At 45.7% G+C, this 45,101-nt stretch carries 43 protein-coding genes (1 of these 43 only partly in view); 25 read left to right on the forward strand and 18 right to left on the reverse strand.

Annotated features, from left to right (window positions below):
• The 3 genes from KFE26_RS09040 to KFE26_RS09050 form a co-directional block, all read left to right on the forward strand.
• Positions 1-1,329 carry the final stretch of an FAD-binding and (Fe-S)-binding domain-containing protein gene (locus KFE26_RS09040; RefSeq protein WP_212600193.1) on the forward strand. Its footprint begins 1,713 nt before the window's first position, so 1,329 of the gene's 3,042 nt are visible here — the last part of the coding sequence; its start codon lies beyond the left edge, outside the window; it ends in the stop codon at positions 1,327-1,329.
• Positions 1,330-1,454: 125 nt separating this feature from the next.
• The gene (locus KFE26_RS09045) at positions 1,455-1,928 is read left to right on the forward strand and encodes a DUF1285 domain-containing protein (RefSeq protein WP_212600194.1); all 474 of its coding nucleotides are present in this window, start codon (positions 1,455-1,457) and stop codon (positions 1,926-1,928) included.
• Between the two features lie 144 nt (positions 1,929-2,072).
• Positions 2,073-2,489 (forward strand): MarR family winged helix-turn-helix transcriptional regulator, encoded by a 417-nt coding sequence (locus KFE26_RS09050; protein WP_028759729.1) that lies wholly within the window; start codon positions 2,073-2,075, stop codon positions 2,487-2,489.
• Between the two features lie 136 nt (positions 2,490-2,625).
• Here KFE26_RS09050 and KFE26_RS09055 read toward each other — a convergent pair whose 3' ends face one another.
• Both KFE26_RS09055 and KFE26_RS09060 read right to left on the reverse strand, forming a co-directional pair.
• A complete protein-coding gene (locus KFE26_RS09055; RefSeq protein ID WP_011789104.1) occupies positions 2,626-2,970 on the reverse strand; it encodes a hypothetical protein in 345 nt (114 codons plus the stop codon).
• A gap of 211 nt (positions 2,971-3,181) precedes the next feature.
• Positions 3,182-4,216 carry a Glu/Leu/Phe/Val dehydrogenase dimerization domain-containing protein gene (locus tag KFE26_RS09060; protein WP_131523323.1) on the reverse strand — a complete coding sequence of 345 codons (1,035 nt, stop codon included), beginning with the start codon at positions 4,214-4,216 and terminating at the stop codon, positions 3,182-3,184.
• A 280-nt stretch (positions 4,217-4,496) separates the two neighbouring features.
• Here KFE26_RS09060 and KFE26_RS09065 point away from each other — a divergent pair, with 280 nt between their 5' ends.
• Positions 4,497-4,946 carry a DUF4826 family protein gene (locus tag KFE26_RS09065; RefSeq protein WP_212600195.1) on the forward strand — a complete coding sequence of 150 codons (450 nt, stop codon included), beginning with the start codon at positions 4,497-4,499 and terminating at the stop codon, positions 4,944-4,946.
• Positions 4,947-5,118: 172 nt separating this feature from the next.
• Here KFE26_RS09065 and KFE26_RS09070 read toward each other — a convergent pair whose 3' ends face one another.
• From KFE26_RS09070 to rluE, 6 genes are all read right to left on the reverse strand, one after another.
• Positions 5,119-6,258, reverse strand: coding sequence for a cupin domain-containing protein (locus tag KFE26_RS09070; RefSeq protein ID WP_212600196.1), 1,140 nt, complete (start codon positions 6,256-6,258; stop codon positions 5,119-5,121).
• Between the two features lie 152 nt (positions 6,259-6,410).
• Positions 6,411-7,781, reverse strand: a complete 1,371-nt coding sequence (gene purB, locus KFE26_RS09075) for an adenylosuccinate lyase (RefSeq protein ID WP_212600197.1) — start codon at positions 7,779-7,781, stop codon at positions 6,411-6,413.
• Positions 7,782-7,810: 29 nt separating this feature from the next.
• Positions 7,811-8,428: a high frequency lysogenization protein HflD gene (gene hflD, locus KFE26_RS09080; RefSeq protein WP_131523325.1), complete on the reverse strand. Its 618-nt coding sequence runs from the start codon at positions 8,426-8,428 to the stop codon at positions 7,811-7,813.
• Between the two features lie 3 nt (positions 8,429-8,431).
• Positions 8,432-9,550, reverse strand: a complete 1,119-nt coding sequence (gene mnmA / locus KFE26_RS09085; RefSeq protein WP_173244504.1) for a tRNA 2-thiouridine(34) synthase MnmA — start codon at positions 9,548-9,550, stop codon at positions 8,432-8,434.
• 341 nt (positions 9,551-9,891) lie between these two features.
• Positions 9,892-10,386 carry an NUDIX hydrolase gene (locus KFE26_RS09090; protein WP_212600198.1) on the reverse strand — a complete coding sequence of 165 codons (495 nt, stop codon included), beginning with the start codon at positions 10,384-10,386 and terminating at the stop codon, positions 9,892-9,894.
• Between the two features lie 45 nt (positions 10,387-10,431).
• Complete coding sequence (rluE, locus tag KFE26_RS09095; RefSeq protein WP_249195631.1) at positions 10,432-11,217, reverse strand: 23S rRNA pseudouridine(2457) synthase RluE; 786 nt, start codon at positions 11,215-11,217, stop codon at positions 10,432-10,434.
• 343 nt (positions 11,218-11,560) lie between these two features.
• Here rluE and KFE26_RS09100 point away from each other — a divergent pair, with 343 nt between their 5' ends.
• Positions 11,561-13,786, forward strand: coding sequence for an NADP-dependent isocitrate dehydrogenase (locus KFE26_RS09100; RefSeq protein WP_212600199.1), 2,226 nt, complete (start codon positions 11,561-11,563; stop codon positions 13,784-13,786).
• A 321-nt stretch (positions 13,787-14,107) separates the two neighbouring features.
• Here KFE26_RS09100 and cspD read toward each other — a convergent pair whose 3' ends face one another.
• Positions 14,108-14,314 (reverse strand): cold shock domain-containing protein CspD, encoded by a 207-nt coding sequence (gene cspD, locus KFE26_RS09105; protein WP_006081937.1) that lies wholly within the window; start codon positions 14,312-14,314, stop codon positions 14,108-14,110.
• 194 nt (positions 14,315-14,508) lie between these two features.
• On the opposite strand from cspD, the gene clpS reads away from it, so the two are divergent.
• Both clpS and clpA read left to right on the forward strand, forming a co-directional pair.
• Positions 14,509-14,817, forward strand: a complete 309-nt coding sequence (gene clpS / locus KFE26_RS09110; protein ID WP_006081936.1) for an ATP-dependent Clp protease adapter ClpS — start codon at positions 14,509-14,511, stop codon at positions 14,815-14,817.
• A 43-nt stretch (positions 14,818-14,860) separates the two neighbouring features.
• Positions 14,861-17,128 carry an ATP-dependent Clp protease ATP-binding subunit ClpA gene (gene clpA, locus KFE26_RS09115; protein ID WP_105252671.1) on the forward strand — a complete coding sequence of 756 codons (2,268 nt, stop codon included), beginning with the start codon at positions 14,861-14,863 and terminating at the stop codon, positions 17,126-17,128.
• A gap of 116 nt (positions 17,129-17,244) precedes the next feature.
• Here the strand turns inward: clpA and infA are convergent, their stop codons facing one another.
• The 3 genes from infA to aat form a co-directional block, all read right to left on the reverse strand.
• Positions 17,245-17,463: a translation initiation factor IF-1 gene (gene infA, locus KFE26_RS09120; RefSeq protein WP_006081934.1), complete on the reverse strand. Its 219-nt coding sequence runs from the start codon at positions 17,461-17,463 to the stop codon at positions 17,245-17,247.
• Positions 17,464-17,545: 82 nt separating this feature from the next.
• Positions 17,546-18,256, reverse strand: coding sequence for an arginyltransferase (locus KFE26_RS09125; protein WP_028759740.1), 711 nt, complete (start codon positions 18,254-18,256; stop codon positions 17,546-17,548).
• A complete protein-coding gene (aat, locus tag KFE26_RS09130; RefSeq protein WP_113940541.1) occupies positions 18,243-18,956 on the reverse strand; it encodes a leucyl/phenylalanyl-tRNA--protein transferase in 714 nt (237 codons plus the stop codon). The genes KFE26_RS09125 and aat overlap by 14 nt, the downstream gene beginning before the upstream one ends.
• 54 nt (positions 18,957-19,010) lie before the next feature.
• Here aat and KFE26_RS09135 point away from each other — a divergent pair, with 54 nt between their 5' ends.
• Complete coding sequence (locus tag KFE26_RS09135) at positions 19,011-19,481, forward strand: glycine zipper 2TM domain-containing protein (protein WP_028759742.1); 471 nt, start codon at positions 19,011-19,013, stop codon at positions 19,479-19,481.
• 70 nt (positions 19,482-19,551) lie between these two features.
• Positions 19,552-20,304, forward strand: coding sequence for a Nif3-like dinuclear metal center hexameric protein (locus tag KFE26_RS09140; protein ID WP_212600200.1), 753 nt, complete (start codon positions 19,552-19,554; stop codon positions 20,302-20,304).
• A 153-nt stretch (positions 20,305-20,457) separates the two neighbouring features.
• On the opposite strand, the gene KFE26_RS09145 is transcribed toward KFE26_RS09140, so the two are convergent.
• Both KFE26_RS09145 and metG read right to left on the reverse strand, forming a co-directional pair.
• Positions 20,458-21,414, reverse strand: coding sequence for an AEC family transporter (locus KFE26_RS09145; protein WP_212600201.1), 957 nt, complete (start codon positions 21,412-21,414; stop codon positions 20,458-20,460).
• A gap of 271 nt (positions 21,415-21,685) precedes the next feature.
• Positions 21,686-23,755, reverse strand: a complete 2,070-nt coding sequence (metG, locus tag KFE26_RS09150; protein ID WP_212600202.1) for a methionine--tRNA ligase — start codon at positions 23,753-23,755, stop codon at positions 21,686-21,688.
• Between the two features lie 160 nt (positions 23,756-23,915).
• On the opposite strand from metG, the gene apbC reads away from it, so the two are divergent.
• From apbC to KFE26_RS09195, 9 genes are all read left to right on the forward strand, one after another.
• Positions 23,916-25,031 (forward strand): iron-sulfur cluster carrier protein ApbC, encoded by a 1,116-nt coding sequence (gene apbC / locus KFE26_RS09155; protein ID WP_006086266.1) that lies wholly within the window; start codon positions 23,916-23,918, stop codon positions 25,029-25,031.
• Between the two features lie 11 nt (positions 25,032-25,042).
• Positions 25,043-25,681 (forward strand): uridine kinase, encoded by a 639-nt coding sequence (udk, locus tag KFE26_RS09160; protein ID WP_028759746.1) that lies wholly within the window; start codon positions 25,043-25,045, stop codon positions 25,679-25,681.
• Between the two features lie 31 nt (positions 25,682-25,712).
• Positions 25,713-26,294, forward strand: a complete 582-nt coding sequence (gene dcd / locus KFE26_RS09165) for a dCTP deaminase (RefSeq protein WP_028759747.1) — start codon at positions 25,713-25,715, stop codon at positions 26,292-26,294.
• A 5-nt stretch (positions 26,295-26,299) separates the two neighbouring features.
• Positions 26,300-27,109 carry an aminodeoxychorismate lyase gene (gene pabC / locus KFE26_RS09170; protein ID WP_212600203.1) on the forward strand — a complete coding sequence of 270 codons (810 nt, stop codon included), beginning with the start codon at positions 26,300-26,302 and terminating at the stop codon, positions 27,107-27,109.
• The gene (gene mltG, locus KFE26_RS09175; protein WP_212600204.1) at positions 27,106-28,143 is read left to right on the forward strand and encodes an endolytic transglycosylase MltG; all 1,038 of its coding nucleotides are present in this window, start codon (positions 27,106-27,108) and stop codon (positions 28,141-28,143) included. The genes pabC and mltG overlap by 4 nt, the downstream gene beginning before the upstream one ends.
• Positions 28,144-28,165: 22 nt before the next feature.
• A complete protein-coding gene (gene tmk / locus KFE26_RS09180) occupies positions 28,166-28,792 on the forward strand; it encodes a dTMP kinase (RefSeq protein ID WP_212600205.1) in 627 nt (208 codons plus the stop codon).
• A complete protein-coding gene (gene holB, locus KFE26_RS09185; RefSeq protein WP_212600206.1) occupies positions 28,786-29,742 on the forward strand; it encodes a DNA polymerase III subunit delta' in 957 nt (318 codons plus the stop codon). The genes tmk and holB overlap by 7 nt, the downstream gene beginning before the upstream one ends.
• 6 nt (positions 29,743-29,748) lie before the next feature.
• Positions 29,749-30,075 carry a PilZ domain-containing protein gene (locus KFE26_RS09190; protein ID WP_028759752.1) on the forward strand — a complete coding sequence of 109 codons (327 nt, stop codon included), beginning with the start codon at positions 29,749-29,751 and terminating at the stop codon, positions 30,073-30,075.
• A gap of 133 nt (positions 30,076-30,208) precedes the next feature.
• The gene (locus KFE26_RS09195) at positions 30,209-30,997 is read left to right on the forward strand and encodes a TatD family hydrolase (RefSeq protein ID WP_212600207.1); all 789 of its coding nucleotides are present in this window, start codon (positions 30,209-30,211) and stop codon (positions 30,995-30,997) included.
• A 241-nt stretch (positions 30,998-31,238) separates the two neighbouring features.
• On the opposite strand, the gene rsmF is transcribed toward KFE26_RS09195, so the two are convergent.
• Positions 31,239-32,684 carry a 16S rRNA (cytosine(1407)-C(5))-methyltransferase RsmF gene (rsmF, locus tag KFE26_RS09200; protein ID WP_212600208.1) on the reverse strand — a complete coding sequence of 482 codons (1,446 nt, stop codon included), beginning with the start codon at positions 32,682-32,684 and terminating at the stop codon, positions 31,239-31,241.
• Between the two features lie 223 nt (positions 32,685-32,907).
• Here rsmF and KFE26_RS09205 point away from each other — a divergent pair, with 223 nt between their 5' ends.
• Positions 32,908-34,134: a nucleoside recognition domain-containing protein gene (locus KFE26_RS09205; RefSeq protein WP_212600209.1), complete on the forward strand. Its 1,227-nt coding sequence runs from the start codon at positions 32,908-32,910 to the stop codon at positions 34,132-34,134.
• A 142-nt stretch (positions 34,135-34,276) separates the two neighbouring features.
• On the opposite strand, the gene KFE26_RS09210 is transcribed toward KFE26_RS09205, so the two are convergent.
• From KFE26_RS09210 to KFE26_RS09220, 3 genes are read right to left on the reverse strand one after another with little or no spacing between them, the layout of a single operon-like run.
• The gene (locus KFE26_RS09210; RefSeq protein ID WP_212600210.1) at positions 34,277-36,916 is read right to left on the reverse strand and encodes a PqiB family protein; all 2,640 of its coding nucleotides are present in this window, start codon (positions 36,914-36,916) and stop codon (positions 34,277-34,279) included.
• On the reverse strand, positions 36,903-37,520 hold the full coding sequence (locus KFE26_RS09215) for a paraquat-inducible protein A (protein WP_028759757.1): 618 nt from the start codon (positions 37,518-37,520) through the stop codon (positions 36,903-36,905). Before KFE26_RS09215 ends, KFE26_RS09210 begins: the two co-directional genes overlap by 14 nt.
• A 1-nt stretch (position 37,521) precedes the next feature.
• On the reverse strand, positions 37,522-38,154 hold the full coding sequence (locus KFE26_RS09220; protein ID WP_028759758.1) for a paraquat-inducible protein A: 633 nt from the start codon (positions 38,152-38,154) through the stop codon (positions 37,522-37,524).
• Positions 38,155-38,361: 207 nt separating this feature from the next.
• Between KFE26_RS09220 and KFE26_RS09225 the strand changes: the two genes are divergently transcribed.
• From KFE26_RS09225 to KFE26_RS09250, 6 genes are all read left to right on the forward strand, one after another.
• Positions 38,362-38,661, forward strand: a complete 300-nt coding sequence (locus KFE26_RS09225) for a YebG family protein (protein WP_028759759.1) — start codon at positions 38,362-38,364, stop codon at positions 38,659-38,661.
• Positions 38,662-38,678: 17 nt separating this feature from the next.
• On the forward strand, positions 38,679-39,137 hold the full coding sequence (locus tag KFE26_RS09230) for a GAF domain-containing protein (protein ID WP_028759760.1): 459 nt from the start codon (positions 38,679-38,681) through the stop codon (positions 39,135-39,137).
• A gap of 280 nt (positions 39,138-39,417) precedes the next feature.
• Entirely contained in the window at positions 39,418-40,047 is a 630-nt protein-coding gene (gene proQ / locus KFE26_RS09235) for an RNA chaperone ProQ (protein WP_028759761.1), read from the forward strand.
• A gap of 28 nt (positions 40,048-40,075) precedes the next feature.
• Positions 40,076-42,121: a carboxy terminal-processing peptidase gene (gene prc, locus KFE26_RS09240; protein ID WP_198572305.1), complete on the forward strand. Its 2,046-nt coding sequence runs from the start codon at positions 40,076-40,078 to the stop codon at positions 42,119-42,121.
• An 84-nt stretch (positions 42,122-42,205) separates the two neighbouring features.
• Positions 42,206-44,755, forward strand: a complete 2,550-nt coding sequence (gene pepN / locus KFE26_RS09245; protein ID WP_212600211.1) for an aminopeptidase N — start codon at positions 42,206-42,208, stop codon at positions 44,753-44,755.
• 43 nt (positions 44,756-44,798) lie between these two features.
• Positions 44,799-45,014, forward strand: coding sequence for a DUF2835 domain-containing protein (locus KFE26_RS09250; RefSeq protein WP_028759764.1), 216 nt, complete (start codon positions 44,799-44,801; stop codon positions 45,012-45,014).
• The last annotated feature ends 87 nt before the right edge of the window (positions 45,015-45,101 follow it).

Consider the following 45,101-nt stretch of genomic DNA (forward strand, 5'->3'; position numbering starts at 1 on the left):
GCGTTCCCCGATGTGATGAATTGTAACGGTAATGGCCTGTGTTTTAATTACAGTAGCTATTCGCCTATGTGCCCATCGTTTAAGGTGACGGGTGACAGAGTGCAGTCACCTAAGGGGCGTGCAGGGCTCATGAGAGAGTGGCTAAGACTGCTTGAGGCTGAAGGGGTTGATGTTAATGCCCTCGCAAAAGCGAAACCTTTTGGTATATTGCAGCGCATACAAAATACCATCAATGCCAAACGTGATTATGATTACTCCCACGAGGTGATGGAATCGCTCAAGGGCTGTTTAGCCTGTAAAGCTTGCTCTGGACAATGTCCGGTCAAAGTGGATGTGCCTAAGTTTAGGGCGCAGTTCTTCAATATTTACTATCAACGCTATTTAAGACCCGCGAAAGACTATCTCGTTGCAGGAATTGAAGATAGCTTGCCACTGATGGCTGCGGCACCGCGTCTCACTAATTTTGTCGCACAAAATTCATTGAGCCAATGGGTGATTAAACAGGCGATTGGTTATGTGGATGCGCCTGCGTTATCTGTGCCGACTTTGAAGCAAAGACTCGATGGTCATGCAAGCCGCGGTTACGACTTAGCTGCGTTGCAAGCGATTCCAGAAGAGAAGCGCTCGCAGTTTGTGTTGGTGGTACAAGATCCTTTTAACAGTTTCTATGACTCAGGTCTTGTGCTGCGCTTTATCCAATTAATTGAAAAACTCGGCTTAAAGCCGGTGTTATTGCCCTATAAACCCAATGGTAAGCCAACACATATCAAGGGATTTTTAGATAAGTTTGCTAAAACGGCGCAGTCGAGTGCGGATTTTCTGAACCAAGTCCATAAACTGGGCATGCCCATGGTAGGTATAGATCCTGCTTTAGTCTTGTGTTATCGCGATGAATACCGTGAAGTCTTAGGGGCTAATCGCGGTAATTTTGAGGTCAAGTTAGCCAACGAATGGCTACTGAATGTCATCAAAGATTTACCTGCAAAAGCTGCGCAAGGTAAGCAATATACTTGGTTTAGTCATTGTACCGAATCGACTGCCAAGCCAAATACCGCCAATGAGTGGACTAAAATCTTTGCCCATTTCGGTGCTAAGTTAACCGCAGTTAATTTAGGTTGTTGTGGTATGGCGGGAACCTATGGTCATGAGGCGGAAAACCTCGAGCGCTCTAAGGCCTTGTTCGACATGTCTTGGCAGCAAACGTTAGCAAGAATTGAGCAGCCGCAAGTGTTAGTGTCTGGCTATTCGTGCCGTAGTCAGGTAAAACGTTTTGCCGGTTACAAGCCAAAGCATCCACTTGAGGCCTTACTCGAGTTAGCAAATATTTAATAGTGTTTATGCCGTTTTGATTGCGCTAGTCAGATCGTAATTATCCTCACTGGTATATCCCAGTGTTGAATGTCACACTAAAGCCAGCCGCAAGGCTGGTTTTTTTATGGATGATGGAGGCCTAGATGGAAAAGATGACTGACAGTATTCAACACACGCTCAAACAATTCGCCGCTGATAGTAGGCTAACCTCGGTTGTGCCATTGTGCAGTGAAGTCCCATTGTTTGACATTAACGCCTTGGGTGATTGGACATATCTAGGCACATCGCTGCCAGCAAAGTTTGCTAAGTTGTTCGCCAGTATTTTACATTGCATCGATGATGAGTATTTCTTAATTACCCCAGTGGAGAAGGTGCGAGTGCGGGTTGAAGATGCTCCCTTACTGATTGTCGATTTCGAGCGAGCGCAACCCCATTCGCTGCTCAATGTAAGAACCAGTATTGAAACACAGCATCATAAAGTCGATATAAAACAGATGAAGCTCACCGATGACAGTGTTTATTTGCCGCTTGAGCGCGGTTTATGGGGCAAATTAGGTCGGGCCTGTTACTATAATTTTGTGAATGAATTCAATTTATCTGATCTAGATGAGGAATGAGCTCGTAGGTTAATCGCATAATTTGCTGTGGTCTAAGCTAGTTTATTATGGGTTAAGTGGTAGTATTAAAACTAACTCTGGGTTCCTATGATGGCGTGCAGAGTAAGTGAAAACGCGTTAAACCTTTGCTGTAGGAGGTGCTGTTTGAATCGTCATGAAAGCTTAGGCTATCTTGTATCCCACTTAAATATCGAGCTGCAAAATGAGCTTGATCTGCATCTTAAGCGATATCAACTCGATATAAAACTGTGGCCTGTGCTGTTTGCTTTGTGGCAAGAAGAGGGCATAAGCCAAACTGAATTGTCTAAGCGTTGCGATGTGGCAAATTACACTATGACGCGCTTACTCGATCAGTTGCAGGTGCAAGGTCTTATTACTCGCCATCAAGAAGTCGATAATCGACGTGCTTTCCAAATCTTTTTGACCGATGAAGCCAAAGCATTAGAGCAAGATCTTATCTGCGAAGCTGAGCGGGTCAATGAAAAATTCCTGTCAAATCTAAGTGAAGATGAACAACAGACATTCATTTTACTATTAAATAAAATCAACCGTTTGGCTTGAAATTTTGAATCTAATGGGTATGGCGGAAAACTGTGGTTTAGCCGTTTTTACTTCTATCTGTATGTGGTTATCTAAATCATTTTCCTAGTTTAATCCCATCCACTATGCCTCACTTTGCGGGATTAAACTGGTTTGATTAATTCAAGTAAAGTGCAAAGACGCAAAGCAGACTGACGGCTATCACTGAATGCTGTAAATAACGACGGCTGGCTAATAAATTTTCTTTGCCTTGTTTTAGGCTAGCGACGAGTCTATGTTGCTTATAAATTCGGCACATGAGTTCATCGGTTTGGGGATCGATAAGCAGTTCAAACTTGCAAGGCGCGCCGTCTTTAAGCTGAATGGTATGCTCGCTTTGAGGCTTAAAGTTAAGCTTGTGCGACACCATTTGGCCATTAACGAAGACCCGCTCTAAACCACTCCAATTGCTGGCTTGCAGTTCTACCACATCTTGGTTGAGATCATATTTGAAACGGATCATAGCGCTATCCTGTGCTGGGACCTGATAGACTAATTCAAGCAGACAAATATGACGTTTTCCAGCGTGATTAAATGAATATTCTGTGTCGAAATTAAAAGCGCGGCTAAACCATGAGCTTAGTGATAGATTAAATTTTAGATAACAAAAAAGCGACCTGAGGTCGCTTTTTTCAATATTTGACGGGCATAAAAAATAATAAACGCGTAAAAAATTACTGCTTAGCGGCTTCGATAATGGCTTTTGCCATTTCATCAGCCACGGCGCCAGTTGTACGGTTCTGTGCATCGGCTTGGCTGAATATTTTCAGCAGCGTGTTGTAAATTTCTTCTACTTTAGCCGTTGATTTTGCTGCGTCGTAATCTTTTTCGAACGACACGTTGATAATGCCGCCTGCGTTGATCACATAGTCTGGCGCGTACAGTATGCCCATTTCTTTCAGTTGTTCACCGTGGCGTACTTCGGCTAATTGGTTGTTGGCACAGCCAGCAACAATTTTGGCTTTCAGTTGCGGTAAGGTCGTATCGTTTAAGGTTGCGCCAAGGGCACAAGGGGCATACACATCCACATCTTGCGCGTAGATTTCTTGAGGCGCGACAACAATGGCACCAAAGTCGGTAGCGACTTTATCTAACGAGGCTTGATGAATGTCAGTAACAATCAGTTCTGCGCCTTCGTTATGCAAGTGTTTGCACAGGTAATAGCCAACATGACCGACGCCTTGAACGGCGATTTTAAGGCCTTTAAGGCTGTCTAAACCAAGTCTATGTTTAACCGCAGCTTTGATGCCTAAATAAGTGCCAAGGGCTGTGAACGGTGATGGATCGCCACTTTTGCCTTCAAGGCCCGCCATATAAGGGGTTTCTTCATGGGCGATCATAATATCAGCCGTAGTAGTGCCAACATCTTCCGCTGAATAGTAGCGGCCACCTAGGCTGTTAATCAAACGGCCAAAGGCGCGGAATAGGGCTTCGCGATCTTGTCTTTTCGGATCGGCAATGATCACTGATTTGCCACCGCCCATGGTTAAACCTGCTAGGGCATTTTTATAAGTCATGCCACGAGAGAGGCGTAATACGTCAGTAAGGGCTTCATCATCCGATTGGTAGTTCCACATCCTACATCCACCCACGGCAGGACCAAGGTTAGTGTTATGGATGGCGACAATGGCCTTTAAGCCACTTTCTTTATCATGACAGAATACAACCTGTTCATGTTCGTCAAAGGATACATGATTAAATACAGCCACGTGAATTTCTCCGCTATACACAATGAAAAAGCCGACGAGGTGAGCCTCTATCGACTGCTTGTTATATTTATTGCAGAACCATAGCATTTAGCGATACTCTCAACCATGCATAATGACCGAATAAATACATTATTTGTGGCAATTTAGCTTTCCACTTTACGTAAACGTAAGCTTGCGATGTAAGAATGGATTGTACTGAATTTAACGTAACGAATAGAATGAATCGCGTACTGATCCCAAGAATTAGGCTCGCGTTATAACAATAAGATAGGACGGAAGTATGACTGAACAAGCTGTCGACCAAACTCAACAAAATCTATCAGCTGAAGAAATAGAAAAGCTGCGTCAAGAGTGGGTCAGAACTCAATTTCAAAAAGCCAATCGTTTTCTCGCTGAAAAAGGCGTGATCCCAAGCAGAGTCCTAGCCGATGAAAGCCGTTATCTTGCGCCTTATATGGCGATTTGGAAGATGGAATCAAAGCGTCCAAGCAACAAAACCTATTGGGTGATGTCAGGTGATTTACCGTCAGATTTTGTCGATGTCAAAGTGGCGACGACGGCCCGTGATGCCGTGCGTCATTTCTCTATGATGTGGCAAATGCAGGCGGAAAACTTAGTGCGTTCGGGTGCAACCCGTGATGCCACTCAGGCTAAATTTGCTCAACTATTAGTATCGCGTGCCGAGAGTTTATATCGTATGCACAACGACGATAAACTGTGGAATGCTTAAACTCAAATGAGTTAAGGATTGTATTTAGATAGTATTGAGTTAATACAGTTACTTGTGTCGATTGATACTGATAATTGAAATAATAAGGCACTCAATTGAGTGCCTTATTTATGTTGATGTTTTATTTACACTTTATATTAAGAACAAGGTCATCGAACAAAGTCGATAGGGCTTATTCTTCGCTGTCGCTCAAGTAGTAGAAACCTTGATTGATAAGTTTCAACAGTAAGGCTTGGACTTCTTCATGCTGACATATTTCAGTCGCTTCATCGGCGTTTAAGCTGACGTTATCGCTCAACTGTGCGATCACATCTGCCGGTGTATTTAGCAGTTCGTGTACATCACCATTGATGAATAATCGCGGCGTGGTGTCATTTTCAAGGCGCAATACTTTCAAACCGCCGATACGGCTGACGCCAGCACCTTGGGCGAAGGCATCTTGCAAATCTTCAATGCTGTAAGCTTCTTCGCCTTCACACAAGTCAAGCTCGAAACGGTTTTGACTGAGCAACTTACCTAACACGATTTGGTAGCTATTGGGATCTTGGCTCAGCTGACTCAAGAGTGACATTATGCCCACTTGATGATCTTGGCTGACGATACCGGCTGAACTCGGTTCAGTTTGCGACGTGAAACGCTGCTGACCTAAGTTATTGTCGAGCAAATAATCGGCGACTTCACTGACCAATTCTTGCTGGCTAGGAGCGCGAAAACCAATCGAGTAACTCATTGCCACAGTTAGGGTTTCGCCGCAATGCGGGAAACCGGGTGGAATATAAAGCATGTCGCCTTTTTCTAACACTACATCGATAATGGGTGTGAAGTCTTCAACCAGCGGCGAGTTTGGATTGCCGCCACGGCGTTGTTGCGGGGTATTGTCACCCACAGTCCAGCGACGTTCACCTTCGCCTTGAATGATAAACACATCGTAGTTATCGACGTGCGGGCCGACACCGCCACTTGGGGTTGCAAATGATGCCATCAAGTCATCGAAGCGCCAGTCAGGTAAAAAGCGTAGAGCTTCAACTAATGGTTGCGAATCTGGATACCAATGGTTGACTGCTTGCACTAATAACTGCCAATGGGTTTCGCCATAGCTGTCGTAATCTTCAAACGGACCTTGCACCACTTCCCAATCATTGTCTTTGGTGACAACGATACGTGAAGAGATTTCTTCTTCACAGGCAAGGCCTGCTAATTCATCGGCGCTGATAGGATCTTCAAATTGCGGAAATGCTTTTTTGATCAACAGGGGTTTCTTTTGCCAGTATTCACTAAGAAACTGGGCGATATCGAGATTGAGTGTATACATAGTGTTAAAAAAGGCGACCACATCGCGGTGATGTGGGTCGCCTTAATCCTTATTTCTGTTTAAGAAAGAGTATTGTCCGTCGCCAACTTCAGTTAATAACTAATTTCAGTCAATAGCTTACTATTAGTTAATCGCCAATTTTAATTAATAACTTAGTTCAGTTCGTCGACAAACGTTTCGGCGCGACCAATGTAATTGGCTGGCGTCATTTTCTTCAGTTCAGCTTTCACTGAGTCTGGTAATTCAAGTCCGTCAATAAACACTGACAGTTGCTGCGCGTCGATACGTTTACCGCGCGTCAGTTCTTTTAATTTTTCGTATGGCTTTTCAATGCCATAACGACGCATTACCGTTTGTACGGGTTCTGCTAACACTTCCCAGTTGTGATCTAACTCATCACGCAGATGTGCTTCGTTAACTTCTAACTTGCTGATGCCTTTTAAGGTCGCTTGATACGCGATCAACGCATGGGCAATACCCACACCTAAGTTACGCAGTACAGTCGAGTCAGTTAAGTCACGTTGCCATCTTGATAACGGTAGTTTAGACGCTAAATGTTGCATCAGTGCGTTAGCGATACCTAAGTTACCTTCAGAGTTTTCAAAATCGATTGGGTTAACTTTGTGCGGCATAGTTGATGAACCGATTTCACCGGCGATAGTGCGTTGTTTGAAGTGACCTAGGGCGATGTAACCCCAAATATCACGGTCAAAGTCAATCAGCACAGTGTTGAAACGGGCAACCGCATCGAACAATTCGGCAATGTAATCGTGTGGCTCGATTTGCGTCGTGTAGGCATTCCAGTGCAAGCCAAGGCTAGTCACAAAACGCTCAGACAGCTCATGCCAGTTAACTTCAGGGTAGGCTGACAGGTGAGCATTGTAGTTACCTACGGCACCATTCAGTTTGCCCATGATTTCAACATTGGCGATTTGTTTGATTTGACGTTCAAGGCGCACTGCGACGTTCGCCATTTCTTTACCGAGCGTCGAAGGTGACGCGGGTTGGCCATGGGTACGTGACATTAATGGCACAGAGCGATATTCAATCGCCAGCTTTTTAATTGCCGTCAGTAACTCATTGCAGTAGGGCAGTAAAACATGCTCACGAGCTTCAGTCAGCATTAAACCGTGGCTTAAGTTGTTGATATCTTCAGAAGTACAAGCAAAGTGAACAAACTCACCCACAGCGGCTAATTCGCTATTGCCTGCGATTTTTTCTTTAATGAAGTATTCAACCGCTTTTACATCGTGGTTAGTGGTGCTTTCGATAGCCTTAACACGCAGCGCATCTTGTTCGTTGAAATTGTCTTTAATGCCATCGAGTACGGCGATAGCTGACGCGCTCAATGTTGGCACTTCGCTAATGTCTGGACAGTCGGCTAACAGTTTTAGCCAATTGATTTCAACCTGAACACGGTACTTGGTAAGACCGAACTCGCTGAAAATCCCTCTCAATGACGCGGTTTTACTACCATAACGACCGTCTACCGGAGAGATAGCAGTTAGTGCGGAAAGATCCATGTGTAGCTCCTTGATGAACGCTAATTTTATTATAGGGTAAGACTTTTCTTGGCTGTATCGACTATGGCTTTGCGGGCGAAGACTAAGTGTCGACGTTTACCGCCCAACTGACGCCACAGTACTGCGCTGCGTATAGCGGCAAGCAGCAGAGCACGAATTTTATGTTGTACAATAGGGCGCTGCAAACACACAGGATTACCCGATATTTGGATTTTTGGCCCTAAATTACTGATGATGTCACTGTAAATGCTGGCAAGATTGGCAACAACTTGCTCATCTGTGATGGCAAAATGATGTAGCTGGCGATTCACTTGATTAATACGTTCAGCCAACATGCCTAAGCCACTGTTAGAGCGCACGAGTTTACGCTCAAGGGCAAGCACGCCCACTAAATAGCGGGTGATTTCAACATCTTTTTGGCTGCTGTCACCGAGCTGATTCAGGATCAGTTTATAGCCTTTTTGCAATACGATTTTATCTTGGTAGACATCGGCCGTATTGTCAGGATTGGTGACGAGAATGGTGTTTAAGCTCGCTGCGAGCTCGGCATTATCCAATTCGCCATGGCGCGCTAAATGTTGAACTTGGGCAATGGCTTGCAGTATGCCTGCAAACGCCATAGTCCGATTAATGAGTTGCTCGTTCACGCGTTACCCTCGGATTAATTGATCTATGATGCCGCCACCTAGGCAGACCTCACCATCATAAAATACCGCAGACTGTCCAGGCGTCACCGCCGCAACAGGTTCATCGAAGACCACGCGCAAGGTGTGTTCATCTGTGTAGGTTAATGTACAAGGCACATCTTGTTGGCGATAACGGGTTTTCACTGCGATATGACAACCATCGACAGGCCCAGTTCTATCTACCCAATGCAGTTGGTTAACTGTCATGCCGGTCGACATCAAACGGGGATGATGTCCGCCTTGACCCACGATCAATACGTTACGCTCAAGATCTTTATCGACCACATACCAAGGATCGTCATTGCTGTTTTTCATGCCGCCAATGCCTAAGCCTTTACGTTGGCCTAAGGTGTGGTACATGAGTCCTTGGTGCGTGCCTATGACTTCACCTTCTGGGGTTTCAATATTGCCAGGCTGCGCCGGTAAATAAGTCCCTAGAAATTCAGTGAACTTGCGCTCACCGATAAAGCAGATGCCAGTACTGTCTTTTTTGTCATGGGTGATTAAGCCCATTTCTTTCGCAATTTCACGAACTTGATGTTTTTCGAGCTCACCGACAGGGAACAGGCTTCGGGCTACTTGTTCATGGCTAAGGGTGTAGAGGAAATAACTTTGATCTTTATTGCCATCAACACCGCGGAGCATTTGCGTACTGCCGTCGCTGTTATCGCGACGGCGAACATAGTGGCCCATTGCGATGTAATCGGCGTCGAGGATTTCGTCGGCAAATTCTAAAAATGCCTTAAATTTTATCTCTTTGTTGCACATGATATCGGGATTTGGCGTGCGGCCGGCTTTGTATTCGGCGAGGAAATACTCAAATACATTGTCCCAATATTCGGCAGCAAAGTTGACTGTGTGTAGCTTGATCCCGAGCTTGTCGCACACGGCTTGGGCATCTTTTAAATCTTCTGCGGCCGCGCAGTACTCGTTGTTGTCATCTTCTTCCCAGTTCTTCATGAATAGGCCTTCAACCTGATAGCCTTGCTGCATAAGCAAATAGGCTGAAACAGATGAATCTACACCGCCGGACATGCCGACAATGACTTTTTTTCCTGTATGAGTGGGTTCGATTGATGTCATAAATCCTAAAAACCATTGAGTATGTGTGTTGGCTAGGTGGATGAATTTAAGCCGCGACATTGAGCGCGTAACAAAAATACCTAACCTAACTAAAAATATGGGCTAACTAAAAATCCAAGCTCACTTTAAATCCAAGCTCACTTTAAATCCAAGCTAACTTTACATCTAGGTGCTGTGCTGCTGATTGCTAAATCAAACTTTTCCAGCGCTATCAAATAAAATGAGTCCGCAAACTGTCAGTAAACCTCGCATTTACGGCCAACTATTTATTTGCTGTACAAGGCCTCTGCAGTAGCACACGCATTAAGCTTAACCAGCCGTTTATGCGGGGCGGTATTCTATCACGCCTTGCTCGCTTGGGCTATCGTGAGGCGGTCACTATTGAGTAAGCTAAGGGGATAAGTTTGGCCATTTTGTGCCTGATTGAGATAGTCTTTTAAGCAATCGAGTACTAAGGGGCTGCGCAGTAAAGATGGCATGGCTTCTATCTGCGCAAGACTTAACCAATGCGCACTATGGATCGCTTTATCCTGCGGCGCAGGTGAGGGCATATCATCTAACTGCACGAAAAAAGTAAAGCGCACAAAGGCTAAGTCTTCACTGGCGCTAAGTTGATAAATGCCGACGAGTCCTTGGGCTTTGAGTGATAACCCCGTTTCTTCAAACACTTCGCGCTCACAGGCTTGGATCAAGCTTTCATTCGCTTCTAAGTGACCCGCGGGTTGATTAAAGCGTTGCTCGCCTTCAATCCACTCTTCTACCATCAGATATTTGTCCTGTGAAGTTGCATGAACAATACAAGCGACGGTCACATTGGGTTTATATCTTTGACTCATGGAGCCTCCTTTGAGTGGATTTGAATGAAGAAAGTAGGCTGAAATTTAGACTTCATCACCGAGACGGATACATTTGTGCTCACCCGATGGCAAATTATCTAGACTCCATTGGCCTATTTTATAACGGATTAATCTTAAGGTCGGAAAACCGATATGCGCTGTCATGCGTCTGACTTGGCGGTTGCGGCCTTCATGAATTTGGATTTCTAGCCAAGTTGTTGGGATATTTTTGCGCTCTCTCACCGGTGGATTACGTGGCCAAATGTCGGGTGAATCCATGATTTTGACTTTAGCAGGCAGCGTCATACCATCATTTAATTCAACACCTTGGCGCAGTTTTGTCAGTACATCTTCCGTCGGAACGCCTTCTACTTGCACCCAATAGGTTTTAAAGGTTTTCTTTTTTGGCTCTGTCAGCCTTGCCTGTAATTGACCGTCATTAGTCAGCAACAACAAGCCCTCACTGTCTCTGTCTAAGCGGCCTGCGGCATACACGTCAGCAATGGGAATGTAGTCTTTTAGGGTTTTACGACCTTGTTCATCGGTAAACTGGCAAAGTACATCAAAAGGCTTATTAAACAGCACGATAATCGGCGCAATCGTTTGGCTCTGCACCGGTTTTGCCGCCGCAATTGCGCGTCGATTAGGATTTTTAAAGGGTTCTTTCTTTAAACTGCCATTGGCATTTCGTGCTGGCGCCACTTTGCTATCTACGGCGGTAGCACGGTTGGCAGGGCCTCTGCTGGCGGGCTTAGCGGGTTTAATCGGGCTCTTGGCTGGGGAACTTGCGCTGGCATTGGCACCTTTAGGTTGAAACTTGTTTTTGTTCATACTTTTGCTAACAGGAGGTTGAGACACGCTTACCTGACTTGATTGAGTCGTTAATGTGGTCATAGTGTACTTGGCATTCGCCGTTAGTGGAATTTGAATATTATTGCGAATGCTCTATGATGTCGGCCAGAAAATGTGATCTGTGCCTAAATGTTTATTAGGTTTTAATGAGTCGTTGTAACAAATTTTAGCTTGCGCGCAAAGACAGAAGGGCATTGAGAATTTGAAAGATGAGGGCGTGGTCGATTGCCTTGATTGATATTTTCCCTGTGCTCAGATTTGTTCGCCATGCTATAAAATTATTATAAAAAATATTAAATTTTACAATAATGTAGGATGTAACATGAAAGATAACTCATCAACAATTATTTACACTGAAACAGACGAAGCGCCAGCACTGGCCACCCTCTCACTCTTACCTATTATTAGAACGTTTACCGACGCCGCGGGCGTTGCGGTTGAAACCCGTGATATCTCGTTATCGGGCCGTATTATTGCCAGTTTCCCTGAGCAACTGACCGAAGCACAAAAGATTGGCGACCATCTGACTGAGCTTGGCGAGTTAGCGAATCAGCCAGAAGCGAACATCATCAAGTTACCAAATATCAGTGCTTCGATCCCACAATTAAAAGCCTGTATCCTTGAACTGCAGCAAAAAGGTTACGACATCCCTAATTATCCGGATGAGCCAAAAACTGACGCTGAAAAGTCAATTAAAACCCGTTACGACAAGATCAAAGGCAGTGCGGTAAACCCAGTACTGCGTGAAGGTAACTCAGATCGCCGTGCCCCATTATCGGTGAAAAACTTCGCCAAGAAAAACCCTCATTCCATGGGGAAATGGGCCAAAGATTCCAAGTCACACGTTGCCCACATGACTGACGGTGATTTCTACGGCAGCGAACAGTCTGTCACTTTATCTGATGCGGGCAGCGTGAATATCTTGCTGACCCAAAAAGATGGTCAAGAAGTGGTGCTCAAATCCGGTCTTAAGCTGCTGGCTGGCGAAATTATCGATGCTGCGGTATTGAGTAAAAAAGCCTTAGTGAGCTTCTATGAGCGTGAAATCGAAAACGCCAAAGCTGAAGATGTGCTGTTATCGCTGCATTTGAAAGCCACTATGATGAAAGTGTCTGATCCTATTATGTTTGGTCACGCTGTGAAGGTATTCTTCAAGCCAGTATTTGACAAACATGCGGCGCTTTTCGCTGAATTAGGTGTAGATGTTAACAACGGCTTTGGTGATGTTTATGCCAAGATCGCGACATTACCTGCTGATAGCCGCGCCGAAGTCGAAGCCGATATCGCCGCCGTTTACGCTGCGCGTCCCGCATTGGCTATGGTTGATTCTGACAAAGGTATCACCAACTTACACGTGCCAAGCGACATCATTATCGATGCGTCTATGCCTGCTGCGATTCGTTCATCTGGCCAAATGTGGGGACCAGACGGTCAACTGCATGATACTAAAGCCATGATCCCCGATCGTTGCTATGCCGGTATCTACCAAGAAACGATTGCTTTCTGTAAAGAGCACGGCGCTTTTGATCCTAAAACCATGGGCAGCGTGCCAAACGTGGGCTTGATGGCGCAAAAAGCCGAAGAGTATGGCAGCCACGATAAGACCTTTGAAATTCCTGCTGACGGTGTGGTCAACGTTGTTGATGCCAGCGGTAAGGTATTGATGAGCCATAACGTCGAAGCGGGCGATATCTGGAGAATGTGTCAAGTTAAAGACGCACCAATCCGTGATTGGGTTAAACTGGCCGTGCGCCGTGCCCGTTTAAGCAATACTCCAGCGGTATTCTGGTTAGATAGCAAACGTGCCCACGATGCGCAAATCATTGCAAAAGTGCAGCAGTATCTGCCAGAGCATGATACTGATGGCTTAGACATCAGCATCATGTCTCCAGAAGATGCGACGCGTTTGTCTTTGGCTCGCATCAAAGAAGGCAAAGATACCATTTCAGTTACGGGTAACGTTCTACGTGACTACCTGACTGACTTGTTCCCAATCCTTGAGCTAGGCACCAGTGCCAAAATGCTGTCAATCGTTCCGCTAATGAACGGCGGCGGTCTATTTGAAACAGGTGCGGGCGGTAGTGCGCCTAAGCACGTGCAACAGCTTGAGAAAGAAGGTCACTTACGTTGGGATTCGCTCGGTGAATTCTTGGCTCTGGCGGCGTCTTTAGAGCATTTAAGCCAAACCGTGGGCAATCCAAAAGCCCAAGTGTTAGCCGATACTTTAGATCAAGCCATTGGCCAATTCTTAGATGGCAACAAATCGCCATCAAGAAGAGTCGGTGAGCTGGATAACCGTGGCAGCCATTTCTACTTAGCCATGTACTGGGCTCAAGCTTTAGCTGCGCAAACGGGCGATGAGCAGTTACAAGCTCACTTCATTCCGTTAGCGCATGCGCTCGCGGCGAATGAGCAAGTGATTGTGGCTGAATTAGCGACGGCACAAGGTGCACCAGTCGATTTAGGCGGTTACTACCGTTTAGATGCGGCTAAGGCTGAAAAAGCCATGCGCCCAAGCGAAACGTTGAACAAGCTGTTGATTGCTTAATCCCGCTCGTTATCACTTTTAGATGGCGTGTGCGTCAGTGTGGGCCATCTAAGGTGATGTAAAGTTGTAAGTCATTAGACTGATTTTAAAAAAGGATCTGCATTGCAGATCCTTTTTTATACCCTAAATTTGCTGTCGAGACCGATGATAAAATCTTTTTGCTGGGATGCAATGGGTGATGTGCAGCAATTGAACTTGAATTAAATTCATGCGAAATGATGATGAGCGATGCAACATTAAGTGGTGAGAATTGATGAAACACGCAGCAATAAAAAGGCAGGGACAAGTCCCTGCCTTTTAGATCATTGGCCTCACCAAACGTTATTTTGTTGGTGAAATGGCTGAAGCGTGCATCCCTTTTGGACCGGCTTCTACTTCAAATTGAACGGGTTGGCCTGCTTTTAGAGTTCGATAGCCTTCCATTTCAATGGTAGAATAGTGTGCAAAAACGTCCTCACCACCTTGATCAGGGCAAATAAACCCGAATCCTTTGGCGTTGTTGAACCATTTAACAGTTCCGCTTGCCATACTTCCACTTCCTTCTGTTGTCTACTTACCAGTAAGATAGTAAAACCTGTATAGACGGGTATTCGTTCACCGTCTGCACAACAGAATGTAAGGAGTAAATGCGGAAGTCAAGCTAAAATTAACAAAGGGGTAACAACTGATTAATTTGAACGGATCAATTGGAAGAGGCCAACACGAGAGGCTAGTATTAAAAAATGGCAAAGATAGGAAATATTGAACACGTTGAAGAACGTGTCGAATCAGAGTTAATGCCGCCTTCGATGTATAAGGTGGTACTCAATAATGATGATTACACCCCAATGGATTTTGTGATTGAAGTTTTGCAGGTTTTCTTTCGCAAGAACGAGCAGGAAGCGACCGATATCATGTTGACGATCCATCACCAAGGAAAAGGGATTTGCGGTATTTTCCCGTTTGGGATTGCAGAAACTAAGGTGATACAAGTAAATCAATTTGCAAGACAAAACCAACATCCGTTACTGTGTTCGTTAGAGAAAGCATAAAACCGCTTTACTCTGTAGTCTGTTGTTAATTTTGGGGGTGCTTATGCTGAACAAAGATCTGGAAGTCACCTTAAATCTGGCGTTTCAGCAAGCCAGAGATGCGCGTCACGAGTATATGACAGTGGAACATCTGTTATTAGCTCTGATCGACAATCCTGCGGCTCAAGAAGCGTTAATCGCCTGTGGAGCGAATCTAGATAAACTCAGAGATGAAGTGGCAAGCTTTATCCAACAAACAACCCCAATCATTGCCGATATTGATGATGACAAAGAAACTCAGCCGACGCTTGGGTTCCAGCGAGTGCTGCAACGGGCGGTATTCCATGTGCAGTCATCGGGTCGCAATGAAGTGAACGGCGCTAACGTGTTAGTTGCCATTTTCAGTGAGCAAGAATCCCAAGCCGTGTATTTACTGCGCCGCTGCGACATTAGTCGCCTCGATGTAGTGAATTTTATTTCCCATGGTTTCGCCAAAAATGATGATGCTGAGTCACATCAAGATCAAGAACGTGTCGAAGATCAGGGCGAAGGCAGCGAAGAGCGTAGTATGTTGTCGCAATTTGCGTCCAATTTAAACCAGCTTGCTAAGCAAGGGATCATCGACCCTTTGATTGGTCGCGACCAAGAAATTGAGCGCGCCATTCAAACCCTGTGCCGTCGCCGTAAAAATAATCCACTGTTAGTGGGTGAGGCGGGTGTAGGTAAAACAGCGATTGCTGAAGGGTTGGCATATCGTATCGTCAATAAACAAGTGCCCGATGTAATGCTTGAAGCGACAGTGTATTCCTTAGATTTAGGTTCACTGCTGGCGGGAACTAAGTATCGCGGTGACTTTGAAAAACGCTTTAAGAACCTGTTAAAAGAACTGGCGGCGGATAAGCATGCCATCCTATTCATCGATGAGATCCACACCATTATCGGTGCGGGCGCGGCCTCTGGCGGCGTAATGGATGCCTCTAATCTGCTGAAACCTTTGCTATCTAGCGGCAATTTACGTTGCATGGGTTCGACTACTTTCCAAGAATATCAAAGTATTTTTGAGAAAGATCGCGCACTTGCACGTCGTTTCCAAAAGGTGGATATCAATGAGCCTTCAGTGGAAGAAACCACTAAGATTTTGATGGGGCTTAAGTCTAAATACGAAGAATATCATGGGGTTCGTTATACTCAGGCCGCGATCAGCTGCGCTGCAGTATTGTCGGCCAAGCACATCAACGACAGGCATTTACCCGATAAAGCCATCGATGTGATTGATGAAGCGGGTGCGCGTATGGTGATGCTGCCTATGAGTAAACGTAAAAAGACCATAGGCCAGGCCGAGATTGAGTCGATTGTGGCGAAAATGGCGCGTATCCCTGAGAAGTCGGTATCCGCCACTGATAAGGACTTACTGCGTAATCTTGAGCGTAACCTTAAGATGGTGGTCTTTGGCCAAGATAAGGCCATTGAGAGTCTGAGTTCGGCCATTCGCTTATCGCGCAGTGGCTTAGGTGCTGACAGAAAACCTGTGGGGAGCTTCTTATTCGCGGGTCCCACCGGTGTGGGTAAAACCGAAGTCACTAACCAACTGGCCAACTGCTTGGGGATGAAACTGGTGCGCTTTGACATGTCTGAGTACATGGAAAGCCATACAGTGTCACGCCTGATTGGTGCGCCTCCTGGTTATGTGGGTTATGACCAAGGTGGCTTGCTCACGGATGCTGTGATTAAAAATCCGCACTGTGTCGTGCTATTGGATGAAATTGAGAAGGCCCACCGTGATGTCTATAACCTGCTGTTGCAGGTGATGGATCACGGTACTTTGACCGATAACAATGGTCGTAAGGCGGACTTCAGACATGTGACTTTGGTGATGACCACTAACGCGGGTGTACAGGAGACTATTCGTAAGTCGATTGGCTTTACCCAGCAAGATCACACCCAAGATGCATTATCTGAAATTAATCGAGTATTTTCGCCAGAATTTCGAAATCGTCTCGATTCCATCATTTGGTTCAATCATTTGGATATGACGATTATCGCCAAAGTGGTCGATAAATTCTTGGTGGAATTGCAGGCTCAGTTGGATGCAAAACACGTTACTTTGGAAGTCAGCGACGAAGCCAGAACCTTGTTGGCCGAGAAAGGCTACGATAAGAACATGGGCGCACGTCCAATGGCTCGGGTCGTGACCGAATTGATCAAACGTCCATTGGCAGACGAGATCTTATTTGGTGTCTTAGAGTCAGGCGGTGTTGCGTATGTGGATGTGAAGGAAGGCGAGATTGTCATTCGTACCGAACGTCACGAAAAAGCGACAACAAAAGCTTAATGCTTGATTATCCATTAGTTTTAGACATAAAAATGGCTGCAATTGCAGCCATTTTTTTCATCTTTCGCAAACAAAAAAACCCGGCCTTGCCGGGTTTTTAAATCTAAGAGGCTATATCAGCGTGCGCGGAAGACAATGCGACCTTTGGTCAGATCATAAGGAGTCAGCTGGACGGTAACTTTATCGCCAGTAAGGATCCGGATGTAGTTTTTACGCATTTTGCCTGAAATGTGGGCTATCACCACATGACCATTTTCAAGCTCTACACGAAACATTGTGTTTGGCAAGGTTTCAAGGATAGTGCCTTGCATTTCAATGTTGTCTTCTTTCGCCATTAATTAATTATCCCATTAGCCTTCGAATATAAAAAACGGGCGTATCATGCCCCAAATTCCCCCCGCTGTAAAGGGGAAGTACTTAGCAAACTTGGGAATACTCCCAGCCTGTCGGTGTCAGAATTTGATAAGGGCGATACAAACGCTTGTAAGACATCTTACGGTTTTCATCTATTTGATATCCGAGATAAACAAATTCTTTATTCATGAGTTTCGCCAGTCGACACTGAATTAAAATTAACAGTGCGCCGAGGGAGCGATGTTCTTCGTCGGGGTCAAAATAGCTGTAAATTGCCGAAAGACTATTGGGCAAACTATCTGTGACCGCAACTGCCAATAATTTATTTCCATCATAGACTTCGATAAACGTTGGCGGTAACCAATGGCAAAAAAGAAAGTGATTATATTGATCTTCACTTGGGGGAAACATGGGGCCGTCAAAATGTCGCCCACGAATGTAATGTTCATATAGCGTATATTGCTCGGCGGTTTGCTCCGATGTAATTCGCCAAGTCAGATCTTGGTTTTTTGCTAAAGTGCGTTTTTGGCGTTTCGATGGGACAAATTCATGCGTTGGCACACGGATTGGTTGGCATGCACTGCATCTAGGGCAGCGAGGTTTGTAGATAGAGCTACCACTACGGCGAAAACCTACCGCGAGCAAACGCTCAAATAAAATGGGATCGAGCGTATCTTCTTGGATGACGAGTAGCTGCTCCTGCTGGCCATCAAGGTAGCTGCAGGGAAATATTTGACTGATACCGATAGCGATCGATGCTTTACTCGAGTTCAAGGATGACCTCTTTAGTGGCCCAAGTATTTGGGTCCACGGGATTGTTTCTCAGTTCGCTCAGTAACGTTATAAAATCAATGCGTTTAATAGCTTTAGCTCCCAAACTTTCTAGGTGGGGATTCATCACTTGTGCGTCGATGAGTTTGAATCCCATCTTGAGTAAATGTTGTTGCAGTGCTGCAACGGCGGCCTTGGACGCATTGGTTTTACGGTGAAACATGGATTCGCCGCAAAATACTTGGCCGATCGCTAAGCCGTAAAGCCCACCGATTAAACGTTCACCTTCCCACACTTCAATGGAGTGGGCATGACCTGTGTGATGCAATTCGCGATAGGCCATTTGAATTTCTTGGGTGATCCAAGTGCCGCTCTGTTTTTCTCTTGGCTGCGCACATCCCGCCATCACATCGGTGAAAGCGTGATTGATTGTGATCCGCCAAGGTTGTTTTTTTAAGTATTTACGCAGGCTGGTGCTGATGTGAATTTCACCTGGAATAAACACGGCGCGGGGATCCGGTGACCACCATAGGATGGGATCGTCAGAATTAAACCAAGGAAAAATACCGTTGTAGTAAGCAGAGAGTAAACGTTCAGGACGTAAGTCGCCGCCGATAGCCAATAAACCATTAGGATCGGTTAAGGCGTGCTCGGGCGAAGGAAAAGCGTCAAATTCGTGATTCAGGAAAGACAGTGACTTCACAATTGAGTATGATTTAGTTATAGACCTTATTATTAAGTTAGCGGAAATTCAGATATGTGGAAACCTACTCTAGCAAGCTTTATGTTTATTTTTGCTTTTATCATCAGCCCTGCTAATGCTGGCTATGATCGCAATCAAGCCGTGCCAGTTGAGAAAGTACTCTATGGCGATATCACTTCGGTACGTAATATCACCGAAACCCAGTTAATTGAAGACCGTAATCAAGGTTGGAAAACCTTCGGTGGCGCCTTAGCGGGTGGGGTGATTGGTAATCAGTTTGGTGGCGGGTCGGGTCGAGATGTTGCGACGATTTTAGGTGCCTTGATTGGTGGGGGTATCGGTAACCGTTATGGCAGTGGTACTAGCGTGCAATCGTTTAAGCTGGTGGAACTGATGATCAATCAAGAAGATGGTACTCAGGTCATGGTGATCCAAGATTACGATGCTGGCATGACGTTTAACGCGGGTGACAGAGTTAGAGTGGTGTACTTGCAAGGTGGCGTGCGTGTTGATATCGCGATGTAAGCGATTGTCTCATCTTGAATAAGTGCTCATTTTCAGTAAATGGTCATCTTGAGTAACGGACGGTAATGCAATGACACGGACAGAACTAAGCCAATATTTAGCCGATTTTTTACATGTGTCGGCCTTTAAGGATTACGCACCCAATGGGCTGCAGGTAGAAGGCAAGAATGAGATCCGAACCTTAGTCACGGGCGTGACAGCTTGTCAGGCCTTGATCGATGAAGCGATTCGATTAAACGCCGATGCGATATTGGTTCATCACGGCTTTTTTTGGAAGAATGAGCCTGAAGTGATCACAGGCATGAAACAACGCCGAATTAAGGCGCTGCTCAAGCATGATATTAGCTTGTTTGGATATCATTTACCCTTAGATGCCCACCCAATGCTCGGTAATAACGCGACTTTGGGGAGACAGCTTGGGATCATCGACGCAGAAGCAATCGAAGAGGTGGCTCAGGGGCTACTGTGGCGTGGAAAACTTGATCTTGCAGTCAGTGCTAGCGAATTTTCTCACACCCTTGAGAATGCGTTAGGCAGAGCCCCACTGCACATTGGTGATAGCGATGCAAAGATCCAACATGTAGCTTGGTGTACTGGTGGCGCACAGGATTATATCGATGTTGCGGCGAGTTTAGGTGTGGATGCGTTTATCAGTGGTGAAGTGTCCGAGCGAACGTTCCACAGTGCGGTAGAGCAGGGCATACATTATTTTGCGGCGGGGCACCATGCGACAGAACGTTTTGGCATTCAAGCCTTAGGCCGTCACCTCGCCCGCGAGTTTGATCTCGTGCACCATTTTGTGGATATCATCAATCCGGTCTAATCCATTCATAAAGCGGCTTATGATGACCATCTAACTGTTTTATTCCTAAACGAAAGGCGAGCATGGCTCGCCTTTTTTATTGTGGTTTTATTGTTACTTATAGTCACTCAAATCCGTTCCTCTAGCGTTTGTGCAATCAGCTCTTAGCTGCTGCTAGATTAGCTCCAAAGTGGACAATATAAAGATGCCTAAGGTGCACGTGATCAGCGAGCAGACTGTGGTTAGTACAATAATATTGGCCGCAAGGGGCGCATTGCCACCCATGGCGCGCGCCATCACATAGCTTGCGGCTGCGGTGGGTGCAGAACTCATTAAAAAAACCAGTGCTAACTCAATCCCTCGATAACCCAACAGCAAGGCCCCAATCGTGATAAAAAGCGGGGCAAAGATCAGTTTCAATGCGGTCGAGAACCAAGTTGTATGCTTTTCATGTTTGAGTGAACCAATATCGAGCGAGCCGCCGGTACACAGTAGCGCTAATGGCAGGGTCATATTGGCAAAGTATTGTCCCGCATCGAGCACCATTTTCGGTACTGGAATAGCAAGCAAATAGAACAACATGCCTGCCATAATGGCAATGATCAACGGGTTTTTGGTGATGGTCTTGATGATCACGCCAAATGCACGTTGGCTGGATTCTTCGCCTTTAGGGCTTAGGCAAATAACCGCTTGAATGTTATACAGCAGCGTCATCGAGGCAACATAGACCGCGGCTAAGGCAACACCAGAACTCCCATAGGCGTTGGAAACATAAGCTAAGCCGATAATGGCGGTATTGGCCCTAAAACCCCCTTGAATGATCACTCCTTGGTCTTTGTGCTTGGGAAATAGCCGCCCAGTTGCATAGGTGGAGAGTATAAAAAACAGGAAATTGGCCGCTAAACCATAGCCAATCAAGGGCGCACTGGAGGCGAGATCGTGATTTGAGCTAATAATGCTAAGGAACAGCAAGGCTGGCAGCGTCACGTTAAAGACTAATCTTGATGCGACATCAATAAAGTTTTCATTGATGATTTGGGTGCGTTTTAGGATCACACCGAGCGCTAACATCAAACAGATGGGGCCCGTAATCGAGGCCGAAAACAGCAACTGCTCAACGATATTTCCCATAACTACTCCTCGAGTTATTCATTTAGCACTGCGTCGATTTTAGACTTGTCACTGATATGAATGTCACATTGCCGTGAATGCCTTGTCGATAGAAATACGAGTTTTAACTCGGTTTGTTAAACCACTCAGTTAAAATTAAATGGCTTAAACTCAGTCTTTTAAAAGACTGAGTGACACTTGCGACCACTAATCGGCTCAAACAATCGATACCAACAAATAAGGCCACATAAAATGCGGCCTTATTGATTTTTCGAGCGTTATCTAGCGCAGATTACTTAACCCGCATGCCAGGCTGTGCGCCTTCATGGGGTTCTAAAATCCACAGATCGCTGCCACCAGGGCCAGCGGCCAAAACCATGCCTTCTGACATGCCAAAACGCATCTTACGTGGTGCTAAGTTAGCCACCATCACAGTTAGTTTGCCTTCAAGGTCTTCTGGCGAATAGGCCGATTTGATCCCAGCAAACACTTGGCGTGTTTCGCCACCGATGTCGAGCTGCAACTTCAGTAACTTGTCTGCGTCAGCAACATGCTCGGCTTTCACGATACGAGCGATACGCAGGTCGATTTTAGCAAAATCATCAAAGTTGATGGTCTCACTGATAGGATCGTTAACCAGAGGCTCACTGCTGACATTAGATGATTCAACAGTTTTTTCAGGCGCAGCCGTCTTTGGTGCATCGGCCGTGACTTGCAGGTTATCCTTGGAGTCGGCAACCATAGCATTGACTTTATCCAGCTCAACACGTTGCATCATGGCTTTGAATGGAGCGATTTCATGACCCGCTAAATCTTGGTTCAATGCATTCCAAGTGAGCGGTAGTTGGAAAAAGGCTTCCACATCTTGGGCTAAACGTGGCAATACAGGTTTTAGATACGTCACGAGAATACGGAACAGATTCAAGGCATTTGAACACACTTGATGGGCCGCTTCCTGTTGATCGTCATGTTTCACCATTTGCCAAGGTGCTGCATCGGCTACAAAACCGTTAGCAATATCCGCCAGTGCCATGATTTCGCGCATTGCTTTGCCGTATTCGCGGCCTTCGTAAAATTCGGCAATCACCTCTTGCTTGGCTAGAAACGCTTCAGTCAGTGTGGTGTCGTTAATTTTCGCTAGCTTGCCATCGAAACGTTTAGTGATAAAACCTGCGGTGCGCGAGGCTAAGTTCACTAGCTTACCGACTAAGTCTGAATTCACGCGCTGGGCGAAATCTTCGAGATTTAAATCTAAATCGTCGATACGGCTGCTGAGTTTGGCGGCGTAGTAGTAACGTAAATATTCAGGATCTAAATGATCTAAATAAGTTCGCGCCTTGATGAAAGTGCCTTTGGATTTTGACATCTTAGCGCCGTTGACCGTCACATAGCCGTGGGCATAGACGCTGTTTGGCTGGCGGTAACCAGAGCCGTGTAACATGGCAGGCCAAAACAGACTGTGGAAGTAGACTATGTCTTTACCGATGAAGTGATACACCTCGGCGGTTGAATCTTTGCCCCAGAATTCCTCAAAGCTCAGCTCAGGGCGTTTGTCACAGAGGTTTTTGAACGAACCCATATAACCGATAGGCGCATCTAGCCAAACGTAGAAATACTTACCTGGCGCATCGGGAATTTCGAAACCAAAATACGGCGCATCACGGGTGATATCCCATTGCTGCAGACCTTGCTCGAACCATTCGTCGAGTTTATTGGCCATTTCGACTTGCAGGGCACCAGAGCGAGTCCACTCTTTTAGCATGCCTTCGAAGGCGGGCAGGTCGAAGAAAAAGTGCTCAGTGTCTTTCATCACTGGTGTCGCACCCGATACCGCTGATTTTGGATTGATGAGCTCAGTTGGGCTGTAAGTCGCGCCGCAGGCATCACAGTTATCGCCGTATTGATCCGGTGACTTACACTTAGGACAAGTGCCTTTTACGAAGCGGTCTGGCAGGAACATGGATTTCTCAGGATCGAACAGCTGAGAAATACTCTTGCTCTTGATATAGCCATTCGCACGTAGCTTGAGATAAATATCACTCGCCAGTACGCGGTTTTCATCGCTGTGGGTGCTGTGATAGTTATCGAAGGCGATAATGAAATCGGCAAAATCCTGCTGATGTTCTTTGTTCACTTGGGCAATCATGTCTTCTGGCGCTATGCCTAATTGCTGTGCTTTAAGCATGATTGGCGTGCCATGGGCGTCATCGGCACAAATATAGTGGCACTCATGTCCACGAAGCTTTTGATAACGCGACCAGATATCTGTCTGTATGTATTCCAGCATGTGACCTAAATGTATCGGGCCGTTTGCATAGGGAAGTGCGCTGGTCACGAGAATTTTACGTTGTGAAGTTGCCATCTTGTCTCAAATATCGTGGTGGGCCAAAAATATTGGTAGAGATACTAACCGATTACAGGATGATTTTCATCAAAACCTGAGCCAATTGAGCTAAATCTGCGCTAATGTTTTCTGCATTATCTGGTACACTTGGGCAAATTTATTGGTGGGGGTAATTCTTTTGTCTTCAACTCAAACTGATTATCGTCTGAATGACGATCTTCTCGGGCCAGTTCTGGCTATTCTCGATTCATTTGTTGACCCGTATCTCGCGAAAGGGTTAGTGAGCGCAGGATGCGTAAATAAGCTGGCATTGGAAGGTAAGCGTTTGCAGCTTGGCTTAGTCTATCCATACCCTTGTATGACTCAGTATCGCGACACTGTTATGGCGCTGACGAATAAGTTAGCGGTGCTCGATGCTATTGATGAAGTCGAGTGTGAAATCGATTTTCAACCTAAAGCCTACTCAGCGTTATCTTCTATTGCGCCGATTGCCAATGTGAAGCAAGTAATTGCCGTAGCATCAGGTAAGGGCGGCGTGGGTAAGTCAACCACAGCGGTGAACTTAGCTTTGGCATTAGCGGCCGAAGGTGCGCAGGTGGGTATTCTCGATGCGGATATTTACGGCCCGTCAGTGCCTATGATGTTAGGTATTCCTAATTTCAGACCGCTTTCCCCAGATGGTAAACATATGACAGCCGCCAGTGCCCATGGCATTGCCGCGCAGTCGATTGGTTTTATGCTCAGTGGTGATGAAGCTGCCGTGTGGCGTGGCCCAATGGCCGCGGGCGCGTTAGCCCAGTTACTGAATGAAACCCAATGGCCAGAACTGGATTATTTAGTCGTTGATATGCCACCAGGCACAGGGGATATTCAGCTCACGTTATCGCAAAAAGTCCCTGTGAGCGGCGCTGTTATCGTGACTACACCGCAGGATATCGCGCTGGCCGATGCCAAGAAGGGCATCAATATGTTCCAGAAAGTGAACATTCCTGTGCTGGGTATTGTCGAGAACATGAGTTTCCATTTATGTCCTGAGTGTGGTCATAAAGAACATCCATTTGGAACACACGGCGGCAGTAAAATTGCTGAACGCTATCAAGTTCCACTGTTAGGCGCTTTGCCGCTGCACATCAATATCCGTGAAGCCATGGATAATGGTGCGCCGACCGTCGTTGCCGATCCTGACAGTGAAGTCGCAGCTCTTTATCGGGAAATTGCCCGTAAAGTGGGCGCAGAATTGGCTTTAAAACAAAGCCAGAAAACAGTTTCTATTAGTGTTTCAGATGACGAGTAAGGTTTAAGGGTATGAATTCTCAGCAGTGTGTCATTATTGCAATTGCTGGCGCGTCAGCATCGGGCAAAAGTTTAATTGCCAAAACGATTTTTGACGAATTGCGCCGCGATTTAGGCACAGATCAAATTGGGGTAATTAATGAAGACGCGTACTATCGCGATCAGAGTCATTTATCCATGGATGAACGGGTATTAACGAATTACGATCATCCAAAAGCGCTGGACCATCAATTGTTGTGCACGCATTTACAGTTGCTCAAGTCTGGCGAAGCTGTTGATATCCCTTGTTATAGCTATACAGAACATACACGCACTGCAGAAACTTTAAAGATGACACCGAAAAAGGTGATCATTTTAGAAGGTATCTTATTGCTGACCGATCCTAAGTTACGTGCCCTGATGGACGCGAGTGTGTTTATGGACACGCCGCTGGACATTTGTTTCCTACGTCGCTTAACTCGTGATGTGGCCGAGCGGGGCCGTACTATGGAGTCTGTGATTTCACAGTACAAGAAAACCGTGCGTCCTATGTTCTTACAGTTTATCGAACCCTCGAAACAATACGCCGATATTATCGTTCCCCGTGGCGGCAAAAATCGTATTGCGACCGATATTTTAAAGACTCGTATCCAACATTTACTGGCAAAATAACGACATAAAAACTCAAGGAGTAATAGGCAAGATGCGCTTAACCGATATCGAAATTGAACAGGCCCTTGATAACGGCACTATCGTAATAGAACCTCGCCCAGGCATAGAAGCTATTTCAGGCGTCAGTGTTGATGTGCGCTTAGGTGGACAGTTTCGCGTCTTTAAAGATCATACCGCGCCTTTTATCGACTTGAGTGGTCCAAGTGCTGAGATGCAAGCGGCGCTCGATCGGGTGATGAGTGAGATTATCGAAATCCCCGATGGCGAAGCATTTTTCTTGCATCCTGGCGAATTGGCTTTGGCTGTGACTTACGAGAGCGTAACTTTACCTGCTGATATCGTCGGTTGGCTTGATGGCCGTTCGTCTCTAGCGCGTTTAGGCCTGATGGTACACGTAACGGCGCACCGTATCGATCCGGGTTGGCAAGGTAAAATTGTGCTCGAGTTTTATAACAGCGGCAAGTTGCCTTTAGCTTTGCGTCCACGCATGACTATAGGTGCGCTTAACTTTGAACGCTTAAATCATGCGGTTGCACGTCCTTATAACACTCGTAAGAGTGCCAAGTACAAAGATCAGCAAGAAGCGGTGGCTAGCCGTATCAGTCAGGACTAATACGCGTGTTCTGGGTGAATGGCGCATCGCAGGCAAGTGTCGACCCTTCCGATCGAGGGCTTGCCTACGGTGATGGTCTGTTTGCAACGATGCGAACGGACGCTGAGGGGATTATGTTTTTTGAAGCCCACCAAGCCCGTTTAACCGCAGGCGCCGTAAGGCTTGGATTTCAATGGCAAATGAGTGAAGCATTGCAACAACAGCTGAACACCTTAGCTATTGAATATCCTCATCATTGTATTAAGTTAATCGTTTCCCGTGGTGTTGGTGGTCGTGGCTATACACCGCCAGAAACTGTTAATCCTACCGAAATCGTCTCAGTTCATACTATCCCCGGCCATTATGCTCAGTGGCAGCAACAGGGTATTAGCCTTAAAACTTCGTCGGTACGATTGGGTTTGCAGCCTCTGTTGGCAGGGATGAAGCATTTAAATCGACTCGAACAAGTTTTGATTAAATCACACTCTTTACCGCAGGGATTTGATGACTGGTTAGTCAAAGATATCGAGGAGAATGTGATTGAATCTTCGATGGCGAATGTGTTCTTTATCAAAGATAATCGCATTATCACGCCTTCATTAGCCCTGTGTGGCGTGGCGGGTGTGATGCGCGAACAGATAATGTTGGCCTTGCTTGAACAGAACATGAATATCGAATGTTTGCCCGTTGGCGCCGAGCGTTTAATCGAATTTGACTCAGCGTTTATCACTAACAGCGTTTTAGGGATTGTGGATGTACTGGCGATAGACTCGCTCAAGTTCACCCGTGCTCCGATTACCGCGCAACTTAGACAGACACTTTCACTCACTCTATGAAAAAAATCATTATTATCGCCAGTTCAACCCTGTTGACCTTGCTAACCTTAGTCTGTTTGGCTGCCTTTTGGGGCTATCAAACGGTTGTCGAATACAGTCAAACGCCGCTGAGTCTCAGCGAGCCTAAAGAGTTGAAGGTTGAACGCGGCACCAGTGTAAATCAACTGGCGCAGCAACTTGCCGATGACGGCGTTATTCAAGATACGTGGAAACTCAAGTGGCTACTTAAGTTTCGTCCTGAGCTTGCCAAAATTCGCACGGGACTTTATGAAATATCACCTTCACAAACGATTACTGATTTACTCAATGATTTGATCGCTGGGAAAGTAAAAACCTTCAGTTTGACCTTAGTTGAAGGTAAAACTATTGTGGAATGGGAACAACAGCTTACCAGTGCTCCGCATTTACAAATGTCACCAGAAGCATTTGCAGCGGTATTGATGGCACAAGGCGATGATTCTGGTTTGCCTGAGGGAAAATTCTTCCCCGACACTTATCATTATACCGCCGAGGCGGATGCTAAAGTCATGCTGACTCAAAGCTATAAAATGATGGAGCAGGAGCTTGCCAAAGCGTGGGCGGAACGGGCGCCGAATTTACCGTTAAAATCACCCTATGAAATGCTGATTTTGGCATCGATAGTCGAAAAGGAAACCGGCCAAGCCCATGAGCGTGAGCAAATCGCCGGTGTATTTGTTAATCGTCTTAACCTAGGTATGCGTCTGCAAACCGATCCGACCGTTATTTACGGTATGGGTGATCGCTATAAGGGTAATATCACCCGCAAAGATTTAGTTGAAGAGACGCCTTTTAATACTTATCGCATCTTTGGATTGCCGCCAACGCCGATAGCTGCACCGAGTAAAGCCTCATTGATGGCCGTGTCTAAGCCCGCCAGTGTGAGTTACCTTTATTTTGTATCGCGCAACGATGGCACCCATGTGTTTTCAACCACGCTTGAAGAACACAATCACGCCGTAGACGTCTATCAGCGTAAGATAAAACCAGCGACGCCAGAAAAATCACCAAAGTAAAAATGCAGAGAAAGAAAATCCAATGTCAGTTTTTGCAAAATTTATCGTTATTGAAGGCTTAGAAGGCGCAGGTAAGTCGAGTGCGATTAACCTTATTCGAGACTTTATTGAAAAACATACGGGTAAAGCGCCGATTTGCACCCGCGAACCGGGCGGTACACCATTGGCTGAACGTATCCGTGATTTAGTTAAGATTGCCGATGCGAACGATCCCCTGTGTGATGAGGCCGAGTGTTTACTCATTTATGCTGCCAGAGCTCAGTTGGTTGCTAATGTCATAAAGCCCGCGCTTGCGCAAGGGCAATGGGTATTGGGTGATAGACATAATCTATCGTCATTAGCTTATCAAGGTGGTGGCAGAGGGTTAATGCCGTTAGTGGAAGCGGTGAGCACTGCAACACTAAAGGGATTTAAACCCGATCTTACTTTGTACTTAGATTTAGATCCTAAGCTTGGGCTTACCCGCGCAGCTAAACGTGGTGAGCTTGATAGAATTGAGCAACAAGCGATTGATTTCTTTGAGCGAGCACGTGCTACATATCTCAAACTTGCCAGCGAAGACGACAGTATTGTGGTTATAGACGCGAGCCAAACTATGACCGAAGTGCACAAAGATATCTTAGCCGTGCTTCAGGCGATGGTATGGTAGCCGAGTCCGGATTTACGGCTGAGCAATTACCTTGGCTCGAAGGGCCAAGGCAGGCATTTTTAGCTCAATTAGCGCGTCAAAAAATACCTCACGCACAACTCGTGGGCATTGATTCAGCCTATGGTGGTGAGTTGCTGAGTGTGTTTATGGCGCGCGCGGCTATGTGTGTGCAGCCAACGCCTGTGGGCGCGTGCGGTTTTTGTAAGTCTTGTCAGCTCTATGATGCTGGCAATCATCCTGATTTTTATCATATCGCCGCCGATGGCAATCAAATTAAAGTCGATCAAATTCGTGAGCTGTGTACGCGTCTGACAGCCACCGCACAGCAAAGTGGCAGGCGTGTAGCGATTATCCACCACAGCGAGCGTCTTAACTCCGCTGCTGCGAACGCACTCCTTAAAACTCTTGAGGAGCCAGGTAAAGACACCTTACTGATTTTGCAGTCGGATACGCCTGCACGTTTGATGGCGACGGTTAGCAGTCGTTGTCAACGAATTCCTTTTGTCGTTCCGAGTCGAGAGGTCATCAAAAACTGGCTTGCCCAGCGATGTGGTATTCAAGAGGATGTAACTTGGTGTTTGAGTGTCGTGGGTGGGCCGTTAAAGTTGGCTGAGAGCTTGCAGTCTGAGGGTAGCCAACAGAGTCGGTATCAATCTTTGCTACAATTTCGCAAAGATTGGGCACAAAGTTTGTCGTCTGGTCATCTGTGTGCTAGTTTGTTAATAATAAGTGAACAACAAATAATTGATGTTCTTAAGGTTTTGTACCTACTTATACGACAGGTTTTACTGAAAAATAGCCATCAAGATGCGTTTGTTCATGCGCAGCTCGGGAATTTGGCGGCTAAGATCATGGGAATGTGTCATAGCTTAAGCACAATGCCGAGCGTCAATTATCTGGCCCTGTGTCAAAGTTATGTCTTAGAATATAGAGAGATAACAAATAAGTAATATGCCATGGTAGATCTCGTCGTTAATTTTGATACCTTACATCAGTTATATCGTGCCTATATGCCTTTTATTAAGCCGGCAGGATTATTTATTGCGACCAGTGAAAGTCATTATCTTGGCCAACCGCTGACGATTGCGTATCGTTTACCCGGCGCAACCCTTACTAATGAATTTCGTGGTGTTGTGGTGTGGATTAATCCCTTAGGAGCGTCGGGTGGCCGCCCAGTGGGGATTGGCATTAAAATTATTTCTGAGCCAGATAGCCATAAACACCATATCGAAAAGTTACTGTCCCGCGAACTCGCTTCCGGCGATCTAACCTGCACTATGTAAGTTGGCCCGCATTATTGCTCTGGTTTAAACGTTTGCTCACTGCCTAAACTGGCTATTTACTTCTGTTGAATTTGACCTCGATCCCTTGGCTGGGTATCCTTGTCGTCCTTTGTTACTCTGCTTGGAAATCCTTGTGCTTATTGATTCACACTGCCATCTCGATCGCCTCAAAGCGGCGCCTGATCAACAAACCTTAGAACAGATTCTTGCTAATGCTAAAGCCCGTGGCGTGGACTATATGTTGTGCGTCAACGTGCGCCAGCAAGGATTTGAATTGATGCGAGATAAAGTTGCAGCCTTCGAACAGGTATTTTTGTCATCGGGTGTGCATCCATTAGACGTTAAAGAAGGCCTCGATGTTGAGCAAATCCGCCGCTTTGCCACCGATCCTAAAGTGGTCGCGATTGGTGAAACTGGGTTAGATTATTTTTATGCCGACGACACTAAGCTGTTGCAACAGCAATGTTTTGAGCAGCAGATTGCCCTTGCGGTCGAAGTGAATAAACCTTTAATTGTCCATACCCGTGATGCACGTGAAGATACGATCAATATGCTTAAGCAGGGCAACGCGGATAACGTTGGCGGCGTGCTGCATTGCTTTACCGAGAACTGGGAGATGGCGAAAGCGGCGATTGATCTCGGCTTTTATATTTCGGTTTCTGGCATAGTCACTTTTAAAAATGCGGGTGATCTGCGAACCGTTATTCGCAAAGTGCCTCAGGATCGTCTATTAGTTGAAACTGATTCGCCTTATTTGGCGCCGATCCCACACCGTGGACAAGAAAATCAGCCAGCCTATGTGCGCGATGTGGCTGAGTTTGTGGCAGAGCTTAGAGGTGAGCGTTACGAAGATCTTGCTGAATACACTAGCAATAACTTCTTTAATTTATTCAAAGATGCAGCGCGTTTAGTTGGCCGTTAGCCGCAAGTGCTTTGAATCACTTTATGTGATTGCGTGATTGTTAGCGTACAGGCATAAAAAAAGGCCCAAAACGATTAAAGCTGTTTGGGCCTAGGGGAATGGCTCATTGAAGAGCCGTGCGCTACAGGTGAAAGCGTCATGCAGTGCGCTTTACAATAGACTCAGTGTAGTCGAGCTTTTGTCTTATAGTCGCGCTCACTTTCCCCTTTTTTAGGTTATTTATCGCTAAAAAACAGCGAAATTATAACGATTTTGTCTGTTCTGGTAGCAGTAACACTTTATCTTTCACTAAGTCTCTGGGTAGGTTGTTTTTTAACTTATTGCCTAAATGTTTCGCCATGCCTAATGGTGCTCCGCCATAACAGACGATCACTTCACCTTGAGCTTTCACTGCGGTGTTTAGGGCAATATCTCGCCCCATCAAATACTCTTTCGCTTCAACATCGCTCACATCGACCGTTTTTGCGGTTGGGCTGAGCTGTTTTCCTGCTAATGCAATAATCGCTTCATGGCGGACTTTAAAGCCGTGTTTACTGTTATCGGCGAGTTTAATACCAATGCGCTGAAAGCGCATACGGCCGATAAAAGCGTTGAATTCATGCGGAAATAGCCAGAATTCATTATCGCGAACCATGATGAGTTCGTCTGGTAAGCTGATGCCTAAATCCTGCTGAAAATAGTCTTTGATCCCTTGGGCTTGTTTCGCTGATGCGGGCGTGAAGGGAAAGTTTTTCTGTAGTTTAGGCTCTGGTTGTAAACGCGGCACTGAGGCCGTTTTTGTCAATTTAGCGACAAAGAAACCTTCACTGTCGTAAATCTGTGGCCAGACATGTAAGAAGCCTTCGGGCGTTGTAGCTCGATCTGCGCCATCAAATAAATCGCTTAAGGATTCAAATTGCACCGCATCGCCGTAGACTTGCTTTAAATACTCGCACACGCCTTGGTTTTCGAGGCGGTTTAAGGTGCAGGTTGAGTAGACCAAAATGCCACCGGGTTTCAGGGCGAGAAACGCCGATTCGATTAAGGCTTTTTGGGTTTCGCTAATCGCCAGCACATCGTCTAGGTTCCAGTGTTTTAGCGCATCGGCGTCTTTACGCACTGTGCCTTCACCGCCACAGGGCGCATCGATAAGCACGGCATCAAAACTTTCGTACAGGTATTCGCCAAATACACGGCCATCGAAATGGGTGAGGGCGCAGTGGCTCGCGCCCATGCGCAGCACATTGGCGTGCAATACTTTCACGCGGCTCGCCGAATACTCATTAGCCACCAATAAGCCTTGGTTTCGCATCAATGCGGCCATTTGCGTGGTTTTTGAACCCGGCGCGGAGGCGAGATCAAGTACGCACTGCCAATGTGCATTCGGTGTAAAAAGTGCGGTCGGCGGCAACATAGAGCTGGCTTCTTGAATGTAGAATAAGCCTTGGATGTGCTCTAAGGCATTGCCGAGTTGTTCTTCTTCATCGTAACTGATCCAAAATCCGTCTTCACACCAAGGAATAGGATCGAACGTCCAGCCCTTAGGTTGCATCAAGGTCTTAAAGTCGTCACTGCTGATTTTTAAGGTATTGACCCGAATTGAACGTCTAAGCGGCCTGTCGCAGGCGGCAATAAACTCGTCCATGGATAAATGGGCGGGGAGTTCTTGGGTGATTGTATCGATAAAATTTTGATTTAATTGGACCATTGATTTCATTGAACCATAGGAAAATAGACTGTGTATCAACTGGTGCGAGTATATCATAATCCCTTATTGGGTCTGAGATTTTCTCCCGAGCCGCCAAGGCTGCTATTGTGATTTAATGTTGATGCTTGACGATTTGAGCGATATTGGAATGAGTCGCCATAAAGCTAGCACTCAGTAGCCATGAGCTAATAGAATAAAAACAAATAAAAATAAGGGGATTAGCGTGCTGAATCGCGTGTGGTTGGCTTTTTTTATCACAGCATTGCTTGCAATAGCAGTGCAACTGTTCAATGGGCACATAGAAGTCCTATCGGCTTCGGTCGCCGCATTATTTGCGAGTGCTAAGCTTGCTGCTGAAATTTCCCTTGGGCTGATTGGCGTGCTTTCCCTGTGGATGGGATTGATGCAGGTAGGAGAAAAGGCTGGCGTTGTCGGCGCTATTGCCTTTGTGTTTGAGCCATTACTGCGCCGTTTGATGCCTGAAGTGCCCAAGGGGCATCCGGCCTTTGGCAGTATCACGATGAATTTAACAGCGAATATCTTTGGGTTAGATAATGCCGCCACACCACTTGGTTTAAAGGCGATGCATGATTTGCAGAGTTTAAATCCGCTAAAAACCGTGGCGACCAATGCGCAAATCTTATTTTTAGTACTCAATACTTCCTCTGTGACCTTAGTGCCTGTGACGGTATTCCTTTACCGCGCCCAGCAAGGTGCCGCTGCGCCTGCGGATATTTTCTTGCCGATTTTACTGGCTACTTCGGCATCGACATTGGCGGGCTTGCTGGTTGTGGCGTTAGTGCAGCGAATTTCATTATTAAACTCAGTGGTGCTCGGTTATGGCGCCTTGATGCTCTCAGGATTAGTGGCGAGTGGTTTTTATCTGATGACTTTAAGTGCTGAGGCCATTGGCACTGTGTCGACGGCAATGGGCAATGGTATTTTGCTGTTATTGGTATTTACCTTCGTGATTGTTGCGGGCATTCGCAAGGTGGCGGTTTATGATGAGTTTATTGATGGGGCGAAGGCGGGTTTTGCCCAATCCATCCAGTTGATCCCTTATTTGCTCGCCATGCTATTAGCGATTGGTTTACTGCGTGCATCCGGCGCCTTGGATTATCTGTTGCACTTGATTGCCACTGGTGTGCGGATATTAGGTTTTGATACGCGTTTTGTCGATGCTATGCCGACCGCGCTGATGAAACCTTTTAGTGGCTCAGGCGCCAGAGCCATGATGCTTGAGACAATGGATCACCACGGAGTAGATTCCTTTGCGGGTCGATTAGCGGCGATTTTTCAGGGTAGCACTGAAACCACTTTCTATGTTCTCGCTGTGTATTTTGGTTCTGTGGGTATTCGCCATGGACGCCACGCCTTGGCTTGCGGTTTAACCGCGGACTTTGCGGGGATCAGCGCCGCGATTGCTGTTTGTTATTGGTTTTATGGATAAGGGGGCTAGAGTATTGAGCGACCTAGAATGTCTCAATAACATTGCGAGAGAAGCTAAAAATAAATCAGGCGCATTATGCGCCTGATTTATTTGTAAGAGCTTTAACATTAGTGCGTTGGTGTAAGTATTTTGATGAAAAGAATTACTGGGCTGGTGCCCATTGCTGCCATTCGTTTTCGGCTTTGTGTTGCAATCTTAATACAGTGCCCGTCGCTAAATGATTACCCTCTTGAGTCGTGTCCTTAGTCGCCACATTGATGCCGCCAGCGAGTAAGGTTTCCAGCGAGCCCGCTTCGATTTGGGCACCTGAGAAGAGGCCAACATCGACTTTAATCCCTGAGGCATCCCAGAACTGACTGCTTTGATTCACTAAGTGACTGTACTGTGCCTCGATATGGGCCTGCATCAATACACTATTCCCCTGTGTCGATAGGCTATAACCGTCGATTTGACCGACTTTAATCCCTCTGAAGAAGATAGGTGTGCCGACTTTCATTGAGCCTAGGCTAGTATCTTCTAGAATGAATTTCAGCGCATCTTCGGCAACATTGGCATAGCTGCTGGCAGCGAGGTTGGCAACAAACTGGGTCGCTTTTTGACTACTCTTACCCGGTAAGACTCCTATGTAAGGACCTGTGATCAGCGTTTCTGGCGCTTTGATCCCCGCCAGAGAAATTTGTGCATCCACTAAATGATATTCACAGTCACTGCGGCTGAAATGTTCGGCATATTCCCCGTAGAGATATGCGCTAGCTGTGAGTGTATCGAGATCCGCATTGAGCTTCACCTGCGACACTTCACCCACTTGATGACCTTGATAGCGAATCGCGGCCTTGGCCGTAAGCTTGCTGGAGGCGGGTAACGTGAGGCGAATCGCCTGCGCCTGACTTAATGCCAACTGCTTGCTCTCATAGAGTTTTAACGGGGTTGTATTGCTCACTTTGTCATTGCTATCAAGCAGTCCCAGACTGATGCTGCCCTTTAATGCCCCTTGTAGCGGGGCAACGGCGACATCAATACCGGCAAGACTGGCACTGATATCCACGGCGCTGTTACGCCAGAATACTTTTGGCTTTTTCAGCAAGGGTTGAAACTGTTTGTCGATAGCGAGCTTGATAGCGAAGTCTTCGGTTTTGCTTTGCCAGTTCACTGAGTCAACTGTGCCAATTTGCATTTTTTTATAGTAAATCGGTGAGCCTTGGCTGACATCGGCGCCATCTTGACTGATTAACGTTAAATGCACTTGCTGCTGACGATCATAAAAAGCTGTCGCGGCATCCACAGAGCTAAAGAGGGTCAGAGCGCTGTTAGCAGCTAAAGGTGTGTCGCTATGACCTTGGATCAAGCTAACTGCACCTTGAGTGAGCGTTGTAAAATCCCTTGCTTTGACTGAGACCCCGTCTAACGATGCGTTTACCGTTAATGCCGACTCAGGCACAAAATAGCTGTCGCTGCGTATTAGACTGGCAAACTCAGGTTGTAGCTCGAGTTGGTATTCCACCGCCGATAAATCTTTGGTTAACTTAACTGTAAGCACGGAACCAATGGGGATTTGCTTGAAGCGAACTTGAGCGCCCGCTGAAATGCCCATGTTTTCGGCTGAGGTTAAGGTCAAGAAACGCTTCTTCGATTGCAGTAAATCAGGCGCTTTGGCTTGTAAGGCAAAGCTGCTTGGTACCGCGCTTTTGGTGTTGATGCCTGGCAGGAAGTTGATCACGCTACCTGTCAGTAAGCGTTCTGGATTCTTAATGCCTGAGAGGGAAATATCAGCACCTTCAAGCCAAAACACGCCGTCGTTAGTTAACAGTGAACCGTATTGAGATTCAAATTTAGCCACGGCTGTAACACCATTGGACGTGAGTTGTTTACTTAAAATACTGCCAATATTGATGCCGCGATAAACGATGCGGGTACCTTTTTCGACACCGTTAGCGTCAGCCATGGTCAAGCTTATTTCTATGCCGCCAAGGGCGGTGGTTTCTGAATCATAAAGCGAAAAAACGTCACCGTTTTTAGCTATGTCTGCTTTATCGTCAGAGCTGAAACTCACGCCGCCAGCCAGAATGGACGCCAAACTCTCTGAACTGACTTTAACCCCAGTTAGTGAAGCATCAATTTTGACGCCAGAAACATTCCAAAAGTGAGAATTTTTCTTCACTAACCGCGCGTATTGCTCTTGAATGAAAGCGCTGATAATGACTCTTTGATTGCCATCTAAACGATAGCTGACCACGCTACCCACGGGGATTTGGCGAAAAAATATTGGCGAGCCAACATCGAGCGAACCCAGTTTATCGGAGGTCAATTCGACCATCACACCTTCTGAGCCGATTTGCATCGGCGGCGGTTGGCGTTCTGCTTCAAAAAAGGTCGAGGCATTACCTTTCCCTGGTTGGATAGCAATATAGTTACCCGAAAACAGCGCATCTAAGCCTTCAACACCTGTAATACTTGCTTTAGGTGTGACAAGCCAGAAGAGGGTTTCTTTATTCAAGAAAGGTTTAGCGCGGTAGTCCATCATGACCTTGACGTTCACACCTTTGAGATCTTCATCTATGCCAATGTCTTTAACTTTACCGACAGTTAAACCTTGGTATTTGACTAAGGTTTTACCTACATCAATCCCAGTGGCGCTCGGAAAGTGAATTTGAATTTCAACCCCCGATTCTTTAATGCTCTTAATGCCCAGCCAAGCACCTAATGCCAACGCGACAATAGGAAGCAGCCAAATGGGCGAAAAGAGTTTTTTCTTTACAACTTTCGGCGATTCAATTTGTGTCATCTTGAGGTTCCAATCGATCCCAGAGTAAACGAGTGTCTAAAACTTTTGCGGCTAACTGAGTTAACAGAATAACCAAGGCAAATGCGGTAGCCGCAGGCGCGGGTTTCGCGTCGAGTAATTGTCCCATGTTCACTAATGCCACTGTGATTGAGATGACAAATAAATCGAGCATTGACCAGCGGCCAATCCATTCGATGATGTGAAAACCCACCATCAATTTCTTTTTTGAAATCGGAATGTCAAAGCTGATCGCACACAGATAAATGGATAAGCCGATGATTTTAATCCATGGTACTAAAATACTGGCGGTAAACACTATGATGGCAATAGGCAACATATCTGAATGCACTAAATGCAAAATGCCTGAAAAAATGGTGTCGTGCCGCACTTGCCCTTGATTGGTCAGCATAGTGATAGGGTAAATGTTGGCTGGCACCAGTAAGATGGCAGCGGTAATCAACAAAGCCCAACTTTTTTGCAGGCTGGAATAGTCTCTGACTTGCAACTCAGTTTCACAGCGCTGACAGTGCGTGAGTTCACTGCTGTTGAGTTGGCGACACACTTTACAGAGACATAGGCCGATATCTTTACCTTGTTGTTTCATATCAGCTATGACCTTCCAATAACGTCCACATATGTTCTAAGTCGTATTCTCTTTGTAGAAACAAGGTCACGAGAAACAGCATAGTGAAGCAAAATGTGCCCATACCAAAATAAATGTCCGAAAAATCAGATAGCTGAAATGATGAAACTAAGAAGCTGATCACATAAATTTCCAGCATAGTGAGCTGCGATAAGACGCCATGAAATTTTAACAACTGCTTCAATGAGTTACGCCAAAAAAGGCTACTCAATCCCCATTTCACAATTAAAATCTGTGTCAATATCGATAACAGTAATAAGCCTGGACCTATCACAGCTGCGGCAAGTACGGCGACACCTACAACCCAATAGCCTTGGTCAAATACTGCAAATGCCCCTTGGAAAACCGTGGTAGTACGAATACTGCCGAAAAAGTGGATCTCGAGTACGGGTAAAAAATTAGCAGGGAAATAAAACACTAATGCCGAAATACATAGGGCTAACATACCATTCACAGAGCAGTATGGCGTGTCATAAAGTGCAGTGCTGCAACGAGGACAGATTGCTCTAACGCCGCTAGGCAAGGCACGTTTGCGGACTGCTAAATCGCAGGAGCGGCATAGGGTTACTGAATTTTCTGCTGCGTTTTCATGCATATAAAAATATATATTAGCCTAATAGGAGTAATAACAGCGAGAACGGTGCAAAGTGTCGTGCTAGTTAGCTGTTCAGCCACGTCTAGCGCTTTTATAATCTTGGCAACGAAAGTACGCTAATAATATCAGATTAATCAGAACACTTGCATCACAAGTTCAATCTATGTCACTCTAGTTACTGTATATAAAAACAGTGCGAGGGCAGTCATGGCAGTAATAACACAGTTTGTCGTGGTCAGAGAAGGGGTTGAAAAGATGACATTCACATCTAAGAAGGAGGCTGATGCCTACGATAAGATGCTCGATATCGCCGATAACCTTATCCCCTTCATTCAAAAAGCTGATTTGGGTATAGATGAAAGTGTGGGCGAAAAGCTCGCATTCTATTTTGCTAACAATAAAGATGAGCTGACGAACTTGCTTAAAGGCGCCGTTCAGGTTAATAGTACGCCAATGAATCCGCCTGCAGCGAAAAAAGCGGCTAAAAAGACCGAAGCAGCAGAATAAAATTGTTAGGAAATGTAATGAAATCGAAATTTTATGAGTCACTTAACCGTCAAGCCTTGGCCTTGTTGGAAGGGGAAGACGACCTTGTTGCGGCGATGGCGAATTTTTCAGCCTTGCTCAATGATAATTTAACTGAGCTGAACTGGGTGGGATTCTACGTTATGCGTGGCGAACAACTAGTATTAGGCCCGTTTCAAGGTAAAGTGGCTTGTACACGCATTCCGTTAGGAAAAGGTGTGTGTGGTACTGCAGCATTCACTAATCAAACTCAGCGAGTGGCTGATGTCCATCAATTTGATGGTCATATTGCCTGTGATTCTGCCAGTAATTCTGAAATCGTTGTGCCAGTTCGTGCGCAAGGTAACGTGGTTGCCGTGCTCGATATTGACAGTCCTATCTTCGATCGTTTCGATGAAGAAGACCAAAAGGGGCTGGAATTACTGGTTAAAAGTTTTGAAAACTGCCTATTTGATTAATTTGCGTACAATAACGCATAATTCATAGTCGCAATCGGTGGCGTGCGCCTTATAATATGCGCCTGCACGCATTAAGCTGGTTTGATTGGCATGCAATGAATAAGCTTAGTGTTTTGAGCTGTCAAAATTTGTTAAGGTATATTTTTTAACTTTAGTAAACGCGGCTAGGATGCTAATTTGTACGTTGACTCAATATTGAGTTTAACGAAGATAAACGACATGTAAGAAGCTGATATATATCACCTCGAATCGATGTCCCTTTTTGACTGTGGAAGTAATGATGGAATCAACAGAAAAGTTGACCGACACCAATGCAATTTTGGCGTATTTGTATGAAACATTTCCTTTGTGCTTTATTGCTGAAGGTGAAACTAAGCCATTAAAAATCGGATTGTTTCAAGATTTGGCTGAAAGGTTGGCTGATGATTCTAAAGTCAGTAAAACTCAGCTCAGAGTTGCCTTGAGACGTTACACCAGCAGCTGGCGCTATTTAAAGTGCGTTAAAGCGGGCGCACAACGCGTAAACCTGGATGGCGAACCTTGCGGCGAGTTAGAGCAAGAGCACATTGATCATGCTCAAGCCATGTTGAAAGAGAGTCAGGATAAGGCCAAAGCGAAACGTGCAGCACTTGCACCTAAGCCCGCGGCGAAGAAAGCACCTAAAAAGGTGGCTGTTCCTCAGCGTCCTAAAACTGAGCGTCCTGCTAAGCCTGCGCCAAAAGCTGCAGCGCCAGTCGTCAATTATGTTCAAGCACAATTGACTGATTTAACGAAAAAACAACGCGTCAATGTTAAATTAGGTATGACACCCGTAGCCGGTGTGATTACTGACATTAACAAGGAAGATATTCATGTTCAGCTTGATAGTGGCCTAACGATTAAAGTTAGAGCAGAACATATCCTGCTGTAATCATTTATTAAAACGGAGTAACTTGTTGATGCGAAAACTCACTTTGGCTACCTCGATCGCCACTGTTTTTGTCGGATTTTCGGCTTGGGCCGTACCACCCACGATTCAAATCAGCGAGTTACCCACTCTCAAGCAGGAAGCGCAACATAAGGTTGCGAGCAAAAGGGTAACGGACTTATACACTCGTTCGCACTATCATAGATTCAATCTTGATGACGCCTTTTCTGCGCAAATTTTCGATCGTTATCTACAGCAGTTAGACTATCGCCGCAATGTGTTAACCCAAGCGGATGTCGATAGTTTTAAACCTTATGCTACCCAATTCGATGACATGCTCAGTTCTGGTGAACTTGAGCCTGCCTATAAAATGTTTGATATCGTCCAAAAGCGCCGCTATGAAGGCTTTGTCTATGCTTTATCTCTATTAGATAAAGAGATGGATTTTTCTGCGCCCGGTGATGCCTATGAGTACGACCGCGATGAGGCCGCATGGCCAAAAGACCAGACAGAAATTAATGAGTTATGGCGTCAACGTGTTAAATACGATGCACTAAATCTTAAACTCACAGGTAAGAAATGGCCTGAGATTGTTGATATCCTCCAAAAGCGTTACAACAACGCGATTAAACGGTTGATTCAAACTAACAGTGAAGACGTGTTCCAAGGCGTGATGAATGCCTTCTCGCGTAGCATTGAGCCACATACAAGTTACCTTTCACCACGCAATGCTGAACGTTTCCAAATGGAAATGAACTTGAGCCTTGAAGGTATTGGTGCTCAACTGCAACTCGAAGACGATTACACTGTCATTAAAAGTTTAATTACTGGCGGTCCTGCTGCTGGCAGTGAAAAACTGTCGCCGGAAGACAAGATTGTCGGTGTCGGTCAAGAAGGCGGCGAGATTGTTGATGTGATTGGCTGGCGTTTAGACGACGTGGTCGACCTGATTAAAGGTCCTAAGGGCAGTAAAGTTGTTCTGCAAATTTTACCGAAGAAAGGCGGTTCCAATGCGAAGCCATTCGACGTTACCTTAGTTCGCGACAAAATTCGTCTTGAAGACAGAGCTGCAACCTCTAAGGTGATTGAACCTAAAGACGGTGAGTATGCTAATCGCAAAGTCGGTGTGATCCAAATTCCTGGTTTTTATATGAATTTGTCGCAGGACGTTGAAAAAGAGCTCGTGAAGTTAAACGACGCCAAAGTAGAAGGCATAGTCATCGACCTTAGAGGTAACGGTGGGGGTGCATTAACGGAAGCCGTGCTACTGACGGGACTCTTTATCGATATGGGCCCTGTAGTGCAAATTCGTGATGCCGATGGACGAGTGTCTGCGCATCGTGATAACGACGGTAAAACCAGTTATGCAGGACCATTGACTGTGATGGTTGACCGTTACAGTGCTTCAGCCTCTGAAATTTTTGCTGCCGCATTGCAAGATTATGACCGTGCACTGATCGTCGGTGAGTCGAGTTTTGGGAAAGGCACAGTACAGCAGCATAAGAGCCTAGGCCGTATCTACGACATGTATGAGAAGCCAATTGGCCATGTGCAGTATACGATTCAAAAGTTCTACCGTATTAATGGTGGTAGTACACAGATTAAAGGTGTGACCCCCAACATTGCTTACCCAAGTGCGTTGGAGCCGGGGGAGTACGGTGAAGCTGAAGAGAAAAATGCTTTACCTTGGGATAAAGTGCCTATGGCGCAATATGGCACGCTTAATGATGTTACGCCTGAGTTAGTGACTGGCCTTGAATCTAAGCACCTTAACCGTATAAAAAACAGCGTAGAGTTTGCCTATATCAATCAAGATATTGCCGACTTTAAAAAGCATCACAAAGAGAAAACTGTGTCTCTGGTTGAAAGTGAGCGTATTGCTTCCCGCGAAGCCGATGAGAAAAAAGTCCTCGACAGAACAAACGAGCGTCGAGTCGCCAATGGTTTAGCACCGGTTAAATCAATGGAAGACATTAAAGACGACGCTGAATTGCCAGATGCATTTTTAGACGAAACCGCTTATATCACCTTAGATATGGCTGATGTGCAAAAAATGGCTAAAACTAGTGCTAAGTAGGCGCTAGTCGAGTCGATTTATCCGATATCAAAACGCGCTTATGGCGCGTTTTTTCTTATTTAGATCAGCGTTAAAGGGATCGCAATGACACAAGCTCAAGCAAAATACTTAAAAGATTATCAAGCGCCACTTTTTACGATAGAGACTATCGATTTAGCTTTTAATTTGGCTGGCAATGAAACCCAAGTGCAGGCGATCAGTCGTATAAAACGCACTTCAAAACATGCACAAGCCTTAGTGTTGGATGGCGAAGATTTGACCGTTGTTTCGCTGACTGTTAATGGTGATGCTGTGCCTTACCATGTTAGTGCAGGTCAATTAGTTCTAGAAACTGAGCTTGATGAGTTTGAGCTGAACATTATCACTAAGCTCGATCCTGAAGCTAATTCGAGTCTTGAAGGGCTCTATATGTCCGATGGTGCCTACTGCACGCAATGCGAGGCAGAGGGCTTTCGACGTATCACTTATTTCCTTGATCGCCCTGATGTATTAGCTAAATACACTGTTCGTATCGAAGCCGATAGAGCCGCATTCCCGTTTTTACTGAGTAACGGTAATTTGATTGATCAAGGTGAGTTAGATGGCGGACGCCATTATGTTTGCTGGCAAGATCCATTTCCAAAACCAGCGTATTTATTTGCCTTAGTCGCTGGCGATTTTGATCTATTGCAAGATGAGTTCATTACTCGCAGTCGCCGTAAAGTGATCCTGCAAGTGTTCGTTGATAAAGGTAATTTACATAAAGCACACCATGCGATGGCATCACTTAAGAAATCCATGGCATGGGATGAGAGCCGTTTTGATCTTGAGTATGATTTAGATATTTACATGATAGTGGCCGTCGACTTTTTCAATATGGGGGCGATGGAAAACAAAGGCTTAAATATCTTTAACACTAAATATGTGCTTGCAGATACCTTAACGGCCACCGACGAGGATTATCACGGCATTGAATCGGTTGTAGGCCATGAGTATTTTCATAATTGGACAGGAAACCGCGTAACGTGCCGCGATTGGTTCCAATTAAGTTTAAAAGAAGGCTTAACGGTTTTTCGCGATCAAGAATTTAGCTCAGATTTAGGCTCTCGTGCTGTGAATCGAATTCATGCAATTAAAGTGATCAAGAATCAGCAATTTGCAGAAGATTCTGGCCCTATGTCCCATCCTATTCGTCCAGAATCTGTCATTGAGATGAATAATTTCTACACTGTGACTGTGTATAACAAGGGCGCTGAAGTCATCCGCATGATGCACACTTTGCTCGGCGAAGAAAAGTTTCAGGCGGGAATGAAACTGTATTTTAAACGCCACGACGGCCAAGCTGTCACCTGTGATGATTTTGTGGCGGCAATGGAAGATGCCAGCGGAGTGGATTTAACCCAGTTCCGTTTATGGTATAGCCAAGCTGGTACGCCGATTGTGACTGCGATTGACAGCTTTGATGCGCAAACGGGCGTTTATCAATTGACCCTTAAACAAAGTCTAGCGAACTGTGCATCACCGCTGCATATTCCGTTTAGCTTAGAGCTCTTAGATGCGAAGGGCCATTCTTTAGTGAATGAAATCCTCAATTTTACTCAAACTGAACAAGTGTTTAGCTTTGATGGACTCACTCATAAACCTGTCGCTTCGTTACTGCAAAACTTTTCCGCGCCCGTCAAATTACAATATCGATTCAATGTGGATCAACTCGTTCACTTGATGCGTTTTGCTAGCAGCGAAGTGGCGCGTTGGGAAGCTTCTGTGACCTTAGTGAGCCAAGCTATTTGGCAAAATGTGGCGAGTTTACAACAGCAACAAGCTATGGCTCTCGATCCCCGTGTGCGCGATAGTTTTAAAGGTGTGTTGTTAGACACTGAGCTTGATCCGGCATTGATCGCCGAAATATTAGCGATACCTACGGCTTCGGCTTTGATTGAGCAAACAGAGAGTGTCGATCTAGATGCGTTAGCTTTAGCACGTGAATTTGTATTAATAGAGCTCGCTTCACATAGTGAAGATGAATTGATTGCGCTATATCGTTCTTTAGTCGCAGTAGAGAGTACGCAGGCAAGAGCCCTTAAAAATCAGTGTTTAACTTGGTTAGCTCGGGTGTCGGATGAGGCAGAGGGGTTAGTGATTTCTCAGTTCGATAACGCCAGTAATATGACGGATTCTCTTGGTGCGTTGACGGCAGCCAATGTTGGGAATTTACCTTGTCGTGATGAACTGATGACGACATTTGAGCTACGTTGGCAGGATACGCCATTGGTGATGGATAAATGGTTTATGTTGCAAGCGACCCGTGATGCAGATGATGTGATTGAGTGTTTGCGTCAGTTGCAGCAACACAAGTGCTTTAGTATGAGCAATCCAAACCGAGTGCGTGCTTTAGTGGGCAGTTTTGCTGCCGGTAATATTTATCAATTCCACCGTAGAGACGGTAAGGGTTATGCTTTCTTAACCGAATGCTTAATGACCCTTAATAAGCTCAATCCGCAGGTTGCGGCCCGTATGGTGACGCCATTGATCCAGTATCATAAATTCGACTTAGGCCGCCAAACCTTGATAAAAGCCTGTTTAGGGCAACTTTTGGCTTTGCCTGACTTATCTAAGGATATGTACGAAAAAGTCTCTAAAGCATTGGCAAAATAGCAGTTTGTAGGAGGAGGGCAGCAGTCTGTGCTGCCCTGATATTATGGAACTGTATTTCAAACTATCGATCAGCTATCGAGATTTCTTACCTTATTATCAAGGGCTTGCCGATAAAGTCGAGGTTCGTGAAACTCAAGGGCGGATTTTGTGGATTAATGGCCGTCATTTTAGGCGTTTTTTAACCGAAAATGGCATTCAAGGCTATTTCAAATTGGTTTTAGATGACAAGGGACAATTTGTTTCATTAAATCGAGTTTAGTCTTAATTTGTTTATCTTTACTTAGAGCAATTACTTTAAACGGTCGGCTGATTACTAAGCTCGCTTTGTGATATTTTATTTTTAAAT

It is taken from the genome of Shewanella sp. M16, assembly GCF_018224605.1.
Taxonomy (GTDB): domain Bacteria; phylum Pseudomonadota; class Gammaproteobacteria; order Enterobacterales; family Shewanellaceae; genus Shewanella; species Shewanella oncorhynchi.

Coding starts and splice junctions, on each gene's coding strand:
- tmk (WP_212600205.1), top strand. CDS start 28,166: ATGTCAGTTTTTGCAAAATTTATCGTTATTGAAGGCTTAGAAGGCGCA.
- KFE26_RS09135 (WP_028759742.1), top strand. CDS start 19,011: ATGTGGAAACCTACTCTAGCAAGCTTTATGTTTATTTTTGCTTTTATC.
- holB (WP_212600206.1), top strand. CDS start 28,786: ATGGTAGCCGAGTCCGGATTTACGGCTGAGCAATTACCTTGGCTCGAA.
- KFE26_RS09100 (WP_212600199.1), top strand. CDS start 11,561: ATGAAAGATAACTCATCAACAATTATTTACACTGAAACAGACGAAGCG.
- KFE26_RS09250 (WP_028759764.1), top strand. CDS start 44,799: ATGGAACTGTATTTCAAACTATCGATCAGCTATCGAGATTTCTTACCT.
- clpS (WP_006081936.1), top strand. CDS start 14,509: ATGGCAAAGATAGGAAATATTGAACACGTTGAAGAACGTGTCGAATCA.
- infA (WP_006081934.1), bottom strand. CDS start 17,463: ATGGCGAAAGAAGACAACATTGAAATGCAAGGCACTATCCTTGAAACC.
- KFE26_RS09210 (WP_212600210.1), bottom strand. CDS start 36,916: ATGACACAAATTGAATCGCCGAAAGTTGTAAAGAAAAAACTCTTTTCG.
- proQ (WP_028759761.1), top strand. CDS start 39,418: ATGGAATCAACAGAAAAGTTGACCGACACCAATGCAATTTTGGCGTAT.
- KFE26_RS09215 (WP_028759757.1), bottom strand. CDS start 37,520: ATGAAACAACAAGGTAAAGATATCGGCCTATGTCTCTGTAAAGTGTGT.
- prc (WP_198572305.1), top strand. CDS start 40,076: ATGCGAAAACTCACTTTGGCTACCTCGATCGCCACTGTTTTTGTCGGA.
- rsmF (WP_212600208.1), bottom strand. CDS start 32,684: ATGGTCCAATTAAATCAAAATTTTATCGATACAATCACCCAAGAACTC.
- KFE26_RS09225 (WP_028759759.1), top strand. CDS start 38,362: ATGGCAGTAATAACACAGTTTGTCGTGGTCAGAGAAGGGGTTGAAAAG.
- mnmA (WP_173244504.1), bottom strand. CDS start 9,550: ATGACATCAATCGAACCCACTCATACAGGAAAAAAAGTCATTGTCGGC.
- KFE26_RS09230 (WP_028759760.1), top strand. CDS start 38,679: ATGAAATCGAAATTTTATGAGTCACTTAACCGTCAAGCCTTGGCCTTG.
- KFE26_RS09140 (WP_212600200.1), top strand. CDS start 19,552: ATGACACGGACAGAACTAAGCCAATATTTAGCCGATTTTTTACATGTG.
- purB (WP_212600197.1), bottom strand. CDS start 7,781: ATGGATCTTTCCGCACTAACTGCTATCTCTCCGGTAGACGGTCGTTAT.
- KFE26_RS09045 (WP_212600194.1), top strand. CDS start 1,455: ATGGAAAAGATGACTGACAGTATTCAACACACGCTCAAACAATTCGCC.
- KFE26_RS09145 (WP_212600201.1), bottom strand. CDS start 21,414: ATGGGAAATATCGTTGAGCAGTTGCTGTTTTCGGCCTCGATTACGGGC.
- KFE26_RS09065 (WP_212600195.1), top strand. CDS start 4,497: ATGACTGAACAAGCTGTCGACCAAACTCAACAAAATCTATCAGCTGAA.
- KFE26_RS09055 (WP_011789104.1), bottom strand. CDS start 2,970: ATGATCCGTTTCAAATATGATCTCAACCAAGATGTGGTAGAACTGCAA.
- KFE26_RS09220 (WP_028759758.1), bottom strand. CDS start 38,154: ATGCATGAAAACGCAGCAGAAAATTCAGTAACCCTATGCCGCTCCTGC.
- udk (WP_028759746.1), top strand. CDS start 25,043: ATGAATTCTCAGCAGTGTGTCATTATTGCAATTGCTGGCGCGTCAGCA.
- dcd (WP_028759747.1), top strand. CDS start 25,713: ATGCGCTTAACCGATATCGAAATTGAACAGGCCCTTGATAACGGCACT.
- cspD (WP_006081937.1), bottom strand. CDS start 14,314: ATGGCAAGCGGAACTGTTAAATGGTTCAACAACGCCAAAGGATTCGGG.
- mltG (WP_212600204.1), top strand. CDS start 27,106: ATGAAAAAAATCATTATTATCGCCAGTTCAACCCTGTTGACCTTGCTA.
- metG (WP_212600202.1), bottom strand. CDS start 23,755: ATGGCAACTTCACAACGTAAAATTCTCGTGACCAGCGCACTTCCCTAT.
- KFE26_RS09190 (WP_028759752.1), top strand. CDS start 29,749: ATGGTAGATCTCGTCGTTAATTTTGATACCTTACATCAGTTATATCGT.
- pepN (WP_212600211.1), top strand. CDS start 42,206: ATGACACAAGCTCAAGCAAAATACTTAAAAGATTATCAAGCGCCACTT.
- KFE26_RS09090 (WP_212600198.1), bottom strand. CDS start 10,386: ATGAGTCAAAGATATAAACCCAATGTGACCGTCGCTTGTATTGTTCAT.
- KFE26_RS09070 (WP_212600196.1), bottom strand. CDS start 6,258: ATGTATACACTCAATCTCGATATCGCCCAGTTTCTTAGTGAATACTGG.
- rluE (WP_249195631.1), bottom strand. CDS start 11,217: ATGAACAAAAACAAGTTTCAACCTAAAGGTGCCAATGCCAGCGCAAGT.
- clpA (WP_105252671.1), top strand. CDS start 14,861: ATGCTGAACAAAGATCTGGAAGTCACCTTAAATCTGGCGTTTCAGCAA.